Raw genomic sequence first — 52959 nt, forward strand, 5'->3', positions numbered from 1 at the left:
TTGAAAGGATACTGCCATGACAGCCCATGTTGTCCTCTATCACACCGCCAGCTGCCCCTACTGCGTGCGCGCCGAGCGTCTGCTGGAAGCCAAGGGCGTGAGCGACATCGAACGCATCCGTGTCGACCTTGATCCGGAACAGCGCGCCATCATGATGCAGCGCACGGGCCGCCGTACGGTGCCGCAGATCTACGTGGGCGATACCCATGTGGGCGGCTTCGACGACCTGTACGCGCTCGACCAGGCGGGCCGCCTGGACCCGCTGCTGAAGGGCGAAGCAGCCTGATCGGTGCTGGCTTGGCCAGGCCCCGGCAAACTATTGAAACCGAATTGGTTTTGATACAATTGCCGGCGCCTTGACAAGTCAAGCACCTCGAATGGCAGGCTATGCCATTCTTCTTACAATTACACGAAAGCGTTCCATGGCTGACGAAAACCTGCAACCCGTATTCCAAATCCAGCGTATTTACCTGAAGGATCTGTCGCTGGAACAACCGAATTCCCCGGCGATCTTCCTGGAGCAGGAAGCCCCGACCATCGAGGTCGCGCTGGACGTCGGCGCCGAAGGCATTGCCGATGGCATCTACGAATCGACCGTCACCATCACCGTGACCGCCAAGGTCAAGGACAAAGTGGCCTTCCTGGCCGAAGGCAAGCAGGCAGGTATCTTCGAAGCCCGTAACATCCCGGCCGAGCAGATGGATCCGCTGCTGGGCATCGGTTGCCCGAACATCATCTACCCGTACCTGCGTGCGAACATCGCCGACGTGATCACCCGCGCCGGTTTCCCGCCGGTCCACCTGGCCGAGATCAACTTCGAAGTGTTCTACCAGCAGCGCCGCCAGGCGCTGGCCGAGCAGGCTGCCGCTGCAGGCACGCCGGCTGGTAACCAGTAATATCCCGGGCGTCCCGCTTCGCCCGTCCCGGGCGGGGCCGGACGCCTTGTTTCTTTGACGTGTATGCCGACTTTCGGCAGACACGTCTTCAAAGGCCCACATGCGCCCCATCCGCTTCCGCCACCGACTCATTGCAGGCTGCTTGCTGCTGCTGGCATCGTGCGCGGCCGCCGCGTTCGATTTCAAGACGGTCGGCGCGCATGCCGTGATCCTGTACGACGCCCCGTCCACCCGCAGCGGCAAGCTGTACGTCGCGCCCAGCGGCATGCCGGTCGAGGTCGTCCTCAGCTACGGCGACTGGGTCAAGATCAGAGACGCCACCGGCGACATGGCCTGGACCGAAGCGAAAAACCTGTCGGCGAAGCGCAACGTCATCGTGCGCGTCGCGTCCGCCAGGGTGCGTTCGGCGCCCGACGAGAATGCGCCCGTCGTGATGACGGCCGAAAAAAACGTCCTGCTCGAGCTCGTCGATCCGGAAGCCGGCAACTGGGTGCGCGTGCGCCACCGCGACGGCACCAGCGGCTACGTCAAGGCTTCCGACATCTGGGGCATCTAGCCCGTATTTCGATACCCATGCACGAACCGAAACCACCCCAAAAAATCACCGTCCTCGGTGCCGGCGCCTGGGGCACGGCGGTGGCGATCGCGCTCGCCGCGCGCCACGACGTCCTGCTGTGGGGACGCAATCCCGCGCAGATGGCGCAAGCCGCCAGCGCGCGCGAAAACACCGAATACCTGCCCGGCTTTCCGTTCCCGGACGGCCTGGACGTCACGGCCGACTTCGATGCCGCCGTCGCGCATGTCGTGAACAGCGCCGGCGAGGCGCCGCTGCTGATCGCGGCCTGCCCGGTCGCCGGCCTGCGCCCGCTGCTGCTGCAACTGAAGGGCCGCGCCATTCCGAACATCGTCTGGCTGTGCAAGGGCTTCGAATACGAGACCGGCCTGTTGCCGCACCAGGTCGTGCGCGAAGTGCTGGGCGATGCCGTGCCGGCCGCCGCGCTGTCCGGCCCGTCGTTTGCGCAGGAAGTGGCGCGCGGCCTGCCGTGCGCGCTGACGGTCGCCTCGACCGACAAGGCGCTGCGCGACCGCGTCGTCGCGCTCGTCCATGGCGGCAATATGCGCGTGTATTCCTGCGATGACATGGTTGGCGTGGAAGTAGGTGGCGCCGTCAAGAACATCCTCGCCATCGCCACCGGCACGGCCGACGGCCTCGGCCTCGGCCTGAATGCGCGCGCCGCGCTGATCACGCGCGGCCTCGCGGAAATCACCCGCCTCGGTACGGCGCTGGGCGGCCATGCGGGCACCTTCATGGGCCTGACGGGGATGGGCGACCTGATCCTGACGTGCACTGGCGACCTGTCGCGCAACCGCCGCGTAGGCCTGGCACTGGCCCAGGGCAAACCGCTCGACACGATCGTCCGGGAACTCGGCCACGTGGCCGAAGGGGTACCCTGCGCCAAGGCCGTGCGCGAGCTGGCGGCCAGGCTGGGCGTCGACATGCCGATCACCAATGCGGTGGCCGGCGTGCTGTTCGATGGCGATTCCGCCAGCGACATGGTGACCAGGCTGCTGGCGCGGGATCCGCGCGACGAACTGGCCTGATCCAGAGATTACGGCGCGGGCGTGCTCCGCGTCGGTCCACCCGTGTTATCGCCCGGATGCAGCAGGATGGTCAGCAACGCGACCGCATCCTGGTTGGCCTGGACCGCATGCGGCTCGCCGCCGGCGAGATAAACCATCTCGTTCGGCCGCAGGATCGTCGTGCGGCCGTGGGCCTGGAACGCGATCTCGCCTTCCAGGCACAGCAAGGTCATCTCGCCTTCGACCCAATGTTCCGGCAGCGGTTTTTCCTTCGGTATCACGAGCCGGATCAACTCCATGTGATCCGTCTTGATCAGTGCGATCGAGGTGAAATTCGCGATGTCGTCTTCGCCCCGCTGGAGTGCGATCCGCTCACCCGAGACTGCGTGGTGCAACGCCATGTGTGACTCCCTTTACTCTTCGAATGTCTGCGGCACCCCGCGCAGCCAGTTGACAAGCGCGGTGGCGTCCTTGAATCCCTGCGCAAGCTGCGGCACGAGCTTGTCCGGGGCGTTGATGTCCAGCTTCTCTTCCTTCCAGACGAAATAACTCTTCAGCTTCAGGTATTCGACCAGCGGATGGTTCGGATCGAATCCCTTCGGCGGGCGTTGCAGCTTGTCTTCCGGCTGCAGGTCGCCATACGCTTCGCGCAGATGTTTATTCTTCAACATTTTGGCGAAACCTGTCGCATCGTTGACGACGTGCTCGCGAATCGCCTTCAGGCGCGCCGCCGGCGGCAGGTATTCGCCCGCACCATACAGCAGCGTACCGTCCGCTTCGATGTGGAAGTAATAGGTCGGACCGCCGCCTTCGCTGGGCCGGCGCTTGTTGCCCGGCGCGATGCCGGCCGAGAAATGCGTTTTATACGGCGTCTTGTCGTGCGAAAAGCGCGTATCGCGCTGGAAGCGGAACATCGCCTTCTTCGGGTCGCAGGCGACGATCTGCTTGTCGAACCGGCCGATCTCCTTGATCAGTTCCGTCAGCACTTCCAGGAATTCGACCCGCAGGATGTCGTAGCGGGGCTTGTTCATGATGAACCACGGCCGGGTATTGCTCTCTTTAAGTTCGGAAAGGAATTGCGTCAGGTCGCGCAGATGCATAGATAATCCAAAGTTCAGGGGGTCTGGCGCGGACGGCGGCCGACGGTCACGGCGATGGTCGTCTCGCGGTTCTTGCGCATGACCGTCATCTGCGCCTTGCCGCCGGGCGGCAGGTCGGCGATGAGGTTCATCATGTCGTTGGTGCTGCCAACTTTCTTGCCTTCGACAGCCAGCAGGATATCGCCCGGACGCATGCCGGCGCGGTCGGCCGGTCCACCGCGCACGACGCCGGCGATGATGGCGCCGCGGTCGCGCGGGAGGCCGAAGCTGTCGGCCAGTTCGGGCGTGATGTCCTGCGATTCGACGCCGATCCAGCCGCGCACGACCTGGCCATGCTTGATGATGGAATCGAGCACGGTCTTCGCCGTCGACACGGGAATCGCGAAGCCGATGCCGACCGAACCGCCCGTTTGCGAATAAATGGCCGAGTTGATGCCCAGCAGGTTGCCGCGCGTATCGACGAGCGCGCCGCCCGAGTTGCCGAAGTTGATGGCGGCATCCGTCTGGATGAAGTTCTCGAAGTGGTTGATGTGCAGGTTGTTGCGGCCCAGCGCCGAGATGATGCCGAGGGTGACGGTCTGGCCCACGCCGAACGGATTGCCGATCGCGAGCACGACGTCGCCCACGCGCGCCTGCCCGGGGTCGCCCAGCACGATCACGGGCAATTTATCCGCCTTGATGCGGATGACGGCGAGGTCTGTTTCCGGATCGGTGCCGACGATGCTGGCGGCCGATTTGCGCCCGTCCGCGAGGCCGACCTCGATCTCGTCGGCGCCTTCCACGACGTGATAATTGGTCAGGATATAGCCGTCGCCGCTGACGATCACGCCGGAGCCCAGGCTGGCCATCTGTTCCTGCGGCGGCATCTTGTCGCCGAAAAACCGTTTGAAGAATGGATCCTTGAGCAGCGGATGCGTTTCGCGCAACGCCTTGCTGGTGAGGATGTTGACGACGGCCGGCATCGCGCGGCCGGCCGCGTCGCGGTAGCTGGCCGGCGCCGGGCCGCCGCCGGGCGCCTGTAGCACGGGCACTACCCCGCCGACCTGGGTCGGCGCGCGCCCCGTCCACGCCGGCCGCAGCGCCGCGATCACGACATAGATGCCGAGGGCGATCGTGACGGTTTGCGCGAACAGCAGCCAGTAGCGGCGCATCGGGGAACTCCTGTGTTCAGCGCTTCAGCGAATCGCGGATTTCACGGAGCAGCACGACCTCTTCCGATACTGCCACCGCCGCGGCCACCTCTTTCTCTTCTTCCGCTTTGGTGAGCGGCGCACGCATGCGGTTCATCAGGCGCACCATCTGGAAGATGACGAAGGCAAGGATCACGAAGTTCAGCAGGATCGTGAAGAAATTACCGTACGCAAGCACGGCGCCGGCCTTCTTGGCCTCGGCCAGCGGCAGGCCGTATGCCTGGCCGTTGAGCGGGATGTAGTAGCTGGCGAAATCGAGGCCGCCGAACAGCTTGCCGATCGGGGGCATGATGACGTCCTGCACGAGCGAATCGACGATGCGTCCGAACGCGCCGCCGATGATCACGCCGACCGCCAGGTCGACGACGTTGCCCTTCATCGCAAATTTCTTGAACTCTTCCAGCATAGCCATCACGGACCCCCCTTGTGTTTTTTAAAACCTTGTCAGGTTCACAGCGATGATACAGGAAACGTGGGGCGATCCGATCCGGCGAGATAACCATGTGGCCAAGTGGTCCAAGTCAAAAACGGGCGTTTTTGGAAGCCGCCTGACACGGCAAACGTTTTTTCTTTAATTTGCAAAACTGTTCACCTATAATCGACTGTTGCAAAAAAGCCTTTTACTGGTTTGCAACGTATTGCATTGCAACATTTCGCATTTGACGAATGGAGTTGGTATGAGTAATGAGAAGCAGGTCGATTCAGGCCGGCGAGGCTTGCTCGTGGCTACATGCGCGGCGGGTGGCGTTGTCGGTGTTTCAACGGCCGGGGTGCTGGTCAGTACGTTGCAGCCCTCGGAACGAGCGAAGGCGGCCGGTGCTCCGGTCGAAGCGGATATTTCCGATGTCAAACCGGGTGAACTGAAAGTCGTGGAGTGGCGCGGCAAGCCCGTATGGATCCTCCGCCGCACTCCCGAAATGTTGGCCAGTCTGCCGAAGAACGACAACCTCGTTGCCGATCCGAATTCCGATAAACCCTATCAAATGCCGGTGCCGGCATACGCGAAGAACGAATTCCGCGCCTACGACAAGCACAAGGAAGTGCTCGTCGTCGTCGGCATCTGCTCCCACCTCGGCTGCTCGCCCTCCGCCCGCTTTGCCGAAGGTCCCCAGCCGAACCTGCCGGACGACTGGCACGGCGGCTTCCTCTGCCCCTGCCACGGTTCCACATTCGACCTGTCGGGCCGCGTCTTCAAGAACAAGCCGGCCCCCGCCAACCTCGATGTTCCTCCGTACATGTACCTGTCCGATAACAAGATCTTGATCGGCAAAGACGAGAAAGGCGAGGCATAAGATGGGCGCAGCGTTCAAGGACACCAAACTCCCGGCCGACGCGCCGAAAAGCCACAAGGCCCTTGCCTGGGTCGACGACCGCTTCCCGCTGTCGAAGCTGTGGAACGACCAGTGGGGCCGCTACTACGCCCCGAAGAACTTCAACATCTGGTACCTGTTCGGCTCGCTGGCCATGCTGGTGCTCGTGCTGCAGATCGTCACCGGCATCTTCCTGACCATGCACTACAAGCCGGACGCCAACCTCGCGTTCGGTTCCGTCGAATACATCATGCGCGAAGTCCCGTGGGGCTGGCTCGTGCGCTACATGCACTCGACCGGCGCCTCGGCCTTCTTCATCGTCGTGTACCTGCACATGACCCGTGGCCTGCTGTACGGCTCGTACCGCAAGCCGCGCGAGCTGATCTGGCTGTTCGGCTTCGCGATCTTCCTGTGCCTGATGGCCGAGGCGTTCTTCGGCTACCTGCTGCCATGGGGCCAGATGTCGTACTGGGGCGCCCAGGTGATCGTGAACCTGTTCAGCGCCATCCCGTTCATCGGCCCGGACCTGTCGCTGTGGATCCGCGGCGACTACGTCGTGTCGGACGCCACGCTGAACCGCTTCTTCGCCTTCCACGTGATCGCGATCCCGCTGGTGCTGCTGGGCCTCGTCGCCGCGCACCTGATCGCGCTGCACGAAGTGGGTTCGAACAACCCGGACGGCATCGAGGTCAAGGAAAACCTGGGCCCGGACGGCCACGGCGTCGACACGATCCCCTCGCACCCGTACTACACGACGAAGGACCTGTTCGGCGTGTCGGCCTTCCTGCTGATCTACAGCGCCGTCGTGTTCTTCGCGCCTGAGATGGGCGGCTACTTCCTGGAATACAACAACTTCCTGCCCGCCGACTCGCTGAAGACCCCGCCGCACATCGCGCCGACCTGGTACTTCACGCCGTTCTACTCGGTGCTGCGCGCGACGACGTCCGACTTCATGTGGGTCGTGATGGCCGGCATTGCCGCGTACGTCGTGTTCATCTGGCTGCGTTCGCGCCTGTCGTACAAGACCAAGATCGCGATCACCGTCGTCGCGATCCTGGCCGAGATCGGCATGCTGCCGCAAGTGCTGGATGCGAAATTCTGGGGCGTCGTGCTGTTCGGCTCGGCCGTCGTGATCCTGGCCCTGCTGCCATGGCTGGACCATTCGCCGGTGAAATCGATCCGCTACCGCCCGAGCTGGCACAAATACGTGTACGCGGTGTTCTTCGTCGCGTTCCTGACGCTCGGCTACCTCGGCACCCAGCTGCCGACCCCGGCCTACACGCTGCTCGCCCAGGCCTGCACGCTGCTGTACTTTAGCTTCTTCCTCCTGATGCCGTGGTGGAGCGCGATGGGCCGGTTCAAGCCGGTACCGAAGCGTGTCACGTTCACCCCGCATTGATTCCGGAAACTAGCCAAAGGACAACCATGATGTTTTTCTCGAAAAAACTGCTCGCGGTCCTGGCCCTGCTGCCGGGATTCGTGTTCGCGAACGAAGGGACGGTCGCGCTCGACCGGGCGCCGGAACGCACCGACATCGCGTCGCTGCAAAACGGCGCCAAGCTGTTCGTCAACTACTGCCTGAACTGCCATTCCGCATCGTCGATGCGCTACAATCGTCTGCGCGATCTGGGCTTGAGCGAAGACCAGATCAAGAACAACCTGCTGTTCTCGGGCGAGAAGGTGGGCGACATGATGACGATCGCAATGCGTCCCGCGGATGCGAAATCCTGGTTCGGCGCCGTGCCGCCGGACCTGTCGGTAATCACGCGCGCGCGCGCCTCGAGTGCCGGGTCCGGCCCCGACTACATCTACACTTACCTGCGCACTTTCTACAAGGACGACGCCCGTCCGACCGGTTGGAACAACCTGGTCGTGCCGAACGTCGCCATGCCGCACGTGCTGTGGCAATTGCAGGGTGTGCGTACGGTCAAGATGGTCGAGGAACCGGATCCGCACGAGCCTGGCAAGACCGTGCACCGCTTCGCCGGATTCGAGCAGGTGACTCCGGGCACCCTGAGTCAGCAGGAATTCGATACGCAGGTGGCCGACCTGGTCGGATTCATGGACTGGATGGCCGAACCGGCGCGCGATTTTCGCAAGCGCCTGGGCGCGATCGTCGTGATTTTCCTCGCATTATTCGCTTTCCTTGCCTGGTCGTTGAATGCTTCTTATTGGAAAGACGTAAAGTGAGTTGATTGCCCGGTTATAATGCGGGCAATGTCTATTCGGGGTGAGCCGCCTGGCGCTTCACCCCTTTGTTTCTTGAAGGAACTATAAACCATGATGGTTCTCTACTCCGGCACCACGTGCCCGTTCTCCCAGCGCTGCCGCCTGGTCCTGTTCGAAAAGGGCATGGACTTCGAAGTGCGCGACGTGGATTTGTTCAACAAGCCCGAGGACATCTCGACGATGAATCCGTACGGCCAGGTGCCGATCCTGGTCGAGCGCGAACTGATTCTGTACGAATCGAACATCATCAACGAATACATCGACGAGCGCTTCCCGCATCCGCAGTTGATGCCGGCCGACCCGCTCATGCGCGCCCGTGCCCGCCTGATGCTGTTCAACTTCGAGAAGGAACTGTTCGTCCACGTCAACACGCTCGAAAACGAGCGCAACAAGGTGGGCGACAAGAGCCACGACAAGGCGCGCGCCGAAATCCGCGACCGCCTGACGACGCTGGCTCCGCTGTTCCTGAAGAACAAGTACATGCTGGGCGACGAGTTCTCGATGCTGGACGTGGCCATTGCTCCGCTGCTGTGGCGCCTGGATCACTACGGCATCGAACTGTCGAAGACCGCGGCACCGCTGATGAAGTATGCCGAGCGCATCTTCTCGCGTCCGGCCTACATCGAAGCCCTGACCCCGTCCGAAAAGGTGATGCGCCGTTAACGCGCCACCTCCGTTGCACGCCAGTTTACGCCGCCGCAGGCGAATCGAAGTACACTGGCGTGTAACATCTCGCATCATTCCGATCACACCATGCCCGACATCTCCACCAAGCCGTACCTGCTGCGTGCCATTTACGAATGGTGCACGGACAGCGGCTACACGCCTTACCTGGCCGTCAAGGTCGACGCCGCCACCACGGTTCCCATGGAATACGTGAAAAAGGGCGAGATCATTCTGAACATCAGCTACGGCGCGACCTCCGGGCTGAAAATGGACAACGACGCGATCACCTTCCGGGCGCGCTTCAACGGCGTCTCGCGCGAGCTGTACATCCCGGTCCACAACGTGCTGGCCATCTACGCCAACGAAAACGGCCAGGGCATGGCCTTCGACGTGTCGACGACGGCCGCCGACCTGTCCGCGCCCGCACCGGAACCGGCAGCCGCCCCGGCTCCCGGCCTGGCTGCCGTCCCGGCCAAGACGTCCGAGGTGTCGCATGTACCCGACGACGATGACGAACCACCCAAAAAAGGTGGACGCCCCACGTTGACCCGGATCAAATAAGGGTATAATTCTGGCCACATTGCCGGCTTAGCTCATCAGGTAGAGCAGTTGATTTGTAATCATCAGGTGGCGGGTTCGAGTCCTGCAGCCGGCACCAATAGAATCAAGCACTTAGCCCAGCCTTTATGGTTGGGCTTTTTGCTTTCTACGCGCCGTGTAGGTTTAGTGTAGGATTTTCGGATTGCTGCAATTCATCTAGGAACAAACCAATCCTTGCTCCCGTATCAGTTTAAAGTTTCCCAAAAACAACAGCAACCTTTCCTTACTTTCAAGATATTTTGTAACTGCGCTTTGTGCATTACGGCAAACTAGATATACTTTGTCGCATACACGGTGCATTGAAAAATTAACAACCAACACCTGCTCCCGGGGATAACATGGAATTTTTTAAACTTGGCGATGCTCCTGCCGCAGTAGGGGTGTCTGTTGATGCCATCGCTGCTTGGCTGGCTAGTGCCTATGGCCAACAAAAAATTCACGAGTCCTTAACGTTATCGGAAGCGTCTGTAGGTGTTTTGGCCAAAGCTCGCGCAGTTGACATTAAAGAACTGCACGAACCTGTCACCGTCTGACCGTTGACGGTCTTTCCTTACACCCCAGCAGAGTTGGTCCGACTGCTGGCAAGTTGCTCTGAATCGACCGCAGACCATGTCAATGGAAAGATGCATCGCACTTTCCTTGAGGTATATCTACAGCAACTAGGCGCTCGTACTATCGTACTTGAGCCAGCCTATATTGATAAAGATTTCCTTCACGACTATACAGGCTACTACGTTAGTTGCTTCCACAACTATCGCCGCGTTACGGCACGTCTTCACTTTTTCAGTTCTGAGTTCACTCAAGAGCATTTTGTTGCCCTGCTTTCCGGTGAGGCATCCCCACTTAGTATTGCAACGCTGCAGGATAGTTACCTCGGCTTTGTCGTAGTGAAACCCCTCCCGCAGACCATCATTGGTCGTACCTGCCTTAAGACCTACCCTTCCGAGAAGGGTCGCCGGAATTTTCCGGTTGTGCAACGATACACCGCGAATCTTGCAGGTATCAGCCTCTCTGTTGAGTCACTTCCGTTTCAAGAACAAGATAGTGTAGCGGCTGCTTGCGCAACTAGCGCTCTTTGGTCGATCTTTCATGCCACGGGGCGATATTTTCATCATCCGATACTTTCTCCAACGGAGATCACTAAGGCGGGGTCAGCAAGTTTGCCGGACGGTGATATGCCAAATACAAGGGCGTTCCCAAACAAGGGGCTTACGTCACAGCAAATGGCATATGCTATTAATTCTGTGGGCCTGGAACCCCAGGTTGTTGGCGCATCGCATGCTCATTTGGTTAAGAGCACCCTATACGCATACATGCGTGGGAAAATCCCAGTTCTTTTTGGCATACAGCTTGTAGACTACGACGCCACCGGTGCGACACCGTTCCGCGTCATCGGTAGACATGCCGTAGCAGTTGCCGGCTATGAATACGGTACTGATCCTATAGTTCCGTCAGGGCAAACTGGTTTTAGGCTAGCGTCCTCTCGAATCGGGAAAATATACGTTCATGATGACCAACTCGGCCCGTTTGCTCGGATGCGTTTTGCCACTGTCCCGGGAGCCCATTTTGGCAACCCAGCCCCGACTTTGGACGTCATGAAAACCGAATGGCGTAGCAATATCCCCGGCGGCGAAGTAATTGCGCTTCCGTTCCTGATGCTCCTTCCTCTATACAAGAAGATCCGCATCCCATTCGAGCTAATACATGACACGATCCTAGAGCTGGACAGTTTCATAGAGATGGTGCGCGCTCAGTTTTTCGCCCACCTCCAGCGGCCGGAGTGGGATATCTACTTGACTACCGGTAGCGATTTTAAGGCCGAGGTATTAAAAGATGTGGTTGCCGGAACGGTCAAAGATGGGCTCGAAATACTAACCGCATCGTTACCTCGTTTTGTTTGGCGTGCTACCGCGTCTCATGACAATGGGATCTACTGTGATTTCCTATTTGATGCGACAGGTATCGAGCAGGGGGCACTTTTGGTCTATGCTAAAGTAGCATCGCCAGAGTTCCGTACGATGTTCGCTCCCTTCGCTGGAAACCCAGTCGGTGGAGTGCAAACACGCCAAATTTTTAAAGTTTTGGGAACCGGCGTTGGTGCGTCATCCACCATTTTCCCACCTTAATCTCAACTACATCGCGGCGAGCGGAGCAGTTGGCGAATCTCGGCAACAGGCCAAGCCAATCGACCGTTGACCCGGACCGGCCGTATTGGCCCCTGTTCCGTCGACGCCCACACTCGCATTGTTTGCGCCTTGCGGCCCAAGTGATACGCAGCACTCGCCGTGTCCACGTGTGTGCGCTGCTCGAGATCGAGCGGCACATAGTTCGAGCTGGAGGTAGTGTGACCTTTGTACTTAGGGCTACTCATGGGGCTGACCTCAAATGAACAAGATGCGTCCATGTTGCCGAGTTCGGTCAGGCGTGGTTGCAAATGCTCGTCTAAACTCGCCTTGCGCAGCTAGTTCCGCAGGCGGCGAAGTGGTTAGGTGGAACCTTCCACCTAACCACAATCCAACGTGGTTAGGTAATGGGTGAAAGGGGGGGGCCAACCTGACACCTAATGGCAGGGTAGGGGCATTTTTGCCATAAATTCATGGGTGAGCAAAATCTGCAGCCGCACTACCCTACTTTTCCGTATTTCGCTGGCGTCACAGTGATCAGCAAAGACTAAGCAACCGTCGAATCTCAGCCACTGGCCAGGCCAACCGGCCATTGATGCGGATGGGACGTATTGGCCCCCGTTCCGTCGATACCCAAACACGCATCGTCTGGGGTTTCCGACATAGATAGAAGGCTGCACGCGATGTATCAACGTGAGTCCGTTGCTCTTGCGCAAGCAGACTGGCTGCGACCACACTTGGTCCTACCTCAGGATCTCGCTGATGCATATCTCACCTATTGAACAAATTGAACACAGCCGGGGCGAAGGAGCCCAAACTTAAGCACACTCATTTCATGCTGCCGCCTTCATGGCGTCGGCAACACGTCGGCGCCTTTCGGCTACCGATCGCCTGACCTACCGCTGCCAGGCCCAGAACGTTGACGCGGTTTCTCGCGTGGCGTGCCCCGCCCTTTGGGCAGGTCGCGGGTGACGCCAGCACCCTCGTGGTTTGGTTGCCGCCCTAGAGCGTCGCGAAAGTCAGCAGTAGCCCGGCTATAAGCCAGCGCGTCCTGTGTCCGGTCGGTGCCGGAAATTCGCTCTTTTGTCCCGAATGGATTGCTGTGAGCGCGGTACTTCCATGGGAACGTCGCCATAACAAGTTGGCGCTGCCGCGATCGATCAAGTGATCGAAATTTGAGAGTTTGAATTGCTGTCACATGACCTCTCAAACATGAGGCCAGCGGAGAGGAGATGCCGCAAAGGCAGCTTGTGAATCAGCTTTCCTTTCCAAGGAAGAGAAAGCGATAGCGAGGTAATTGCCGGAGACCGACGCCCCAATACTAAAACAGGAAATTTCCCATGGTCAAGAGACCCAATCTACGTACGACCAGTGCGGAATAAATTCTTGTCCCTTGGATTTCCAATTCTGTGGCCGTTCTGTGTTTGGTTTCGGTCCGCAGCCCGCGCCCGTACTGGGTTTCGTCAACACTCTGTATTCGTCTGTGTTCCAACGTCAGTTCTAGACCATCTACAAATCAGGTACTGATGTTGCATTAGCACTACAACAAGCGGTATCCCAAACACTTCCTCTCTCCTTCGTTGCGTCAGCAAACGCCTGCAAAATGCTAGGCAGGCGTCAGCTCGACGTTTCCTAACGTTAGGAAATCGATGATGCGGGGACGAACACCGCCACGAAGACCGCCATTTTTACCGAAGACCGCCACTTAATTTGTGTGGCGGTCTTCGGCGTTTTTGGCGGTCTTCGGGAGATGCCACTCCCATCCGACCTTCATACCGGCCTTCACCGCTTCAATGCCAAGGTCACGCTTGGCCCTCTCGATTGTCCGCCAAGCGTAGCCAGCCCCGAGCGCGTCGGCTTTAATCTGCTTGGTCGGCACGGGCCCGTCGGTTAGAAGATCACGGAGGAACTGCTCGGCATCTTGCTGCTCCCCGTTGGCGTCATCCTCGACATACTCGACCGAGCCAAGGATCTCGCGCGCGGTCCCTTCAATAGTTCCCTCCCAAACGGCGTGAGTCGTCTCGATCCCACTGTCCAAGGTGACAGCCCCAATCGAATATGCGACGCCGCCATCGTCCAAGGCGATGTTCGACTTGGCCCGCGCCAGGACGCGCCGGCCGCCGCCCTCTTCCTTGGCTGCCACCAGGACCATGCGCGCCAGCGCGCCGAACGCCTGCGAACCAATGACCCGATCCTGTGGCGCACGGCCGGCGCCGCCCTTGGCAAAATGCGTGATGCCGATAACGGCGCAGCCGTGCGCGTCCGCAAAATCCACCACGGCCTGCAGGCTTCGGCGAACGTCGTTCGCCCTGTGCATGTCGCCGGCTACGACAGACACGATCGGATCGATCAGCAGCAGACTGACACCGCCGATCGCTTGAGCCGTGCGGTGCAGTTCCAAGATGTCCTGCGACGGGTCAAACGGCACACTCTGACCATTATGGGCGATGCCCTCGATGAAATAACAACGCTCGAGATTGGCGCCGGATGCAAGCAACCGCGGAACCAGAGTATCGTCGGCCACGTCTTCGCTGGACCAGATCAGGACGTTGCCCGTCGTCCTGCTGGCCGCGCCGTCGGGCCAACGGCTGCGGCCGGTGATGACGGCTGCGAGCGCTAGAGCCAAAGTGGTCTTACCCGTGCCGGCTGCACCGGCGAGAATGGTCAGTTTCCCTGCCGGGAGCCAGCCAGGCCATAGCCATGTGATCGGCAGCGGCTTGATGTCGGCACCGCAACGAATCTTCACGATCCGTTCGCGATCCGGCATCCCGTCCAACGCCACCGCCCCACGAAAGACGCTATCCCAGCCGTCACGCATGTGTCACCTCCGCGCCGTGTTGGAATCGCTTGGCAGCGGTCAGCAGCCGTTCTCTCGCGTCCTTCGTCAGTGCATCACCCTTTGCCATGGTGGTCGCATACTGGCACAGGATCAGGGCTTCAAAGGACAGGCAGCGCAAAACGTCGGCGGCATTGAAGGGCCGACGCTCTCGCTTTACAACATCGCCGCCAATCCGCTCGGGAAAAAGATCCTCGAAAGCCAAGCCGATCGCATCCAGAATGCTTTGCACGTCGCAGCCGGCAAAGCAATGAAGCAGCACGCGGCCATCATCCAACTCACGAACAGACAGGCTTGGGCCTCTGTCGTCGTGAGTTGGGCAGCGGCATACCCAGCGCCCGTTGCCGGTCTTGCGCACGAGATCCAGTCGGGCCAAGAGAGCATCAGAACGCATGATTCACTCCGCTCTTGCACTCGCCAGTTGCGCGCGCAACCTCGCACTGTCGACGGATGATGTTCGCGTTCTGGACGTCGCCGGCATCCTCGTAGCGCTTCACCATGGCCGCGTAGTCGGCATCGGTCAGGCGTGTCCCACGGTGCCCGTGAACTCCTCCGACGCCACCGTGGGACACAGCATCCATGCGGGTTTCAGTGGGTTTCGGGTGGACGTCGGCGCTGACCTGAACCAACACGCGTTGCGCGCTCAGCAGCAGGCCGAACAGCGCGGTGCTGCTACCCTGCGCGCTGGCTTCGCCAATGTCGTGCAGCAGCTGGTCGACGTCGATGCCGGCGATGCGGGCGGCGCCCGGGCTGACGGGAGCAGTGGTGAACGTAGTCATGCCGACTCCTTTTTTTTGGTGCGCACCGATGCGCGGGGCTTAGTGGTCGACGCGGCCGGTGGGCCTCCTTGGATCAGGCGCAAGGTCGGGCGGCGCATGCGCTGGACACGTTCGTATTCATACTCCAGCACAACCATGACAAAGTGCCGCCCAGCATCATCGGTTGCGGCGAACAACTTTGCCATTCGCTCATACTGAGTCATGGTGCATTCCTCCCAGTACTGACACGTAATTTCTCGCCGTCCTTGCTCATGCGATCAAAGTAACGCTCGACTTGCACATCGATAGTGTTCATCGCAGCGATACTCATACGCAGCAATCGCCCTCTATTGAATGGAGTGAACAGGGGAGCTTCGCCGTTGTCGACATCTATGTCCGACTGCTCGATCATTGCCATGATCACGCCTGCCCCTGCGGCAAGGTCACGCACATCAGACAGCAGGTCATAGGGTCCTGTTTGATGGGCTCGGGCCACCCACTCAAACGGTTCGAACAACGGAGCATGGTTGTCCAATACCGGTGGCGTTGTCGTCTGGCTCATACCTGGTCCTCCTGAGCGTCAGCTGCAACAATGTCGACCATATCCTTTAGCTCGTCAGCCATCTGGACGGCCATCCACAGCAGGCTATCTTGCGCGCCCAGTCCAAGGCCACGAAAACCTTCGGCGTTATCGCCTTGGATGAGCAGAAGCAGACTCGAGAGCTGCCGGGCCCGCATGTGTGCGTGATCAACCGCCTCGTCGCGGTTGATGTATTGGACTCCGTAAGGGCTCTCGATTCGGCCGGCGTATTCTGGAGAAAGAACCGCCTTTTTTTCTTCTGGCGATGTCGCACCGCCAATTTTTGAGGTAAACTTCGTCTCGTTCATGTGCTGCTCCTTGAAAAAGATGCACCTGTCCACACCACAGTGACGAAGCTCTCACCCTTCGTCACTGCAGCAACTCCCGGTTCCGCCGGGCGCGGTTGCAAAAGAAATTCCAAGGGTCAGCCTCGCACGCTGGCCCTTTTCATTTCGCCATCGGTTAATCCATTACATCTCCCTCTCGCGATTCCGGAGTCAGGCAGATTGACACCGCTCGACCTCACGAGCCTTGATGAGCAAGGCTGTAATCTCGGCATTGACGGACCGAAGGTTGGCGCCCGCGCGTGACTTGATCCAGTCCTTAAGTTCTTGGGGAAGTCTCACCGGGGTTGGGGTCTGCTGTTTGAGTGCCATGTTGTCCTCGATCAAATGCCTAGCAATCATTAGAGTCTATTTGACTCTTAGAGTCAAGAAGACTCTTTGCGTAGTATCTAGAAGACTCTTATGCTGCTGTGTTATGGCTACCCAACCAATCCCGTACCCACTCCGGATGCCCGAAGAGCTACGTGCGCAGCTCGAAGCGCGTGCGGCCGCGCGCAAGCGTAGCCTAAATGCTGAGATTTTGGACATACTTCAGAGTTCGGTAGAAGGCAACACAACTACAGATATGGATCTTGATGTGCTTGCTGAGGAGGTAGCGAGACGGGTAGCGGCCAAGCTTAAGAACAGCGAAAGATAGGTGTCTTCCGATCACACTCCTGGCGATCCGTAGAGTGACTTCCACATATCTTGCTGACTAAAGTGTAATGAGGACCTGATGAGCCTTCTTCGATCGATCGTTGCCTTGATGTCTCCGACACCGGCCCAGAAAATTCGCATCGAAGCTACTGCCCCAACGTTAAAGCATTGGCGCCCCTCAGGCTCGTTTACTACTGACGTAGTTGGGGAGTCGCACTACTTCGACAACATTCGCCTGATTGCGATGAATATGGATGGCGACGGTGCGGTCGTGCACTGCACTGCAATGCTCGCGCCTGAAGAGGAGAACCCGAGCGATCCAAACGCGGTTGGCGTCTGGATCGAAGGTAAAAAGGTGGGGCATCTTTCGAAAGACGAGGCACCGTTGTTCAGGCAAGCATTGACTGCAGCGGGATCGGCACTCATACCCACAACGTGCGACGCCCTTATTCACGGCGGCGGGACTCACGACGGCCGAAGGTATAACTACTCGGTTGAGCTTGACCTCCTCCCAACAAGTCAAAACCATCAGCTTTCATCGGCTAGCCCGACCTACCAAGAGCCTATCCGTTCCTCACCTCACCCGTACATCTTCACTCAAGATCCAGACCAACACTTCATTGCCATTCCCTGCGTCGACCGCGCCACGATTGCGATGTGCGAGATCGGAGAAGAAGTTCAACCTTGGACAAAACCTAGCAACGGAGACGTCTATCTTTTCGCTCCTGGCTCTTGTGCCGGACAGGGCAGGCTTACCGTACTATCTACGCAGCGTTTTCCTGATTTCGCAACGACTCTCGAACGTCTTGAATACCTTACGATCCACGCTGTTGATGGCCGCAAAGTAATAGTATCCATGACCGGTTTTCCGGCTGAGTGATTGCACCCGCAGCGCTATATCATCAGATTGGTGTCTAGCTGTGTCTCTCTTCAAGCGCCCGAGCTGGCGTAGGTAACTGACGTGCTAAGGAATGACACGAGAGCGGAAAGAATTGCTAGGCCGCCGGTCGCCGTGCGTCCACGATCTTTATCAGGTGGCTGGCGAGAACAATCATCTCGGTCGCGTCGATCGCGCTAAGTTGGACCCGGCGATGGCTATGCGGATTTTTGTAGGAACCTAGAGCGCCGGCCATCATCTGGAGCAAGGCAACCCGCTCTCCGGACGGCGCGTCCATATCAGTCAAAGGACCGTTTTTCTCGCTGAAGGCCTTCTGGGCCAAAGCCACGCCAAAGTCGTCGGCCGAGAACCCACCCGTCTCCCGAATCGCGACCTCGAGCTCACGGAAAGCCTGGAACACGGCCGTGTCGTACTCGCCCCTCATGAATGCTGGCCAGCAGCACTTGACGAGCTCCGCGTGCAGGATCGCGCGCGGGAGCTGCACAGAGTTGGTGTAAGCGGCCACGCCGGCTCGGTTCTTCAGCTGCGCGCCGCGGCGGGTCACGAAGTGCCAGCCGAATGTTTCGCCTGGCTTCGGCGCAATCAAGCCCTCACGCACGAGCCAATTCCATCCCTCTGCCATCGCGTACTCCACTTGGCTGCGCTTGTGCTGCGGGAAGGGCCCCAGGGTGTCCGGGTGGGTAAAGGACGTCGGATGAAGGCGAGAGCCGCCGATCGGAGAACCCAAAGTGATCAGCTCGAGGCCGACGCCGGCGAGTTCCTCAGGTTCCAATGCCAAGACAGAGTCCGCATCGGGGATTAGGTCGTAGAGAGTCGTCATGTGCGTTCGGTCTTGGGCTTCGGACGGTGCAGAAGGAAAGATTCTACACGCGTCACTGCGGCAGCCCATTGGCCGATCCGGCCGCTCAAGGCCATTGCCGTGCGAGTTGGATCGCTGATGCGATGAGCGCGAGGACGGCGCCGGCCAGCTTGATGACTGCTTCGATTTTTTCCATTTTGAACCTTAGGAGTGGATATGGCTACAGAGTGCCGGGACTAAGGCGCAACGTAAATGCGCAGTAACAGTTACCGTTACCGTTACTGAATCTTGACAAATCAAGCGCGCAACGAAACCCGTACTTTTTCTAATCGACCAAGTTGCCGGCGGCCGCGCGGCCCTAAAAACGCGATCAACCAGCAATGGAAAAACCACAAGAGGATCTGCGATTGCCTTCCTAGGACACTAGGGTGTGCATACCACAGAGTCGTGACAGCACGATACCCAAGGCCGATAGAAAACCCTGGGGTAGCCCATGACTCGTCATTGGCAAGATGATGTGCTCGCTGCCAACACACCCGAGATTCCTGTACGGCCGTGATCTTGCACGACAGCATGTAGACCTCAGCAACCACTTTCAGGGAGTAGCAACAATTATGTTTCCCAGTCCCAGCATCAAACTCACCACGGCCATCATCAAGGCGCTGGCTCGCGGGCTCGTCAATCTAGCTCGGGGCTTCGGCAGCCACCTTGCCGGCACCTTCATGCTGATTCTAGTTATCCTGGCCGTGGGCGCCGCCTCGGCGATGTACCACGCCCAGATCGTGTTGGCCTGATGTGCGCCGCCAGGATCTGGCCGAGCACCGCCAGCGCGCGGGCGCCGCCGTCAACGGCTTGTGGACATGACACAGTACGTGCCTAGTCGTAATGAAAGGAGCTCAGCCATTGAGGCGCGTAGTATGCCTCCAATCAAACGGATGAGTTGCCTACTCGGCAGTCAACGTGCGCAGTTCCAGGGGAGCCTGACTTATGAAACAGCGAGTGCTTTGGACTGATGACGAGGTCGAAATTTTGCGACAGTCCTATGCCGACAAAGACAACCACGAACTTGCCAAGGTTTTCGGCGTAACCCCTGGCCGCATCAAATCCAAGGGGCAAAGCCTAGGTCTGCGCAAGTCGGAAGCCGGCATAAAGGCGATGTTTGCACGCCGGCGATTCAATGGCCAAGCGTCGCCCAGCGCCAAGCCGGTCGGTTCCTACCGCATCGACAGCGGCATCGTCCACGTCAAGGTGAGCGACGAGCCGGGCCCGGACAGCAATCGCTGGCGTGGTGTTCATGAGGTGCTGTGGATCGCCGAGCGCGGCCCGATTCCGGAAGGGCACCGCCTGCTGTTCAAGCCCGGCATGAGAACCGCCGTGCTCGAGGAAATCACGATCGACAAATTGGAGTGCGTGACCATCGCCGACGCGATACGCGACCGCTGCTGTTCGCTCGCGCCAGAAATCAGGGGCATTGTCCAACTCAGGGGCGTGCTGACGAAAACCATCAAACGGAGTAAAGAAAATGGCTAGGAATATTGAGGATCTGCGCGAGCTGCTGTTCGACACCATCGCAGGCGTCAAGAACGGAACGCTCGACATCGAACGCGCCAAGGTGATCGGTGACTTGTCCCAGGTCGTTGTAAACTCGGCAAAGGCCGAAGTCGAATATACCCGGCTGACCGGCTACAAGGGCCGGTTCCTCGAGAAGCAGGAAGAGCTGCCGCCCGGCATTACCGGCATCCACCAGCACCGGCTGCAGGGCTAAGCGTCGACTTGCACTCTACGATAAGGCGGCTATTCCGCTGATGTCGGCAGCTCGTCGCCGTACTCCCACGCCAGGTAGGCGCGCATTGCCGTGACGAGGGGCGACACATCCGCCCGGCTGTAGTCCTGCCGCTTACCGTGCCTCGCCATCCAGCGACCGAAGTCGCTGATCAGGTCGATATACTCGCGCTCGATGATCGGACCGCCCTGGGCCCAGCTGGTCGACGGACTGAAGGCTTCCCCGTTCTCGATGACGCACATTTCGGAGCCGGCGCCGTGCGGCGCGACGATCTCGACCTGTAGGCCTTGCGCTTTCCCGACCCAGTAGTCGAGCAGCGGCACGGCCTCAAGGTAGGCGATTTTCATGGGCTCTCCTTTGTCATGCTGGCATTCTAATGTGGACCGGCTGGGCACCCGCCCGGCATCGCACAGGAGGGCCCATGGCCGACATATTTCTCAACCAGGAAGAGCTCACGACCTTGACCGGTCGGAAGATGAAATCGAAGCAGATCGAGGCGCTGCGCCGCATGGGACTGCCGTTCCATGTGAACGCGTGTGGCAAGCCGGTCGTCGCCCGTGTGGCGATCGAGGGCAGGCGCGACGCGACCGACACGCCGAAATCTTCGAAGCCGGTTGCACGTATAACTTGATCCACCCACCATTTACTTGCGTCGGTTAAATCGGTCGGCTGAAAATTCAGCCGCCAGATCTCACCCATCCATTTTGAGACCTCTATCGACGGGCTGACTTTTCAGCCCGTCGATTGGCCGACGCAAAATTGCGTTGGCTGCTAGGTCGGCTCAGTTTTGAGCTGACCTCAAATACTCACCCCAAAACGGACATGCGCCTCCGCAATTCCTGCCTGGCCTCATTTGAAAGGTCTTTGATAAGCACGCAAAGCGCCCTTACTTTTTCCATTTCGTTAACGCCATCATCAGCAGAGACCTGAAATATTGAAATCCTGGCACGGGCATTTGGGAATGCTCGGAACTTGGCACAAAACTGCGATAAAGCCCGATGTGCCTGCTCGTAGCGTGGATCATCCTGTGCGATTGGAGTTGCCCAAGCGGAAAGCTTTTTCTCGGTTACTCGGCCGTCCAGCCTTCCTGTCGATCCAGTCTCATCTGCATACAAGTCAGCTGTCATGTCCTTGTACCCAATGAACTTGCTAGGACCAAATTCGAAGGCCCCATCCTTTTCAACTGCATACCAAGCTTGAACATGAGACAAGAGCTTAACCAGCCTTTCTTTCCCAGTGCCGCCGTTGATAATCCGATTGAATCTTGCGATGTTCGCTTTCGCGTCGTCAACAGAATGAACCAAGGTAATAGGCTGCATATTTCCTCCTAACATCGTTTGCATGCCTTGCATGCATTGGTTGATTTGCATGCATAGTAAGACAGTATCTCAACCATTGCAATGATTTTCAGGCTGTCCATAAACGAACGATTTCTAACATCAACGAGGATCAACAACTCTCCATGTTAGAAATATAGGCCTTGCAATTTCCAACACATCAGTATATTCTGACACCGTTTTCTAACACTTAGGACAACGGAGAGCAGGATGGCGACCTTTGCATACGGCCGAGTTAGCACCACCGAGCAAACCACCGAGAACCAGCGCCGTGAGATCGAGGCGGCCGGCTACCAAATCGACTACTGGTTTGCAGATGAGGGCGTGTCGGGCAAGGTCTCGGCGATGCAGCGCCCGCAGTTCGCCAAGATGCTCGGCCAGATCCGCGACGGCGAAACTTTGGTGGTGACGAAACTGGACCGCCTCGGCCGTGACGCGCAGGACGTCGGCGCGACGATCAAGATGCTGGCCGCGCGCCGTATTGAGGTCATCGTGCTGCAGCTGGGCAAGCTCGACCTCACCAGCGCCGCGGGCAAATTGATGCTGACCATGCTTGCGGCAGTGGCCGAAATGGAGAGGGATTTGCTGGTTGAGCGCACCCAGGCTGGCTTGGCACGGGCGAAGGCGGAGGGCAAGACCTTGGGCCGCCCATCCAAGACCACGGACGAGCAGCGTCGCCAGATCGTGGCCGACTACGCGGCCGGCGTCACCGTTAGCGAGCTTGCCCGCCGCTTCGCCGTGTCACGCGCGAATATCCTCGGCATCGTGAAACCGGCCGCGTGACCGGTGCAAACGTCAGCAATCCGAGGCAACCGGCTTCTCTATTTCTCCTGCAGACTTTCTGCCCATTGAATGACCTCACGGGCCTTGTAGAGCGGGTGGCCGGTACCGTTTGCAGTCCGGATGCGGATCGCCTTCGGGAAGCTCGACAACGGTAGGATCTTGTCCCGCACCGTGCTGTACGAGCGCTTGAGGTAGCGCGCTATGTGTTCCGTGTCCCACAGGTCGACTTCGAGCGGGATCATGTGTTCCGTGAGCTCGTGCAGGATCGCCTTCAGAAGTGCTTTCGTCTCGTCGTCGGTCATCTCTATCTCCTGCTGTAGAGCAAGCCCTTGCAGCATCCGTTTGTATTACAAGTAGTGGCAAAAGCCTATCCTGCGTTGCGCGCAGCCTTGCCGCTGAGCGTTGGTAATACCAAGCCTTGTGGCACAGTTGCTGGTATGTCCCCTATCCTGCCGTCGTTAATTTCCCAGGCCATCTGTTCAGCCGCTGAACTGCGCTCCCGGTTTACGCTACCCTTCTGTTTCCAAAATCATATGGAGCAGCCGTGGACGTGATCTTGGATCGAGATGAGCTATACCGTGAAGTTTGGTCAACAACCGTCAGTGCCGTGGCGCGCAAGTACAACCTAACTGATTACGACATACGGAAGGCATGCTTTGCACTTGATGTGCCGACTCCAATCCAAGGGTATTGGGCGAAAATTAGAGTAGGCAATCCACCGCCAATTCCTCCGCTCCCCCGAAAACGTGGCCCGTCAACGTTCACGTGCAAGAAGGTGCCACGTGCAGCTACAGGGTCGACTGAAATCAGCAGGCCCAAATCCAAGTCTAAATCAAACGACACACAGTCCAGCCCAGACACGCCCGCAAAGCCCAAGGAATCACTTGTCGATAGGGTCATGAAGAACACAGCGGAGCTTAACGCCAAGGGGCTAGTTCGGGCGCCGACGTCGCCTCGAGGTTCGATGCATCTCCTACCGGAGGACACTATCGGTCTTCCTCGATACATCCCTCTCAAGGTCTGGGGCGAGCTGCTGCTTGGGGAGCATGCTCCGCACTACAACAGCCTCTTGCGATGGGTTCACGATGGGTTTATCCAGCCTCAACCTATAAAAATCGGCAGGCGGTGGTGCGTTCGGAAGGATGCCGCGTACGTCCCTGATTAGGGCACACCCGGCTCGACGGTACAAAGCCACGACTGCGCATAGTTGATCGTCTTGCCCTCGACTTGGACGCGCTCGAAGCCGGCCAGGGTGAAGCGGCCCTCACTCATCCAAATCAAGTGCGGCTCGTACAGCACCTCTTGGCGCCGCAGCGGTCCCTCGCCGGCCGTGTGCCGCGCGACCTTTACCGACCGGCCCACGCCATCGTCGCGCACGTCCATCACTTCGAGCTGACCAGGCGGTGGCGTGTACTCACGGAGCTTCCATTTGGGCTGGTCGACCCCGTCTTTCCTCATCTTGATCATTCTGCATCTCATCCGAATACTGTATGCGCATACAGTATTTTTGCCAAGAGCGCCCAGTAGATTCCACTATTTTAGTGAGGCAGTGACGAAGTGGTATTCAATGGTAGCCTCTAGTATCTGGAGATATCCAATACCGCCCTTGAGCGCCGATGTCAACATTTGTCAACATGCCTCGCCGTTTGGCTACCTTGCGGCGTTCGATCACTTCCTGAATCTGAGGTTTTCTGAGGAGGCCGGCACCCTACTGGCGTCACATCGAAGGGCAAAACCTGAATATTTCCCCTTTTTTTAACTGGAGACTCGTATGCTGCGCTACCTGACAATCCGCAAGTTAGCGGCCGAGTCTGGCTACTCAGAAATTGCTATTCGGTCCAAGATCCACAGTGGAATCTGGATGCTGGACCAAGTGTGGAAGAAGGCGCCGGACGGTCGCGTCCTGATTGATGTCGAGGGATATCACAAATGGGTCGAGGGCGAGTATGACGTGCTCAAGGTCCAGCTCAAACGGCCGGCCAAAAGCCGACTCAAGCCACTATTACCGGACACCGATCCGCGCCGCTCCCGCTGCCCTGCGCCACTGGTTGAGTAGCACTACCTGGTACGCCTTCCAGTAAATTTCACTATTTTGCTGTGCCAATCCGCAGAGTTCTAAAAAGCGTTCGGAAATCCGGCGTTATCGACCCTAGCTTTTCCAACTTAACCAGCTGATTTAATTAGATTTTTTGTTCCGGTCAGGCGTTTAGAAAAACGCCTATTCCGGTCTACTTTAGATGAACAGTCATCTTGGCTCAGTTGCATCCTTGATGCGCATGATCTCAATCAGTGCAGCGGTCGACAGGCTGCTGACATCGAGCATCGACTCGGCTTTGACCGGCGGCAGATCGGCAGCACCGCCGATCGCTACCTTGTCGCCATAGTCGCGCGGGGCAATCTTCGACGCCCTCCAGCGGTAGTGCTGCGCAAGCTCACGCGCCTTGGACAGCTCGAATTGATCGCCGGCCGTCTCAATTGTCAGCGTCGCCTTCTCGTCCCACATCTGGGCGGTTTGTACCCTTGCCTCGCGCGCACGCGCGGAACGTTCAGAGTCGGCGCCAATCCAGGCCACCAGGGAGCCTTGCGACACCCCGATTTCGTCGGCGATCGCGTGCATGGCTTTCGGATGCAGGATCGCAGCGCACACTGCATCGATCCCAAACGCATCCATCTTCTCTCGCGCCGTCAGCTCGGTCTTCGGTTGGGTCTTTCGCCCCATGATGTTCTCCTATGTAAGGCAGTATTGATATCGGAAATTTTTCACCAACCTCAACATTCCCCAACATTCGCAGCCCATCCCGGCGCGCGGTACGTGCGAAAAATAGGAGCGGCTCAGCCGCCGCAGCGCAGCGCTTCGCCGACGACCGAAGCGCCTTCGGCCCAGTCCGAGGAGGTCGAGACGACGTAGAAGGCATTGCCACCGGCGGCCGCGGTTTCGTTCAGAGCGGACTTCATGGCGTTGCCGGGCTTGTCCGGACCGAGACGCTGATTGAAGGTCACCAGCTTGATAGTCTGGCACTTTTCCTTCTGAGCAGCGGTCACTATCTGGACCTTCTGTGCCGCATCGGTGAGGGGAGTTGCGCACCCTGCCAGCAGGGCCAGGGTGGCGCAGATGAGGGAGGGCTTCAGCATCGGTCGACTCCGGGCATTTAGAAAGTTGCCACAGTAACACAACAGACTGACCGGTTATGCCGGAGCCGGACCGTAATGCGCCGTATTTTGCGGTGCCGGGCATGCCTCTTACTTCTCCTGATGATCGTGCTGGCGTTCGGCCTGGAGTGCTTGGGTAACCCATCGCTGCGAAGCCGTCGCGTTGCCAGGCATTTTCATGACATGCGCGAAGCGTCGCCATCCGGGAGATTGGACGAAGCGACGGATCGCATCCTGCTGTTCAGGATGAACGCCATGCGCGGTTCTGCGGGCCAGCTCGGTGAACTCTGGCGAAGTCAGGAGCTTGTCGACCGCCTTTATGGCCTCGGGTTTGGCGCCCTTGGCAAGTGCCGATGCAACTGCAGCACCCGCACCTGGACCAAAAGCCCAGCCTACCGTCGTGCCGACGGTGGCGCCAAGCGCAGACTCGCGTGCAGTTTTGTAGAGGCGGCCGGTGAAGTTATCGATCGGCTTCAGCTCGTCCTTGATGGCGTTGAGGCGACCCGTCGTGATGCGCTCGCGCGTGGCGGCGCTGATGCCCTTGGAAACGCGGTACAGGTCGCTGAGCTGCTTGCGCGCCTCCGGCGGCAAGTGTGTCATGACCGCCAGATGTGACTGCTTGTTCTTGAGCAGGCCCTCATACCAGGTCGCGAACTTGGCGAAACTGACGTTGCCGTTGGCCGCAGTCTTGCCGAATGCCGTGTTGAGGCCGGAAGCGACGACCTCCTGTCGCATGCTCGCGGGTACTGCCTTAAGCAACTTGATGAGCTGGGTCGGATCTCCAGCAGGGAGCGCATTCATGGCTTTCGACATTTTTCCGACGAAGGACTCGTCTAGGTGCTTGCCGAACAAAGCCGCCAGATCGTCCTGGACACCCTTGTAGGTGGCGACAGTTTTCTGGGCGAGATCCCATTTTCCGGCCATGCCATGCTGCTCGAGCACAGCGCGCTGGTCCTTCTTCAGCGCGTCCTCGAGCATGGAGATCAGTCGGCTGTCCGAGTCCTTGAAAGGGCCAGCGCGCTGGATGCGCGCCGCGGTGAGGTCGCGCCGGACGTCATCCAGCAGCGCATACGTCGGCTGCTTCGTCACTGGTACCGCGCGCTTGGTCGCGGACTGAGCGCCTGGCATCAGTGGATTACCCGGCACCTCCTCAGTTTGCATGATCCTTTTCGGCGACAGCTTCGCAAAGATCATCTTCTCCATGGGAGACAGGTTCTTCATGCCGTCGAGCTCATCGGCGCGCGCCCGGATCATCGCCAGCACGTTCTCGGCAGGTGCCTCGGACTTGGCCGGCACTGCGGCGCGGATCTCGTCAAAGAAATTGTCCGCATGGCCCTTAAGCTGATCGTGCACGCCATTCAATTCATGTTTGACGCTGTCGGCCAGGGTGCTGAAGTCGTGCGTGCCGCCCATCTCCTCGATCAGGTCGTTTGCGCGCTGAGCCACCCGCTGCAGACCCTCCAGCTCCATGGCCCGGCCTTCCGACCCCGGGATCGACTTCGCAGCCTGCGAGAGCTCGCGGAATGCCTGGTTCGTAGTGACGTGGTCCGCCTGCAGGTCTCCATCGACGCCAAGGCGCTCGGCAGCTCCCACGACCTTGGGGTCGGGCGAGGCCTGCTCGGCCAGCACCTGCTTTGCCCGGCTGCTTCCGAAGCCTCCCTCTGCCGCCTTACGCGCCGTCTGGGTGAGGTCGTCTGCCGCCATGGGAGCCGCCCCACCTGCATCGATAGCAGGATCGGCAGCAGCTGTGCGTGGAGCGGAGCCTTGCGCTCCCATCGAAGTAGCGCCTGCATCGGCGGCTTCGGTCGATGCGACAGCCAGCGGGTCAGCAGCTGCTGTCGGTTTCGGCACGCCTCGCACGCGCTGCAGGATCTGCCTGGCCGGCGCTGCAGCGGCACGCACTGCATTGACCACAGCTGGCACAGCGGCGCCGGCGACGCCCGCTGCTGCTACCTCACCCGGATTGAACTCCCCGCCGGTGGCCGCTTGGGTCGCCTCGATGGCTGCCTGTGTACCAGCAGCCCCGAGAGCAGCGCCGCCGAGAGTCGTGGCGCGGCCGGCTGGAGTGAATGCCGCGATGGCGCCGAGCGCTCGAGGAAGATCGCTGACCTGGAAGCCCGGCTTGATGGCGTACTCCTTGCCGTCCATCGACGAGCGCAGCAGGAAGTTACCCCTCTCGTCCTGGCGCGCCTGCACACCTGGGAAGTTCGACTGAATGACCTTCACGGTCTCGGCCGGGTTGGACAGCAACGTGCCCAGACCGGTTTTCGCACTCGCCATGCTGAACGAGTTCAGCTCGGGCATGCCGGCCCAGTCAGGCGCCGCATCGGTTTCGGCGGTATGCCGCTTGTCACCGGTGACGGCCTCCTTGATGTGCCCAGGGATCGACGCCAGAGTGTCGAACAGGTTATGCCCCTGCTTAGTCTCTGTGGCGTCGTTGGCCGGCAGCGACTTGATGTAGCCGGCCAAGCGCTGCGCGGCCTTCGTGTCGCCGGCGGCATCGGCATTGCGGAGCGCCTGGTAAAGCTGTTCGCGGTCAGGCATCACTAGTTCCCGTACTTGTTGAGGAGGTAATCGATATCGGCCGGGTGCGCTGGCGCCGACTTCGCTGGCTTCGTCGACGGCGGCACGTTGCCTTCACCGCCGCCCTTTCCAGTCAGGAGCGAGCGTGCGGCCGGCGAGAGGAATGTATCCTCGAAGTCCTTGAGCCCGGTGCCCCGCTCGTAGCTGCGCTTTTTCTCCTTCAGGCGGCCGCCGAACAGCTCCTGCGCGGTGCCGACGGCGCCCAGAACCTGATCGGGAGAGTAGGTGCCATCGCCTGCCAGAGCATCAGCTGTGTGCTTCCGATCTTCTCCGGTGCCACCGACCCCGGACACGGCCTTGACCACCTCGGGCGCGACCATCTGCACGGCGACCTTCAGGTTTGACGGTGCGGCACCGCCGGTGGCTTCCGAGATCCTGTTCGCGATCTTGTTGAAAAGGCGGGTGTCCCCGTTCTTCTGGGCCAGGGCTAACTCCTTCAGCGTCGCCAGGTGGTTCATCGCGGTGTTGGCCGACTCGATCGCCGCACCATCCTTGCCGCCGGCGCCGAAGGAGCGCAGTGCGGCGGCGCGCGGTGCGTACTGGGCTGCGTCGTACTGGGGGTTGAGCTGCATGACCATGTCCATGGTGGCCTGCCCCCATGGCTTGTTCATGTTGAACTGGCCGAGCGGCGGCGCACGGTAGAACGCGATCTGCTTGGCCAGCGTCTCGTTCGGCTTTGCCGGCGCATCGGCCGCCTTCTGCTCCTCGACCCACTCGGAGTGGCGAATATCTTGGCCTCGGCGCTGCGTACTGGCCGACAGCGTCGCGTCGGCGCTCGGCGTGGTGAATGCCTTCTGGTCTTTCGGGGTCATACCGGCGTCGCGGAGCTGGCCCAGGTACGTGGGGAGCTCTTTCGGATCGGCCGGCATGCCGTCGATGTACTCCTGCGCGCCGCCCTTCGGAATGAAGCCGCGCGACTCCATCGACTTGAACATGGTGATCGCCTGCGCTGGCTTCACACCGGGCTTTGCGAGCGAGCCGGCCGTCTGCGCGAAGACGCCGTAATTCTTCACGGCCTGGTCGATCTTCTCGCCATCCAGCTTCGAGTCCGACTCTTTCTGGTCACGGGCATCCTTGTTTTGCGCGACGATGTTGTCGATGACGGCCTTGCCCTGCGGGTGCACGGCCAACATCGACTTGATGAGGACGCCCCCAAACTCCGGGTGCTCCTGGACCGCCTGTGCCTTGGCGCGCAGTGCCCTCGATTCAACGGTGGGACCGTTGGACGCGTTTTCGATCGCATCGGCGCGCGCGTTCAACCCGTCGACAACAATCTGCGGCTGGCCGTTTTGGATTGCCGAACCCCACTGGGCCAGATCGGAAAGCTGCTGCTTCTGCGCTACCGCGCTCTTCGTATCCCAGGCCTGTTTGAGCTGTTCGCTCATACCCGGTACCTGCAACATGGCGTTCGCATACTCTTCGCCGCCGGCATTCGGGTTCGCGACCAGCGACTGGATGACCTGTGCCTGTTGCTGCTTCTGGGCGAGCGCTGCCTGCTGTTGTTGCTGCTGCTGTTGTACCTGGCTGATGCCGATGCCGGCTTGGTAGCCCTTCAGGACACTGTCGAAGGGATTGGCGATGTCTGTGGTGTAGTCGATTGGAAGCATGATGGCCTCAAAACTTGAGCGAGGAGGTGAATGCGGACATGTCGATCGGGGTGAAACCAACATCCCCCACGCTCGACGTCAGCCCACTCGATTGGCGCGCGGAGGCTGCGGCGCGTGCTGCAGCCGCGTCATAGGTCGAGGTGGGGCCAAAGCCGCCCAGGCCTGCGAACGTCCCAATGCTGCTCCCCAGCGCGTTGTACACCCCAGCCTGGGATCGCCCTGCTGCCAAGGCATTACCCGCTTGTGCCGCGCCCTGCTGCTGGAGCAGACTGGCCACGTTCTGGCCGGTCTGCATACCGGCGTTGCCGACGCCCGCCGCGGCGTTCTGGCCGAGCGAGGTCAGCCCGCCCAGGTTCGCGTACTGCTGCTCGATCAGCTGGTTGAGCAACTGCGGCCGGAACTGGCCCAGCGCGCCCTGCACATTCCCACCGCGCAGGCCGCCCGTGGCCGAGGCGTTCGCGAGAATGGCGTCTTCACCCTGCTGCGCGAGCGAGCTGAACATCGGGGACGACTGGATGCCGCTGATCGCCGCCTGCTGCGCGGCGGCGCCGTTCAGGCCAAGCAGGTTCTGCTGCGCGCCGAGCGAACCAGTGCCGGCCGTGACGAACGGCGACAACAGCTTCTGTACCGTCTCGAACTGCTTGTTTTGCTGGTCGATGCCGAGCTGCGTGGCTCGCTCCTGTGCATTCGACGCGGTATTGGCCGCCGACCTGGTCGCGCTCGACGACAAAAGCGCGCCACCGATTCCTGCTCCTACAACTGCTGCTGCCACCATGATTTATTCTCCCAGCCATTTGCTGAAATACGTTTCGACAGGCGCCGCACCGATGCGCTTGAACAGCGCGCTGGCGTCAGCGTGAATTTTTGAACCCATGAACCACCGCTGCACACCACGGCGCCGGAGCTCCGCCTCGACGAAGCGGAACATGCGCACGCCCGCACTACCCGCGCGCTTGTCCTGGCGGACGTAGAAGATGTCCATCGTGCAGGTCAGGCAAGTGCTGTAGTGCAGCCCTGGCGCGATGAAGCCGATGAAGTAACCCACCATCTCGCCAGCGTCGCGGAGGGTGACGAAGATCAGGCCGCCGGCCCGCTCGCGCTCGATGTAGACGTGGTACTGAGGCTGCAGCGGCACCTTGTCCTGGTTCAGGGCCAACTCGCGGTAGTGCAGCGGCAGCAGCGTCTGCAGCTCGGCCAGCTGCTGCTCAAATGACTCGACGTGGCAAGTGATCATTTGGAAGTCCTGATATCGACGATCATGTGGATGCGGTCCCCGGCGCTGTTGTTGATCACCTCGTGCTCCTGTGCGTTGTCGAACCACCAGACCTCTCCAGGCGCCATGTAGGTGGTCTCCTCGCCGGCGCGGAAGTAGACTCCCGGCTGGCTCTGCAGGACGACGTGGAAGCGGCTGTAGTAGTCGGTGTGGGACTTGGTGTCGACGTGTGGGTAAATCACGCCGCCCGGGGCGATCTTGTTGATCATGACCCGGCCCAGGCGCTCGCCGCCGACCCGCGTCATCAACGACATCACGATCGGGCGAGCTTCGGTCAGAAGCTTGTATGCTGGGTAGTCGACGTTTTCGTGCTGGTCGTAGGTGCTCAGGTGGTTTTGCAGCTCCTCCTCAGTCTCGTGCACGGACTTGACGGGGAAGCGCAGCATGATCGACTCGATCTGCTTGAACGGGCCTTGCGGGTAATCGCGGAGGTAGGTGTCCTCTTTCCAGAGGTCCGAGCGGCGACGGATCGCCAACAGAAGGGGGGTGACGTCGACGCCTTGCGCGAGCAGGAGGAAATTACGCATCACATTCTCCCGAGTTAGAAGGGGGTTTGTGAGCCGCTGGGCGCTCGAAACTCAGCTATAGCAAGTAGGTGCCACTAGGCCTCATTATAGTTCTTTCCTATCGTAAACTTACATTCAATAGTTAGACTTAATCGTAATGATGAACTTGAAAATCATTCGATCTGAATCTATCAATCGTCGAGGTCGAAGATGGTTGGATCTGGTCGGCCCGTCTTCGCGCACCAGGTCCGGAGCGTCATGAAGCCGTTCTCCTTGGCCTGCACAAAGCCGGCAGCACACGCTACTGTCAGATTGCGCCAGTAGCGGTCCCACAGATCGCGGTCTTCGATTAGTTGCATTCTGACGCCCTCAATCTCTTCCGGGGACCATCCATACCGAAAGGCCAGACGGTCCAGCCTCCTTGTGCGCGCGCGCGTGCGCAAAATGGTCTCAGTGGCCTTGGGTGGTGCGGTCATCCATCATTTCCTTCTACCTCGCGCGCATGCGCGTACTGGTCCGAGACCCCTTTCCCATTCATCTCCGTCGCGCACGCGCCCGGTTTAGGCCCTTCCTGGGCCTTTTCTCGCCTCACGCGCGCGAAATGGTCTCAGCCACCTGGCAAGCAGTCCTGGCCGAGTAGCTACAGCACCGTTTTGCCGGTGCTGCAGGGTCACCGCAATCAAGGTCATGGCGATCTTCGATTCGACCGACATCAGGTGCCATATCCCCTCCAGGTCATGGAGTAGGACCGTGGCCAGGGCCTCGGGGTCGAATCGAGGCAAAGGGTTGGTCCTGGCGGTCACAAGGATGCTTTCCATCAGGATCTGGATCTCTTCTCGGGCGGTGCTCATGTTGCTCCTTCAGGTTGTTGTCGTCCCCGCAAACCCGGGAACGGTGGTGCGCTCACGCGCAAAATGGCCTCGGGAGGCGCCGTCATTCACTATCCCTTCCTCGCGCGCGCCCGCGATGCGTCTCGAAAATGCGTTCCGCAATCTCAGGTTTTTTCAGGAGGCAGATACCTTCGTCTCCTCGCGCACGCACGCGATGTCCGACATAAATACCCTCTTGAATGTCAGGTTTTGTCAGGAGGCGCGCCCTGCAGCTGCCGCCACTGCTCCACCCGCATGAAGTTGTTTTCCAGGGTCTGCGCATACCCGGCGCGGTGCGCGGCCGCGAGCTGGGACCAGTACCGGCACATCTCTGCAGGGTTTGCCCTGGTCTGCGCCTTTGCGTCCTCGACGTCCTCTGTGCTCCAGCCGTACAGGTTCGCGATGTAGGCGAAGTCGCGAAGGAAGCGTTTAGACACCAGCATCAGCCCAGTCCTTACCCGTTTGCCCAGGAATTTGGATCTCAACGGCGAGGCCTTTCTGCGCTAACCGGCGTGCTAACCCGTACGTGGCGGCCTGTCCGGTGAAGCTTTCGTCGTTGTCGCCGGCTATCAGGACCCGCTCGACGCCGGCCGGCGGGTCCCACGCTTCCAGCAGCACAGCATTGGTGGCTGCCCATACCGGCACGCCGAAGCGAATAGAGGCCGCCAGAGCCGTTTCGATGCCCTCGGCCACACCGAGAGTCGTCCCGACCTCGCCAAGCCTCACAGCGCCCGTATTTAGCGGCTTGCCGGCCATGATCTTCTTCGGCTTCGGCACCGGTGCCTTCTGCCCGTCGTCCGTCAGGTAGGTCCGGTGGATCGATGCGCCGGCGCCGTCCGGATACTGAATCTTGGCCAGCATCGCCGGGAAGCGGCCCAAGTCGCGGCCCTCCTCGTCGGTGTACCTCAACCGGGGATGGAACCTGAGCCCGGCCGGCACCTGCTCGAGGCCGAGACGTCCGTTCAGGTATCGCCACACCGGATCGCCATGGACGACCTCTCGGGTTTCGGCCCACACACGCTGCAGCACCTTCACCTTGTCATGCTCCGCGCGTGTCGGCACGATCGCCCCCGCAGGGACCGTCCCGACGATGCGGTCGACGTGCTTGGCCGTCTCCTGGAACGTCCATCCGAACACGATCTGCAACAGCTGGAAGCCATCCCCCGACCCACAGCGCGAACAGAACCAAGTGCCGCGACCGTCCTTGTCATCGAAGCGATACCGGTCTTTCCCTGTGCAGGCGGGGCAGGGGCCATGCTTGTTACGAAGGTAAGCCGGATCGACGCCGAGGGCTTGCAGGATGCCCGGCCAGCGTCCGATCGCCACTTCTGCCGTCTTTGGTCTAAGCGCCTGCATGGCGGGCCTCCTTTCCCTTCGCCGCCTTGATCTGCAGGTGCCTCAGGAAGCCCCTCACCTCGTCGGTCGGCGCCGCCGGAACGTTTTGCATCTCGCGCGGCCAAACGCCGAAATAGTCTCGGTACCGGTGAGCGACCCAACCCGGCTGCCGACCCTTTTCCTGTGCCACGCCCAGCAACTGGGAGTAGAACTCCTGCTTGTCCATCTTCTTCGCCTTGGACTTCTTCTTGAGCGGCACCAGGTCGCCGGCGCGGACGTCGACGTTTGCCTTGCGCTCGGGGGCAAAGCCACATACGGGGCATTTGTGGACCGTCTTGACGTAGCTGCAGGATGGGCAGGCCTTCGGCAACGGCTTTTCCTTCTCCTGAGCCTCGCCTTTCGCTTCCCTGGGCGTGCCGTCGTCCAGCTCGAGGGGAAACTCGTCAGTCGGAAACCCGAGGCGAACCACGGAACCGGAGTGGTCGAGCATCAACGCGCGGTCCTTGCTCGCGTGCGGGCGCAGCACCCGGCCGGCCATCTGGATGTAGCGGATGAGGGAGCGAGTCGGCCGGGCCAGGATCAGCGTGCGGCATGCCGGGAAGTCCCACCCCTCGGCGAGAATGCCCACGTTCGAGATCACCATCGTCTCACCGGTCTCTACGCGAGCCAGGATGGCGCGACGCTCCTCCTCGTCGGTATAGCAGTCGATATGCTCGGCGCTGACGCCGGCAGCATGGAAACGCTCGACGATGTGCTTGCTGTGCGCGATGTTCGCCGCGAAGCAGACAGTCGGGGTCCCGCGCGCCAGGCGCAGCCAGTGCGTCACGATGTCGCCCACCAGCTCCGGCTTGTTCACGGCGCGGCCGACGTCGGCGTCGGTGTAGTCCAGATCCCCGAACGCGTTGCGTGCCTGCTTGATGCCGGCCATATCCGGCTCGCTCGGCGCGTACACGTCACAGTCCACCAGGTAGCCACCTTCGATCAGTTCCGGGATCGTCGCGGCAACCGTCATGTGCTCGAAAAGCGGGCCGCCCAGCTCGTCGTAATGCTTGCCTAAGCCTTTGGCGTATGGAGTCGCCGACAGACCCACAACCGGGACTCCCCTCGCCGCTGCCAGCACGCCGCGGTACTCACTGGAGCCGGCGACAGTATGGGCCTCGTCGATGATGATCAGGTCGACGTCGGGCAAGCCTCGGCGCGCCACGGTCTGGATGCTGGCCACCAGCACGCTTTCGTACACGCGGGTGGTGTTCTCGCCCTGGATGATGCCGTGGCCGATTCCTGCTTTCGTGAACCGGCGTGAAGTCTGCTCGACCAGGTGAACCCGGTTGCACAGGAAGGCCACGCGCTTACGCTTCGCCATAGCGCCACGTACCAGGGCCATGCCGATCTCAGTCTTGCCACTGCCGGTCGGGCTGCAGAGCATCTCGCGCAGCACGCCCCCGGCCAGGGATAGGCGGAGGTTTTGGACGGCTGCGGACTGATACGGGCGTAGGGTCAGCAACGGGGAAGCCGCACCGCCTTGGCTGGGCTGGTTTTTCGCCGTTAACTCTCCTCTTCTCTTCTGAGTTGCAACTAAGCTGCTAGCGCACTCTTCTGAGGTGCTCGTCAGTGGATAGCGCGGCGCTAGCACATTGCTAGCAATTGACGTGTTGTCCATGTGCTATCCCTTCGCAAGCTTGACGCTAGCGGCGCCCTGCGCGATCAGAAAGCCATGCTCAATCAGGACACTGAGATCCAGCCCGGTGATCGACAGCTTCCGTTCAAGGAATGGGACGTCGTGCGGCACCGTGCCGTTGTTCTGGCTAGCGTATAGCCACAGCAGCATGAGATGGCCCTTGGAGACGTCAGGCAGGGCACAGAAAGCGTAATCGTCGAGGATGGCCCTGTGCAGCTTGATCCAGGGCGGATTACGCTTGCCGTAGTGCTGGAACGTGTTCCAGTTCTTGATGGCGAGGAGCTGGGTATTCATGCCGGAACCAGCTCAAGTTCCCCTTGCGGGGGTGGCGTGTCCTTGCGCCGGCCCATCAGCACGTAGCGAGCAACGCCTCGATGCAGGAGCCCATCAGGGCCAAGCACGTCCTCCGACAGCGTGTAGATGTCCCATGCGTCCTTGAGTTCTTTAACCCTAGTGGCCAAGCGCATGTAGCCCGCTGCTGTGCCTTCATAGGTGTTGAGCCCGCGTGCGCCGCGAAACTCCAACGCGCGACGCAGGGTTTCACGCTGAGTGGTGCCGGAGGTACCCAGAAGGGCGACGCCGTTACGTGCAAGTTCCTCACACACCGCTGTGATATTCTGTGGGCTGCAGTTGAAGACTGCAGTTTGTTTTGTCGACTTCAGCCCGCCAGCTTGATCGACATGAGCGCCTCCCCTCGTGGAGGCGTTTTTGTTTTGGCGATTAGGCATGAGCGCCTCCGTTCAGGAGGGCTGCGATTTGGTTTGCAGGCCAAGCTAGGCGCCCATGCACACGAACTGGACGAATCGGGCCGTTTTCATTGCAAGCCCACATGCGTAAGGTCTGAGGCTTGCGATTCAAGGCTACTGCCGCTTCAGCAGTGGTTAGCGTTTCAGGAACGCTTGCAAGTTTGGGGGAGGTTGCGCGGGTTACGATCATTTCGTATCACCTATCTTTGTTGAAGGTGATACGGACTTTATGCACGGACATTTCCCGGCGGTGGGAGCCGGGAAAGTAGGAAACTCCCGGGAATGTCTCGGGAAAAAATTAGGGAATGAGTTTCGCGTTCCTCAATGCCGAAAGATGGTTCTGGATGGTCTTAAGCTCTGGCATTTTGTCGGCGCCATCGAGAAATTGGCTCAAGACCCTGAGCACTTGAGTACCGTTTGCCTGCGGGCCGTATCTGGCCTCAACCTTGTCCCAGTGCTCCAGAATCAGGCCTTTAGCCCCTCGTGGCTGACTGGCTAGCGCAGCATTTCGGTTTTCGCGGATCTCCGCGTCACGCGCGGCCGGCTGCTCGCTTGAATGCACGGCGGCCATATCCCTCACCACTTCCGTTTCCTCGTCCTGCTCTTGCTCGTCGTAGGGATAGGAAAGCCGATAGGGACTGCCCTCCTTTTCGAGCCACTCGTTCAAGTCCCGAACTTCAACGGTCTGCCGCCCCAACCTCCCCTGTGGCACGTCTTCCTGCTCGAGACGTACCCCGTGCTCCCTGATGACAAGCTTTCCGCGTTGGATAGCTTTCTCCAGCTGCTTGCACAAGGAATCTGCATCGATCTTCCCTGGGTAGGCTTTAGATAGAACTTGCGCTGCTTCCTTGAGTGTGTACTGACCCTGCCCCCACCGGCCTAGTCTTTCATCGACCTCTTCCAAGAAATCAGCAAAGTCCATAGTGACTTCCAGCGTGTTGCAAAGCTGGATTTTGACGAACCGAATGCCGGGCTCCACTTCGGGAGCCTGATGCCAGCGTTCTAGCTCTTGCAGCGGAATCGAATGCTCTTCAACCATGCTCGCGTTCCCTCAAACGCCCCTTAAAAATGGAGGCAGTGCCAGGGTGGTAAGGGAGCCACCTTTTCGCCCGCTAAAGCTAGGCACTGCCAAACCTACAGCCTGTTCAAAAACAGGCAAAGCTATTTACACGGTCTTGACGAGCTGAAGCGACACGGCAGACGGTTTACTTTCAATGCCGGCCTGTTCGAGCATCCAATTCTCGATCTCAACGTGCCAGATCCGGAGGAGATCAAGCGGCCGGCGGATATAGTTCTGCTCGCGGACTCCCTGCGGCGCATGCCCCTGAATCTGCGCTGCGATTCCTGGAGGAGTCTTCACCCATTCGCTCAAGCTGGCAAACGATCGTCGCAACCCATGCAGAGTCAGCGGCGGTAAGCCAGCCACAGCGACAGCTTGATTGTGCGCATAGCGAGGCTCAGCAATATACCCTGACGCCGAACCCGAGCTCGAGAACACGTAGGGATTGTCTTTAAGCCGCGGCAGCGAGGCCATGAGAGCCGCGACATACGGCGTCAGCGGCACCATTCTGAAATCCTCGACCTTGTCGGATAGCTTGATACTGTTCCATTGGAAGTTCACGTCGTCCCATTTCAACGCGGCCAGCTCTTCCCGGCGCGCTCCGATCAGCAGCAGTATCTGGAGATAGGCCGAGATAACGGGATTGCCGATCTGACGTACAGCCGAAAACCATGCCTGCAACATCTCACGCTGAAGCACGTCGTTGCGCACTTTTGGTTTGCCCAAGCTCTCCCGCGTGCGGGCACTTTTCGTGGGATTGCCCGTGACCATGCTGGAATAGGTCTTGTGTTCGCCACACCAGTTCATGCAGGCCTTTAGAAGACGCCAGGCGAGCCGCGCGCTGGATGGGCGATGTTTTGCCTCTTCCTTTGCCCATTGCTCAATGCGATCAGTCGTGAGGTCGACAAGCCGGACGCTTGCCAATGAGGACAATGGCCCAGGCTGTGTCAGCTTCGAACCGCGTTTAACCGGCTGGCCTCCTTCCTGCATCATCTGCTTGTGAGCACGCACATGGTGATCAGACCAACCGCCGGTTCGTGTCGCCATTCGATCAGCAACGTAGTCAGGCCAGATGTCGCCCAACGTGACTGCGTCGCGAACAGCCGCCGCCGCGGTCGCCTCTTCGGTCCTGACGCGCTCTAGCTCAGCTGCCTCTTCTGCAGCAATCTGATCTGCAAGTATCTTCCGTGGATCGATGCCACTGTCAGTCTGCGCCTTGTAGACTGTAGCTTTGGCCTGTGCCTGAGAGATGGACCAGGTACGCACGTCTCCGATCGTGATTCGGAGCGTCTTACCGTTGAGTGTAGTTTCAAAGATGTAGGACTTGGCGCCCTTGGCGGTGACCCTGAGGCCCAGACCGGGAGTCTTGCCGTCCCAATAAATACTCTGCTGACGCCCTTCAACGCACTTGAAGGCCTCGACTCGGGCACTCGTAAAGTTGTCCCATCTCATCGAGGCTCCCTTCATGTAGTGGCTATGTAGGGAATTTTAGCATACATAGATCAACACAATTCCACACAGAAAACCGAGCTATATGCATTAAGCACATGATTCACAAAGGATTTCCCTCTAACGATCAACTACGATCAACAACTCGAAATGGCTCAGTTCGGTGATTTGTAATCATCAGGTGGCGGGTTCGAGTCCTGCAGCCGGCACCAAGATTCAGCGGTAAAAACAAAGGGTTACGCGCTCACGCACGTAACCCTTTTGTGTTTGGGCGTTCAGGGAAGCTTACGAACGCTTGCGGCGCAGCAGCCCGAGAACACCGATACCCAGCAGCGCCAGCGACGCCGGCTCCGGCACGCCCGCCGGCGGCGTCACGGCAGCCGTGTCGACGTTCAGGATATCGAATGCCCAGTGCCCATCGCGCTTGTCGCCGGCCGAGTCGACGAAGCCGTTGCGGAAGTTCTCATTGGCCACGCCATCGCGCGCGAAGCCATCGGCCAAGTTCGATCCGGCGGCGAAGTTGTTGAACTGCTGGACCGTCACCGTGTAGGTCCCGGCCGCCAGCGCACTCTTGTAGTTCACGTCATAGCAGCGGCCCGTCATGAGATCGGCGGCGACGTCGCCGCAGTCCGCATCATCCTGCTCGTAAAGCTTGGCACCCGTACCGTCGAATAGCGACAGGATCGGGTCAAAGCCGCCACGGGCGATCGTATCGCCGTGCGCATTCACACCGCCGGCGTACGACCAGCTGCGCAGGGTCACGGTCGACGTGCCGCTCACCGTGAACGTAAAGCGTTGCACGTCGTTGTCATGGCTGAACGCCCCTGTAAAGGACAGGTTGGTTGCCTGTGCGGCAGTCGTCGCAGCGGCCAGCGCCACCATGCCGGCGAAAGTTCTCAATTTCATTTTGCTTCCCAGGTCAGTAGACACCGAAAAAGGCAGCAAAAGCTGTGCCACATAAAAATGCAATTGATTTACATAAGGAATTTATTTTATGCCCAGAGAATGTAAAGTTATCCGACATCATTGCGCATTACCGTACAGCGGTCGACACCATCAAGCCGATCGAACGTGAACCGCACAGGCAGGAACGTCTCGATCACCTGTGCGTTGGTACGCGCATGCATCGACACCTCGTCCAGCGTAAAACCCCCTCCGCCGGCCAGAGCGAGCGGAAGCATCATCTGGTCGGCAAGATATTCCGCGAATGCCGCGTGCGACATCAGGTACTTGCGCGCGCGCTGCACGACCTGGCGCGCCACCTATTCGGACGTGACGGACTTTTCGCCGAACGCCGTGAACGCCTCCGTCGCGTGTTCGTAGTCGAGGGTCAGCATCAAGGCATTGCCCGGACCCTGATCGGCCGGCAGGGCGCGTATCAGTAGCTGGTCCTCGCCCCAGTTCATGGCCCTGCCGATGCATTCCAGTTCGCGCTGCCCGACCCGTCCCGGAATGCCGGCCACGAACGCCTCGGCGTACGCGGCACGGCGCTCGCCGCGCGTCATCCACATGTGCGGCCGGAGCAGCGCGCATGGCTCCACGCGGGCGACGACGATGCCGCCGCCGGCCGGATAAAACCCGAAACGCTCCAGGTGGATGTCGATGCGGGCGCCCATCTCGGCCAGGCGCGGGCACCAGGCGCGCTGCAGGAATTGCACGGGCGGCGCCATGGGGTTGTGCGTCCCGCCCGCGAGCCGCAAGGTCGACGGTGTATTCGCCTTCAGCAGGGCCGGCAACACGGTCTGCAGCACCAGCGTGCAGCTCCCGGCCGTGCCGATGGCGAATTCATAGTCGCCGCCGGTGATCGGCCCCGGCACGAACGTCAGGTCCTGGCTGCCGAGTGCGGCGCCCGTCGCGTCGCCCCCGCACACCTGCAAGGCCGCCTGCACGGCCACGAGGTGCTGGCGCATCAGGCCGGGCCTGGCGCGGTTCGCGCGGATGTTCCGGATGCGGAAGGACCGCCCCGTGATCATGGCGAGCGTCAGCGCGCTGCGCAGGATTTGGCCGCCGCCCTCGCCGGCCGCGCCATCCAGTTCGATCATGCCATGTCCTTTCATCCTCTCATTTCATCCCTTGACGCAGACGATCTGCTTCAGGGTATGCACAACCTCGACGAGGTCGCTCTGTGCTTCCATTACGGCGTCGATGTCCTTGTAGGCCATCGGGATCTCGTCGATCACGCCGGCATCCTTGCGGCATTCGACGCCCTCGGTGGCGCGTACCTGGTCGTCGACCGAATAGCGGCGCTTGGCCTCGGTACGGCTCATGGTACGGCCGGCGCCGTGGCTGCAGCTGTGGAAGCTCTCCGGGTTGCCCTTGCCGCGCACGATGTAGCTCTTGGCGCCCATCGATCCCGGAATGATACCCAGCTCGCCCTCGCGCGCCGACACGGCGCCCTTGCGCGTGACCAGCACGTCCATGCCGAAGTGATGTTCCTTCTGCACGTAGTTGTGGTGGCAGTTCACCGCTTCCACGTGCGTCTCGAACGGCTTCCTGATGACCGTGCGTACGGCCGCGATCAGGTTCTGCATCATCACTTCGCGGTTCATGCGTGCGAACTTCTGCGCCCAGCCGACCGCTTCGACGTAGTCGTCGTAGTGTTGTGTGCCTTCCTTCAGATAGGCCAGGTCCTGGTCGGGCAGGTTCGCCAGGTGCGTGCGCATGTCCTGCTTGGCGACTTCGATGAAGTGCGAGCCGATCGCATTGCCGACGCCACGCGAGCCGGAGTGCAGCATGAACCACACGAAGCCCTGCTCGTCCAGGCAGATCTCGATGAAGTGGTTACCGGTGCCAAGTGTCCCCAGGTGCTTGTAGTTGTTCGTGTTCTTCAGCTTCGGCGTCTTCTGGCAGATGACGTCGAACTCGTCCTTCAGCGCCATCCACGCCTGGTCGACGGCCTGCGGCGGGGTGTCCCACGATCCTTTGTCGCGTCCCTTGAATCCACGCGTCTTCGGCGACATCCCGTGCGGCACCGAGCGCTCGATGGCGCTGCGCAGCGAGCCCAGGTTGTCGGGCAGGTCGTTCGCGCTCAAGGTCGTCTTGGCGGCCATCATGCCGCAGCCGATATCGACGCCGACGGCGGCCGGGATCACGGCGCCAAGCGTCGGGATCACGCTGCCGATCGTCGAGCCCTTGCCCAGGTGGACGTCGGGCATCGCCGCCATGTGCTTGTAGATGAACGGCATGCGCGCCGTGTTGGCCAGCTGTTGTTTGGCACCTTCCTCGACCGGGACGCCGCGCGTCCACATCTTGACCGGACGGCCGCCGTCCACGTTCAGGACATCGTAGTGTTCGGATTTCATCGTTGCTCTCCCCATGTGTGTCTCGTTGCTCTACCCCTTCCATTGCAAACGGCGTGCCACCTCCTCGTCGCGTCCTGAAGATGGCGCCAAGCCGCTGATTATCCAGAACATTTATTGTCGGCCCGTCGCTGCGGCAGGGCCGGATTTTCATGATAAATTTATCCTGATTTATAAAAGTTTATATTCATGAAAAAGAAGAACACCGTGGTCATCGGCTTCATCGGCACCCAGCTCGACAACGGCAAGGGCAGCGCGCGCTGGGAGAAATGGCGGCCGACCGTCGCGTTGACGCAGCATGAGGATGTGGTCATCGACCGCCTGGAACTGCTGTACAACGGCGAGCCGACTCCGCTGCTCGACCAGGTCATGCAGGACATCGGCACCGTATCGCCGGAAACCAGCATCGTGCCGCGCCGGGTGGATATCGACGATCCCTGGGATTTCGAGCAGGTCTACGGCGCCCTGTTCGACTTCGCGCGCGCCTATCCATTCGAGCCCGACCGGGAGGAATACTGGGTCCACATCACGACCGGCACGCACGTGGTCCAGATCTGCATGTTCCTGATGACCGAAGCGCGCTATTTCCCGGGTTGCCTGCTGCAGACGTCGCCACCGCGCCGGCATGCGCCCGGTGCGCCCGGCACGCTGGCGCTGATCGACCTCGACCTGTCGAAATATGACCAGATCGCCCGGCGCTTCTCGCGGGAACAGCAGGATGCCGTGGCGTTCCTGAAATCCGGCATCGCCACCCGCAACGTGCGCTTCAACACGATGATCGACGAGATCGAGCGCGTGGCGATCAAGTCGCGCGCACCGATCCTGTTGATGGGGCCCACCGGCGCCGGCAAATCATTCCTCGCGCGTCGCCTGTACGAGCTCAAGAAGACGCGCCGCCGAGCGGCTGGACGCTTCGTCGAGATCAATTGCGCGACGCTGCATGGCGACGGCGCGGGTTCGACGCTGTTCGGCCACGTCAAGGGCGCTTTCACGGGCGCGATGTCGGAGCGCAGCGGTCTGCTGCGCACGGCCGACAAGGGTGTGCTGTTCCTGGACGAGATCGGCGAACTGGGTCTCGATGAACAGGCCATGCTGCTCAAGGCGATCGAGGAGAAGCGTTTTCTGCCGGTCGGCGGCGACCACGAGGTGCACAGCGACTTCCAGCTGATCGCCGGCACCAATCGCGACCTGGGCCGCGAGGTCGCCCATGGCCGCTTCCGTGAAGACCTGTTTGCCAGGATTAATCTGTGGACGTATGAATTGCCGGGCCTCGTCGAGCGCGGCGAAGACATCGAACCGAACATCGAGTACCTGTTGCGCGAATTCGGCGCCGAACATGGGCAGATGGTCCGCTTCAACAAAGAGGCCCGCGACCGCTACATGCGGTTTGCGATGTCGCAGGAAGCGCGCTGGACGGGGAACTTCCGCGACCTCTCCGCGTCGATCACCCGCATGGCAACGCTGGCCGAGTCCGGCCGGATCAACGACGCCATCGTCGAGGACGAAATCAAGCGCTTGCGGCAGCTCTGGCGGCCCTTCCGCGACGTCGCCCAGGCAGCGACCGATCTCGACGCGCTGCTGGGCACGGACGCGGCGGCGCAGCTCGACCAGTTCGACGCACTGCAACTGCAGGCCGTGGTGGGGATCTGCCGCCAGTCGCAGTCGCTGTCGGACGCGGGCCGCAAGCTGTTCGCCGTCTCGCGCACGGCCAAGCGCCAGCCGAACGATGCTGACCGTCTCAAGAAGTATCTGGCGCGCTTCGGCCTGTCCTGGGACGACGTGCATGCTTGAGGGCAGCATGGCGCGGCGATTTCACGGCCTGTACCGCCAATGCTGCGTTCTGTCGCAATCGACAGGTTGCCTACGAGGTGTTTGCCTATAGTGATTCCATCAGACCACTATTTGGAGACCCCGAACATGAACAACCTGATCAAGAGCGCCTTCCTCGCCACGACCCTGGCCCTGAGCGCGCATGCCCTGGCCGACGACCTCGTCCGCGAAAACCGCACCGTGGATGCGAACGTATCGAAGGTACGCCTGGGCGGCGTGATCCGCCTGAACCTGCACCAGGGACCGACGCCGTCGCTCGTGGTGTCCGGCGAACGCCGTTATGTGACGAAGGTAACGACCACGCAGCGCGGCGACACGCTCGTGATCGACATGGAAAACAATACCCGTTTCGAAGGCAACAGCAAGAACGAGTTGCGCGCCGATCTTACCGTGCCGAACCTGCGTGAATTCGTGTCGCAGGGCGCTGGATCGAGCGAGGTCTCCGGCTTCAGCGGCGACAAGCTGAAGCTCGCACTGGACGGCGCCGGCGCCGTGCGCTTCACGGGACAATATCGCGACGTCGACGCGCGCCTGGGCGGCGTCGGCGGTCTCACGCTGAATCCCGGCCAGGCCGACCGCATCGAATTGCACCTGGGCGGCGCCGGCCATATCACCGTGGCCGGCCAGACCAAGGTCTTGCGCGCGCAACTGGGCGGCGTCGGCGGTCTCGACGCTCAACAATTACGCGCAGAAACCGTCGACCTGGATATGACCGGCCTCGGTGGCGCCAGCGTGTACGCGAAAACGGCGGCCAACGTCAATCTAAGCGGCATGGGCTCGGCCACCGTCTACGGCAAGCCGGCCACGCGCAACGCGACGACGAATGGTTTCGGCAAGGTGAGCTGGCAATAAGTCAGCGGATGACCGTGTCGTTCTTGACAGCCTTCACGCCGTTCACGCCACGCGCGATTTCCACGGCTTTCTGGGCGGATTCGCGCGAATCGACGAAGCCGCTCAGCTGCACCGTGCCCTTGAACGTTTCCACCTGCACCTGGGTCGCTTTGACGGTCGGATCGGCGGCAAACGCCGCTTTCACCTTGCCGGTGATCACGGAATCGTCGATGTATTCGCCCGTGCCTTCGCGGGTCGGCGTCGGCGCGCAGGCTGCGAGCGACACCAGCAGCGAGGTTGCGAGAACTGACTGGGCAATGGCGGACTGAAAACGAGTGAGCTTCATGGCGATTCTCCCGAGTTATCAAGAATTTTATTATTCCGAATTTCGGTGGAGTCTGTCGCCCGCTACTGTTGTGAAAACGGCACTGTCACGTTCAGGGGGTATCGGCCCGGCCAGCCTGCGCCATCAGCGGACCCGTCGGCGGTCTTGCGACGATGCGCTGCAGCGGCAAATCGTGGCCGATGACGAGGCGCACGTCGGCGTGCCCTGCCAGGCCGACCTCGACCGGCTCGCCCGTGCCGACATGCCGGGCCAGGCGTTCCGCCGCCATCCGGAACGCCGGCTGGTACTCGACGCGCGTCTGGCGCACGTCGAATCGTTTTTCATTGGTCAGGCGCACCACTTTCAGTCCCGGATCGCTCAGTTGGCGCGATACGAGCCGCGCGAGGCCCTGGCGGCCGTTGCCGTTACTGATCTCGAGCCTGGCGACCGCTTCCGGCGCGAGCGGCTGGGCGGCCGCGCCATCGACGGGCGCGCTGTGCAGCGCGGCGGCGTTTGCCGGCGTGCGGCGTAATTCGAGGATGCCGTCGTCCCTGCGGATCACTTCGACGGACGCCCATGCGTCGTCGTCGGGGCGTCGGTCGGTCCGGACCGCCTGCTCGATGGCCGGCAGGCGCGTGCCGCCGTTCGCCGTCGCATAATCGGCGCGGAAGTCGTGTTCGCGCAAGGCTTCGGCCTGGCGCAGCATCTGCTGGCCGCGCTCTTCCTGGCCCACCTTGAGCAGCGTCTCGCCCAGGTATTGCCAGGCGCGGTGGTTGAGCGGATCGAGCAGGCAGGCTTTTTCGAGCGCGACCTGGGCCGCGTCGAGGTCGCCGCTGAGCAGGTAGGCATAGCCCAGGTTGGAAAACAGGAAAGCGGATGCGGGACCGGATGCCATGGTGACGTCACGGGTCAGATCGCGCCAGATCGGGATCGCGCGCGCGAAATCGCGCTGCTCGGCGTAGGCGATCGCCAGCCCGTTGCGCGCATTGACGTGCCTGGCGTCGACGCGCAGTGCGGCCTGGTAGGCGGTGATCGCGTCGCCGTAGCGGCGCGCGAGGTACAGGTTGCGGCCTTGCAGATAACTGTCGTCCGCCGCCGGGGATGCGGGCGGGCCGGCGTACGGCTGCGGCGGTGGACTGCTGCAGGCCAGCAGCAGCACGCCGCTGCACAACAATGGCAGGTTGTAGAGACGGGTACGGGCGCGCATGACAATCTCCGTTCGTTCAGTTGGAATGACCGAGGGCGCTGCCGAAGAGCTTGGTAATCTGGATGCCGGCAGGCCCCAGCAGTACCACCAACAGGGTCGGGAAGATGCAGAAGATGAGGGGAAACAACAGTTTCAGCCCGATCTTGGCGGCCGCCTCTTCCGCCACGATGCGGCGCTTGCCGCGCAGCGTTTCCGAATACACCCGCAAGGCGTCGCCGATGCTGGTGCCGAAGCGCTCGGACTGGATCAGCATGGCGACGAGCGAGTCGACGTCGTCCAGCCCCACGCGCAGCGCGAAATTGCGCAACGCTTTTTCCTTGCTGAAGCCGGCGCGCATCTCCATCAGCACCAGTTGCAATTCCTGGCCCAGCGTGACGCTCTTGATGTGGATCTCGGCGGCGACCTTGACAAACGCGCGCTCGAGGCTCAGGCCCGCCTCCACGCACACGGTGAGCAGGTCGAGCGCGTCGGGAATGTTCTCGAAGATGTCGCGCTTGCGGCGCTTGATGACGCGGTCGAGGATCGTGTTCGGCAGGTAGTAGCCGCACGTCGCCGCGAGCAGCAGCAGGAACAGTATGCCGAGCTCGGCGATGGTGGCGGGCACGAACGCCAGTACGATGCCGACCAGCGCGGGCAGGCCCAGCGCGAGGGCCGTCTTCGATGCGAAGTACAGCGTCGGCGCCGCCGGGTTGCGCCAGCCGGCGTTCATGAAGCGCGTGCGCAGCGCCGACTTTTCCCAGCCCTCCTCCGGCACCGACAGTTTGGTGAGCGGCTTGGCGGCGCGCGCCACGCGTTCGATCCAGCCGCTGCGTTCCGTCTGGTCCTCGTTCGCACGGCCCATGAAGCTCGCCAGCCGGGCACGCAGTGCGGCGGGCGCGAACAGCACCGCCGCAAGCCACGCGAGGCAGCAGACGACCACGAAGACGATCAACAGGAACAGCAACTGCGCGCGAGTCATCGATGTCTCCTCAGATGTGGATGCGGATCACCTTCTTCAGCCAGATCACGCCGATGATGATCATGACCAGCGCCGTCCAAAGCATGTTCACGCCCAGCGGATCGGTCCACAGCACCTTGACGTACGTGGGATTCACCAGTACCAGCATGCCTCCCACGGCAAACGGCAGCAGCCCGAGGATCCAGGCCGACATGCGCCCTTCGGCCGACAGCACGCGGACCTGCGCCGCCAGCCGCAGCCGGCCACGGATGATGTGGCCGATGTTGCTGAGGATCTCGGCCAGGTTGCCGCCGGTCTCGCGCTGGATCAGGATGGCGATGACGAGGTAACGCAGGTCGGTCAGCGGAATGCGCGCCGCCATGTTGTGCAACGCTTCGCCCAGCGGCACGCCGTAGTTGATTTCCTCGCGCGCGATGCGGAACTCGCCGCTGAGCGGTTCCGGCAATTCGTTGCCGACGATTTGCAGCACGTTTGAAAACGAGTGCCCCGCACGCAGCGCGCGCGCGATGAAGTCGGCGGCGTCGGGCAGTTGCTCCTCGATGCGCACGAGGCGGCGCATGCGCGCGCGCCGCACCAGCAGCAGCGGCACGTGGACGCACAGCAGGACGATCGCGAGGCGCACCGGCAGCGGCATCGGCCACTGCATCACGAGGTAGGTGGCCGCCAGCATCGTCGCGACGGAGCACAGCAGGAAGCGCTCGACCGACCACGCGATGCCGGACTGCACCAGGAGCCTGTCGAGGCGGTGCGCGAAGCGGAAGCGCTGCAGCAGGCGGTCGACGAGATCGTGCCGGCCGAAGCGGCGCGACTTCAGGATCGAGATGCGTTCGGCGCTGCGGCCCTGGTTCCCCGACATCAGCTGCAGCCGGCGTGCGATCCGCTGGGCGCTGGCGCCATGCGTGCTCACCCACCATAGATAGACGCCTTCGATGCCGAGGATGACGGCGGCGAACAGGAAGACGATGAATCCGTAGAAGAGGATGTCCATGCGTGACTTTCGCGGCGATGCGGTTCAGGTGAACACGCGGTCGGGATCGAAGGTGTCCTCGGGCACCGCGGCGCCGAACATGCGCAGCCGGTCGGCGAAGCGCGGCCGCACGCCGGTGGCGCAAAAATGCCCCTGCACCTTGCCGTCGGCGTCGATGCCCGTCTGCTCGAAGCGGAAGATTTCCTGCATCGAGATGATGTCGCCTTCCATGCCGGTGATTTCCTGCATGCTGACGACCTTGCGCGTGCCGTCGGCCAGGCGCGAGGCCTGCAGGATCACGGTGATGGCGGAAGCGATCTGCTGGCGGATGGCGCGCGGCGTCAGGCTCACGCCGGCCATGCCGACCATGTTTTCCAGGCGCGCCAGGGCGTCGCGCGGCGTGTTCGCGTGGATGGTCGCGAGCGAGCCTTCGTGGCCCGTGTTCATGGCCTGCAGCATGTCCAGCGCTTCCGGTCCGCGCACCTCGCCCAGGATGATGCGGTCCGGGCGCATGCGCAACGAGTTGCGCACGAGCGCGCGCTGCGTCACTTCGCCCTTCCCTTCGATGTTGGGGGGGCGCGTCTCGAGGCGCACGACGTGCGGCTGGCGCAGCTGGAGTTCGGCCGCATCCTCGATCGTCACGATGCGCTCGTTGCCCGGAATGAAGCCGGAGATGAGGTTCAGCATCGTCGTCTTGCCGCTGCCGGTGCCGCCCGAGATCAGGATGTTCACCTTGGCGAGGCCGAGGCTCTCGAGCACCTTGATCATCGGCGGCGTGACGCTTTTATAGTCGAGCAGGTTCTGTACCGTGAGCGGCGTCGCGCCGAAGCGCCGGATCGACACCAGCGGCCCGTCGACCGCGAGCGGCGGGATGATCGCGTTGACGCGCGAACCGTCCGGAAGGCGCGCGTCGACCATCGGACTCGATTCGTCCACGCGCCGGCCGACGCGCGAGACGATCTTCTCGATGATCTTCATGAGGTGCGCGTTGTCGTGGAACGCCACGTCGGTCAGCTCCAGGCGGCCGCGCCGTTCGACGTACACCTTGTCGTAGGTGTTGACGAGGATGTCCGAGATGGTCGGATCGTTCAGCAGCGGTTCGAGCGGGCCGAAGCCGAGCATCTCGTGCTGGATGTCGAGCACCAGGTGGTGGCGCTCCTGCTGGTTCAGCACGATGCGCTCTTCCTCGATGATGCGCTGGACCAGCAGCGCCAGCTCGTGCTTGAACTGCTCGCTCGTCAGGCGCTTCAGGCGCTCCAGGTCGATCCGGTCGAGGATCATCTGGTGCATCGTTTTCTTCAGTTCCGCATAGGCTTGTAGCGCCGCAGCCGCAACGGGCTGATGCTGGCGCTCCTCGTCCGTCACGGACAGGCGTTCGCGCAGGGACATGGACGGCTCCTTGAAAAGATCAATCGTCTTCGCCGCGCCCGAACAGGCGGTCGAACAGACCCTTCGCCTCGGGAATGCGACGTGCGGTCACCACTTCGACCAGGTCGGCCAGGCTGCGCGCGGCGGCGCTGCCGCGCGACAGCTGCAGCACCGGAATGCCCTGGTTGACGGAGTCGGTGACGGCGATGTAATCGTTGGGGACGGTGTGCAGCACTTCTGCGCCCAGCGCCGCGTGCAGGTCCGCCAGGCGCAGCTTGCCGCCCTTTTCGTAGCGGTTGACGATCAGGCGGATGTGGTCCGTCAGATAGCCGAGCGAGCGGAAGATGTCGAGCAGGCGCCGGGCGTCGCGGATGTCCGGCAGGGCCAGCTGCAGCACCGGGTAGATCGCGTCGGTGCTGTCGAGAGCGCGCAGCGACACCGCATCGATCTGGCGCCCGACGTCGAGCAGGATGTAGTCGTAATGCTGGCGTGCGACGCGCAGGATCGTGTCGATGTGTTCCGGTTTCGCCTCGGTCGTCTGGCCCGGGTCGTCGGCGGCCGCCAGCACGCCGAAGCCAGGCGCCACGTGGACGAGGCACGATTCCAGGAACGGCCCGTCGATGCGCGCGATCTGCTGGCACACGTCGGACAGCGTCATGGCCGGTCTCTGGTCCGACACGTACAGCGTGGCGTCGCCGAACTGGCGATGCAGGTCGATCAGCAGCACCTTCTTGTCCGCCAGCGTGGCCAGCGCATAACCGAAATTGGTGGAGATGAAGGTGGCGCCGCTGCCGCCCTTGCAGGCGATGAAGGCGAGTATCTTCCCGTCGCGCGTCGCGGCCACGCCGGCGCTGGCTGCAATGCGGTCGATCGCCTCATGCAGCGCGCGGTGCACCAGCGGCAGTTGCAGCACTTCGCGCACGCCGGCGCGCATGGCGCGGATCAGGAGGTCGGGGTGATGATTGTCGGTCAGCAGCATGAAATGCGCTGCCGAGTAGTGGCGGGTCAGGCGTTCCAGCAGGTCGCCGTCGGCGGCATCCGCATCGCTGATATCGACGATGATCAGGCTCGGACCATCAGGCAGCGGACGATCGAGCGCATCGCGCAGGCTGGCGCGGCTGGCGGCGACATGCAGCGGCGGTACGCGTGCGGCACCCTGGGAGGCGATCTCCGCGTAAAGCTGGGTGTCGCGGCTGATCAGAAAGGCTTTCATCGTGGTCCTTGGGACGGCGTTCGGTCAAAATCATGTCATTGAAAAAGCGCGGACGACTCACTTGCTGCCCACCCCGCCGACGACCAGTGCCCTGATCGGTTTCTCCGGTTCCTTGAACGAATTCTCGTAGCGCTCCTGGGCGATGACGGCGGCCTTGCCTTCCATGCCGGCGGCGGGATTCGTATTGGCGGAAGCGGTCGGATCGAGTACCTGCGCCGCCACGTTGGCGCGCACGGCCGTGCCGAAGTGTTCGTTGAAACGCGGGGTCGTGTCGCACCCGTACAGCAGCATGCCCGACAGCGCCGCACATGCGATTCGCTTGCATCCGATGGCCATCGCTCTCTCCTATTTCAGTTCGAAGCCGCCCGCGCTCTGCGCAGGCGGTGCGGCCGGCGCCGGGGTCGACACGGACGCCGTTGGCGTCGCCGGCGCCGGCCCTTCCAGGAAGCCGCCGAGCATCACGCCGGCACGCGACGGTTCCCCCACCTTGTCGGTCGGGAGCGCGTAGCCGTTGCCGGACAAGGGTTTGACGAGGTGCGCGGTGATCACGAACACCAGTTCCGTGCGGTCCTGCTGATAATCCGCACTGCGGAACAGGGCGCCCAGCACGGGCAGTTCGCCCAGCACCGGCAGTCCTTTCAGGTTGGCGACCAGGTTGCTCTTGATCAGGCCACCGATCGCGAAGCTCTGGCCGTCGTACAGCTGGACCGTGGTGGTAGCGCGGCGCGTCGTCACGACCGGCAGGATGGCGGTCCCGTTGAACCCCGTCGCCGACAGGCCGATGCCTTCGCGCGACAGCTCGGACACCTCGGGCGCCACGCGCAGGTTGATGCGTCCGCCGCCCAGTACCGTCGGGGTAAAGCGCAGGCCGACGCCGAATTCCTTCTCTTCCAGCGTTACCCGGTTGTTGTCCTGCGCGACCGGGATATAGAATTTACCGCCCACGAGGAACGTGCCTTCCTGGCCGCTGATCGCCATCACGTTCGGCTCGGCCAGCACGCGCACCAGGCCATCCTGTTTCTCGGCCGCGGCGGAGAAGTTTCGGTCGGCACTCTTGCCCACCGCGAGCGCTCCATGGGCCGTGCCAGTGATGAAATTCGACAGCAGCATGGCGCCCCAACTGCCGGAACTGAAGGTCCACCTGGCGCCGCCTTCCAGGCGGTCGAGCAGGCTCTTCGACACTTCGGCGATCTTGACTTCCAGTTGCACTTGCTGGGGCGCGCGCACGCCCAGCATATTGACCACCCGCGCGGTGGCCGCCGCCGCGCCGCCCTGGTTCTGGCTTTCGCGCTGGTTCTGACTCGCGGCGTCTTCCTTGTCGGGCACCGTCAGTGCGCGCAGCGGACGCCGCACGTAGGCGGAGGCCAGTTCGACGGCGCGTGCCGCGGCACTCGCGTCGCTCACGGTGCCGGTCAGCACCAGCGCATCGGATGCGGCCAGCACCTTGATGTCGTGCTCGTCCGGCATGGCCGTGGCCAGCATCGCCTGCAGGGCCGACGGGTCCATGGCCACGGTGATGTCGAGTACGCTGCACAGGCCGCTCTTGCCCTGGATGATCATGTTGGTCGTGCCGACGTCGACGCCGGCGATGTACAGCGTGTCGGGCGCCACCATCAGCGCCTGCACGACGAGCGGGTTGCCGACGCTCCGGTGCTGGACCGGTTCCGGCAGGCGCATCAGGCTGGACTTGCCGATCTGCAGGGCCAGCTGGGCCGGCTTCGCGGCCTCGCCCTTGCAATTAGGTCCGGCCTCGGCACGCAGCGGCGCGGCGCCGGTCGGGTTGTCTGCGGGCTGGGCTTTCGATTTGCCGGCCGCGGCTGCAGGTCCGGCGGCCGCCAGCGCCAGGCCGGCGACGAACAGGCAGCGAAACAGCGGTGATGGCGTCAAGCATCCGTTCATGGCTTTACCCTGGATGAAGTTCAGAAGCACTCCTGCGACACACGCAGGCCGTTGAGCACGGTGACGCAATCACGCCGCACCGGCGCCGCCACCTTGACCACCACCGGCGCGGGACGAGCCGCGGGTGCCGGCTTGGGCGCGGGCTTGCGCGGCGCGGGCGGCGGCGCCTCCGGCAGCAGGGTGAGCTTGGTCGCGCCTTCGGTACTGGCCGCCTGCGGATCGACCTGGTTACGCAGGGCCAGCGACAGCGTGCCCACGCTGCGTGCCAGGTCGAGCTTCTCCGCCTGCTCCGGCGTCACTTCCAGCGTGACCGCGTTGACGACCTTCGGCTTGGTCTCGTCGCGGTTGACTTCCTGG

65 protein-coding genes, 1 tRNA gene and 1 pseudogene (1 of these 67 running past the window's edge) are annotated in these 52959 nt (G+C 61.3%); 23 read left to right on the forward strand and 44 right to left on the reverse strand.

The window, feature by feature from the left end; genetic code table 11:
* Positions 1–16 precede the first annotated feature (16 nt).
* The 4 genes from grxC to ACEN9G_RS11565 all read left to right on the forward strand — a co-directional run bounded on the left by grxC (position 17) and on the right by ACEN9G_RS11565 (position 2498).
* Entirely contained in the window at positions 17–286 is a 270-nt protein-coding gene (grxC, locus tag ACEN9G_RS11550) for a glutaredoxin 3 (RefSeq protein ID WP_413336918.1), read from the forward strand.
* 136 nt (positions 287–422) lie between these two features.
* A complete protein-coding gene (gene secB / locus ACEN9G_RS11555) occupies positions 423–896 on the forward strand; it encodes a protein-export chaperone SecB (protein WP_056134424.1) in 474 nt (157 codons plus the stop codon).
* 100 nt (positions 897–996) lie between these two features.
* The gene (locus tag ACEN9G_RS11560) at positions 997–1452 is read left to right on the forward strand and encodes an SH3 domain-containing protein (protein WP_413336917.1); all 456 of its coding nucleotides are present in this window, start codon (positions 997–999) and stop codon (positions 1450–1452) included.
* A gap of 17 nt (positions 1453–1469) precedes the next feature.
* Positions 1470–2498 carry an NAD(P)H-dependent glycerol-3-phosphate dehydrogenase gene (locus ACEN9G_RS11565; RefSeq protein WP_413336916.1) on the forward strand — a complete coding sequence of 343 codons (1029 nt, stop codon included), beginning with the start codon at positions 1470–1472 and terminating at the stop codon, positions 2496–2498.
* Positions 2499–2506: 8 nt separating this feature from the next.
* On the opposite strand, the gene ACEN9G_RS11570 is transcribed toward ACEN9G_RS11565, so the two are convergent.
* The 4 genes from ACEN9G_RS11570 to mscL are packed head-to-tail and all read right to left on the reverse strand — an operon-like array spanning position 2507 to position 5179.
* Positions 2507–2878 (reverse strand): cupin domain-containing protein, encoded by a 372-nt coding sequence (locus ACEN9G_RS11570; RefSeq protein ID WP_413336915.1) that lies wholly within the window; start codon positions 2876–2878, stop codon positions 2507–2509.
* 12 nt (positions 2879–2890) lie between these two features.
* Positions 2891–3577 carry a DUF2461 domain-containing protein gene (locus ACEN9G_RS11575; protein WP_413336914.1) on the reverse strand — a complete coding sequence of 229 codons (687 nt, stop codon included), beginning with the start codon at positions 3575–3577 and terminating at the stop codon, positions 2891–2893.
* 14 nt (positions 3578–3591) lie between these two features.
* A complete protein-coding gene (locus ACEN9G_RS11580) occupies positions 3592–4728 on the reverse strand; it encodes a Do family serine endopeptidase (protein WP_413336913.1) in 1137 nt (378 codons plus the stop codon).
* Positions 4729–4744: 16 nt separating this feature from the next.
* Positions 4745–5179: a large conductance mechanosensitive channel protein MscL gene (mscL, locus tag ACEN9G_RS11585; RefSeq protein ID WP_413336912.1), complete on the reverse strand. Its 435-nt coding sequence runs from the start codon at positions 5177–5179 to the stop codon at positions 4745–4747.
* Between the two features lie 265 nt (positions 5180–5444).
* Between mscL and petA the strand changes: the two genes are divergently transcribed.
* The 8 genes from petA (at position 5445) to ACEN9G_RS11625 (ending at position 11698) form a co-directional block, all read left to right on the forward strand.
* Entirely contained in the window at positions 5445–6059 is a 615-nt protein-coding gene (gene petA, locus ACEN9G_RS11590) for a ubiquinol-cytochrome c reductase iron-sulfur subunit (RefSeq protein WP_413336911.1), read from the forward strand.
* A gap of 1 nt (position 6060) precedes the next feature.
* The gene (locus tag ACEN9G_RS11595; RefSeq protein ID WP_413336910.1) at positions 6061–7476 is read left to right on the forward strand and encodes a cytochrome b; all 1416 of its coding nucleotides are present in this window, start codon (positions 6061–6063) and stop codon (positions 7474–7476) included.
* Between the two features lie 29 nt (positions 7477–7505).
* Positions 7506–8267 (forward strand): cytochrome c1, encoded by a 762-nt coding sequence (locus ACEN9G_RS11600; protein WP_413336909.1) that lies wholly within the window; start codon positions 7506–7508, stop codon positions 8265–8267.
* A gap of 90 nt (positions 8268–8357) precedes the next feature.
* Positions 8358–8969 (forward strand): glutathione S-transferase N-terminal domain-containing protein, encoded by a 612-nt coding sequence (locus ACEN9G_RS11605; protein WP_036231132.1) that lies wholly within the window; start codon positions 8358–8360, stop codon positions 8967–8969.
* A 90-nt stretch (positions 8970–9059) separates the two neighbouring features.
* Positions 9060–9533 carry a ClpXP protease specificity-enhancing factor gene (locus tag ACEN9G_RS11610; protein WP_413336908.1) on the forward strand — a complete coding sequence of 158 codons (474 nt, stop codon included), beginning with the start codon at positions 9060–9062 and terminating at the stop codon, positions 9531–9533.
* Between the two features lie 21 nt (positions 9534–9554).
* Positions 9555–9630 (forward strand) — tRNA-Thr (locus ACEN9G_RS11615).
* Positions 9631–9910: 280 nt separating this feature from the next.
* Positions 9911–10105, forward strand: a complete 195-nt coding sequence (locus ACEN9G_RS11620; protein WP_413336907.1) for a hypothetical protein — start codon at positions 9911–9913, stop codon at positions 10103–10105.
* Positions 10106–10195: 90 nt separating this feature from the next.
* Complete coding sequence (locus ACEN9G_RS11625; RefSeq protein WP_413336906.1) at positions 10196–11698, forward strand: hypothetical protein; 1503 nt, start codon at positions 10196–10198, stop codon at positions 11696–11698.
* A gap of 1702 nt (positions 11699–13400) precedes the next feature.
* Here the strand turns inward: ACEN9G_RS11625 and ACEN9G_RS11630 are convergent.
* The 7 genes from ACEN9G_RS11630 to ACEN9G_RS11660 all read right to left on the reverse strand — a co-directional run bounded on the left by ACEN9G_RS11630 (position 13401) and on the right by ACEN9G_RS11660 (position 16555).
* A complete protein-coding gene (locus ACEN9G_RS11630; RefSeq protein WP_413336905.1) occupies positions 13401–14513 on the reverse strand; it encodes an AAA family ATPase in 1113 nt (370 codons plus the stop codon).
* Positions 14506–14925 carry a DNA primase gene (locus tag ACEN9G_RS11635; RefSeq protein WP_413336904.1) on the reverse strand — a complete coding sequence of 140 codons (420 nt, stop codon included), beginning with the start codon at positions 14923–14925 and terminating at the stop codon, positions 14506–14508. The genes ACEN9G_RS11630 and ACEN9G_RS11635 overlap by 8 nt, the downstream gene beginning before the upstream one ends.
* The gene (locus tag ACEN9G_RS11640; RefSeq protein WP_413336903.1) at positions 14915–15310 is read right to left on the reverse strand and encodes a hypothetical protein; all 396 of its coding nucleotides are present in this window, start codon (positions 15308–15310) and stop codon (positions 14915–14917) included. The genes ACEN9G_RS11635 and ACEN9G_RS11640 overlap by 11 nt, the downstream gene beginning before the upstream one ends.
* Positions 15307–15513, reverse strand: a complete 207-nt coding sequence (locus ACEN9G_RS11645; protein WP_413336902.1) for a hypothetical protein — start codon at positions 15511–15513, stop codon at positions 15307–15309. Before ACEN9G_RS11645 ends, ACEN9G_RS11640 begins: the two co-directional genes overlap by 4 nt.
* Entirely contained in the window at positions 15510–15851 is a 342-nt protein-coding gene (locus tag ACEN9G_RS11650; RefSeq protein WP_413336901.1) for a hypothetical protein, read from the reverse strand. The genes ACEN9G_RS11645 and ACEN9G_RS11650 overlap by 4 nt, the downstream gene beginning before the upstream one ends.
* On the reverse strand, positions 15848–16177 hold the full coding sequence (locus ACEN9G_RS11655; RefSeq protein WP_413336900.1) for a hypothetical protein: 330 nt from the start codon (positions 16175–16177) through the stop codon (positions 15848–15850). Before ACEN9G_RS11655 ends, ACEN9G_RS11650 begins: the two co-directional genes overlap by 4 nt.
* Before the next feature lie 189 nt (positions 16178–16366).
* Positions 16367–16555: an Arc family DNA-binding protein gene (locus ACEN9G_RS11660; RefSeq protein WP_483126663.1), complete on the reverse strand. Its 189-nt coding sequence runs from the start codon at positions 16553–16555 to the stop codon at positions 16367–16369.
* 106 nt (positions 16556–16661) lie between these two features.
* On the opposite strand from ACEN9G_RS11660, the gene ACEN9G_RS11665 reads away from it, so the two are divergent.
* On the forward strand, positions 16662–16850 hold the full coding sequence (locus ACEN9G_RS11665; protein WP_483126664.1) for a FitA-like ribbon-helix-helix domain-containing protein: 189 nt from the start codon (positions 16662–16664) through the stop codon (positions 16848–16850).
* A 78-nt stretch (positions 16851–16928) separates the two neighbouring features.
* Positions 16929–17729, forward strand: coding sequence for a hypothetical protein (locus tag ACEN9G_RS11670; RefSeq protein WP_413336897.1), 801 nt, complete (start codon positions 16929–16931; stop codon positions 17727–17729).
* Positions 17730–17844: 115 nt separating this feature from the next.
* Here the strand turns inward: ACEN9G_RS11670 and ACEN9G_RS11675 are convergent, their stop codons facing one another.
* Positions 17845–18567 (reverse strand): TIGR02391 family protein, encoded by a 723-nt coding sequence (locus ACEN9G_RS11675; protein ID WP_413336896.1) that lies wholly within the window; start codon positions 18565–18567, stop codon positions 17845–17847.
* Between the two features lie 593 nt (positions 18568–19160).
* Here ACEN9G_RS11675 and ACEN9G_RS11680 point away from each other — a divergent pair.
* The 3 genes from ACEN9G_RS11680 to ACEN9G_RS11690 all read left to right on the forward strand — a co-directional run bounded on the left by ACEN9G_RS11680 (position 19161) and on the right by ACEN9G_RS11690 (position 20311).
* Positions 19161–19340, forward strand: a complete 180-nt coding sequence (locus ACEN9G_RS11680) for a hypothetical protein (RefSeq protein ID WP_413336895.1) — start codon at positions 19161–19163, stop codon at positions 19338–19340.
* A 193-nt stretch (positions 19341–19533) separates the two neighbouring features.
* Positions 19534–20076 (forward strand): HNH endonuclease family protein, encoded by a 543-nt coding sequence (locus ACEN9G_RS11685; protein ID WP_413336894.1) that lies wholly within the window; start codon positions 19534–19536, stop codon positions 20074–20076.
* Complete coding sequence (locus ACEN9G_RS11690; RefSeq protein WP_413336893.1) at positions 20069–20311, forward strand: hypothetical protein; 243 nt, start codon at positions 20069–20071, stop codon at positions 20309–20311. Before ACEN9G_RS11685 ends, ACEN9G_RS11690 begins: the two co-directional genes overlap by 8 nt.
* Positions 20312–20340: 29 nt before the next feature.
* On the opposite strand, the gene ACEN9G_RS11695 is transcribed toward ACEN9G_RS11690, so the two are convergent.
* The gene (locus tag ACEN9G_RS11695; RefSeq protein WP_413336892.1) at positions 20341–20676 is read right to left on the reverse strand and encodes a phage protein NinX family protein; all 336 of its coding nucleotides are present in this window, start codon (positions 20674–20676) and stop codon (positions 20341–20343) included.
* A gap of 74 nt (positions 20677–20750) precedes the next feature.
* Here ACEN9G_RS11695 and ACEN9G_RS11700 point away from each other — a divergent pair, with 74 nt between their 5' ends.
* The gene (locus tag ACEN9G_RS11700; RefSeq protein WP_413336891.1) at positions 20751–20960 is read left to right on the forward strand and encodes a DUF4224 domain-containing protein; all 210 of its coding nucleotides are present in this window, start codon (positions 20751–20753) and stop codon (positions 20958–20960) included.
* A gap of 175 nt (positions 20961–21135) precedes the next feature.
* Here the strand turns inward: ACEN9G_RS11700 and ACEN9G_RS11705 are convergent, their stop codons facing one another.
* Positions 21136–21648, reverse strand: a complete 513-nt coding sequence (locus tag ACEN9G_RS11705) for a hypothetical protein (RefSeq protein WP_413336890.1) — start codon at positions 21646–21648, stop codon at positions 21136–21138.
* A gap of 228 nt (positions 21649–21876) precedes the next feature.
* On the opposite strand from ACEN9G_RS11705, the gene ACEN9G_RS11710 reads away from it, so the two are divergent.
* The gene (locus ACEN9G_RS11710) at positions 21877–22449 is read left to right on the forward strand and encodes a recombinase family protein (protein WP_413336889.1); all 573 of its coding nucleotides are present in this window, start codon (positions 21877–21879) and stop codon (positions 22447–22449) included.
* Positions 22450–22487: 38 nt separating this feature from the next.
* Here ACEN9G_RS11710 and ACEN9G_RS11715 read toward each other — a convergent pair whose 3' ends face one another.
* Positions 22488–22751: a hypothetical protein gene (locus ACEN9G_RS11715; RefSeq protein ID WP_413336888.1), complete on the reverse strand. Its 264-nt coding sequence runs from the start codon at positions 22749–22751 to the stop codon at positions 22488–22490.
* A gap of 662 nt (positions 22752–23413) precedes the next feature.
* Here ACEN9G_RS11715 and ACEN9G_RS11720 point away from each other — a divergent pair.
* Positions 23414–23614, forward strand: coding sequence for an excisionase (locus ACEN9G_RS11720; protein WP_483126665.1), 201 nt, complete (start codon positions 23414–23416; stop codon positions 23612–23614).
* Here ACEN9G_RS11720 and ACEN9G_RS11725 read toward each other — a convergent pair.
* A complete protein-coding gene (locus tag ACEN9G_RS11725; RefSeq protein WP_413336886.1) occupies positions 23611–23916 on the reverse strand; it encodes a hypothetical protein in 306 nt (101 codons plus the stop codon). The two genes, ACEN9G_RS11720 and ACEN9G_RS11725, sit on opposite strands and share 4 nt — an antisense overlap.
* 304 nt (positions 23917–24220) lie before the next feature.
* On the opposite strand from ACEN9G_RS11725, the gene ACEN9G_RS11730 reads away from it, so the two are divergent.
* Positions 24221–24505 carry an excisionase gene (locus ACEN9G_RS11730; protein ID WP_413336885.1) on the forward strand — a complete coding sequence of 95 codons (285 nt, stop codon included), beginning with the start codon at positions 24221–24223 and terminating at the stop codon, positions 24503–24505.
* Positions 24506–24694: 189 nt separating this feature from the next.
* On the opposite strand, the gene ACEN9G_RS11735 is transcribed toward ACEN9G_RS11730, so the two are convergent.
* The 19 genes and pseudogenes from ACEN9G_RS11735 to ACEN9G_RS11825 form a co-directional block, all read right to left on the reverse strand.
* Positions 24695–25168, reverse strand: a complete 474-nt coding sequence (locus ACEN9G_RS11735) for a terminase small subunit-like protein (protein WP_413336884.1) — start codon at positions 25166–25168, stop codon at positions 24695–24697.
* Between the two features lie 113 nt (positions 25169–25281).
* The gene (locus ACEN9G_RS11740; RefSeq protein WP_413336883.1) at positions 25282–25581 is read right to left on the reverse strand and encodes a DUF4156 domain-containing protein; all 300 of its coding nucleotides are present in this window, start codon (positions 25579–25581) and stop codon (positions 25282–25284) included.
* A gap of 108 nt (positions 25582–25689) precedes the next feature.
* Positions 25690–28143, reverse strand: a complete 2454-nt coding sequence (locus ACEN9G_RS11745; protein WP_413336882.1) for a hypothetical protein — start codon at positions 28141–28143, stop codon at positions 25690–25692.
* Positions 28144–28145: 2 nt separating this feature from the next.
* Positions 28146–29789 (reverse strand): hypothetical protein, encoded by a 1644-nt coding sequence (locus tag ACEN9G_RS11750; protein WP_413336881.1) that lies wholly within the window; start codon positions 29787–29789, stop codon positions 28146–28148.
* Positions 29790–29796: 7 nt separating this feature from the next.
* Complete coding sequence (locus ACEN9G_RS11755; protein WP_413336880.1) at positions 29797–30564, reverse strand: P22-gp17 family phage DNA ejection protein; 768 nt, start codon at positions 30562–30564, stop codon at positions 29797–29799.
* 3 nt (positions 30565–30567) lie between these two features.
* Positions 30568–31023: a GNAT family protein gene (locus ACEN9G_RS11760; protein ID WP_413336879.1), complete on the reverse strand. Its 456-nt coding sequence runs from the start codon at positions 31021–31023 to the stop codon at positions 30568–30570.
* On the reverse strand, positions 31020–31589 hold the full coding sequence (locus ACEN9G_RS11765) for an aspartyl/asparaginyl beta-hydroxylase domain-containing protein (protein ID WP_413336878.1): 570 nt from the start codon (positions 31587–31589) through the stop codon (positions 31020–31022). The genes ACEN9G_RS11760 and ACEN9G_RS11765 overlap by 4 nt, the downstream gene beginning before the upstream one ends.
* A gap of 170 nt (positions 31590–31759) precedes the next feature.
* Positions 31760–32044 carry a hypothetical protein gene (locus tag ACEN9G_RS11770; protein WP_413336877.1) on the reverse strand — a complete coding sequence of 95 codons (285 nt, stop codon included), beginning with the start codon at positions 32042–32044 and terminating at the stop codon, positions 31760–31762.
* A gap of 84 nt (positions 32045–32128) precedes the next feature.
* Positions 32129–32419, reverse strand: coding sequence for a hypothetical protein (locus ACEN9G_RS11775; RefSeq protein ID WP_413336876.1), 291 nt, complete (start codon positions 32417–32419; stop codon positions 32129–32131).
* Positions 32420–32640: 221 nt separating this feature from the next.
* A complete protein-coding gene (locus ACEN9G_RS11780; RefSeq protein WP_413336875.1) occupies positions 32641–32880 on the reverse strand; it encodes a hypothetical protein in 240 nt (79 codons plus the stop codon).
* Positions 32867–33793, reverse strand: coding sequence for a DUF7146 domain-containing protein (locus tag ACEN9G_RS11785; protein WP_413336874.1), 927 nt, complete (start codon positions 33791–33793; stop codon positions 32867–32869). Before ACEN9G_RS11785 ends, ACEN9G_RS11780 begins: the two co-directional genes overlap by 14 nt.
* On the reverse strand, positions 33780–35432 hold the full coding sequence (locus tag ACEN9G_RS11790; protein ID WP_413336873.1) for a DEAD/DEAH box helicase: 1653 nt from the start codon (positions 35430–35432) through the stop codon (positions 33780–33782). Before ACEN9G_RS11790 ends, ACEN9G_RS11785 begins: the two co-directional genes overlap by 14 nt.
* Before the next feature lie 3 nt (positions 35433–35435).
* Positions 35436–35744, reverse strand: a complete 309-nt coding sequence (locus ACEN9G_RS11795; RefSeq protein ID WP_413336872.1) for a hypothetical protein — start codon at positions 35742–35744, stop codon at positions 35436–35438.
* Positions 35741–36178 carry a helix-turn-helix domain-containing protein gene (locus ACEN9G_RS11800; protein WP_413336871.1) on the reverse strand — a complete coding sequence of 146 codons (438 nt, stop codon included), beginning with the start codon at positions 36176–36178 and terminating at the stop codon, positions 35741–35743. The genes ACEN9G_RS11795 and ACEN9G_RS11800 overlap by 4 nt, the downstream gene beginning before the upstream one ends.
* A 316-nt stretch (positions 36179–36494) precedes the next feature.
* Entirely contained in the window at positions 36495–37235 is a 741-nt protein-coding gene (locus tag ACEN9G_RS11805; protein WP_413336870.1) for a hypothetical protein, read from the reverse strand.
* A gap of 126 nt (positions 37236–37361) precedes the next feature.
* A complete protein-coding gene (locus tag ACEN9G_RS11810) occupies positions 37362–38708 on the reverse strand; it encodes a tyrosine-type recombinase/integrase (RefSeq protein WP_413336869.1) in 1347 nt (448 codons plus the stop codon).
* A gap of 282 nt (positions 38709–38990) precedes the next feature.
* Positions 38991–39611: a DVUA0089 family protein gene (locus ACEN9G_RS11815; protein ID WP_413336868.1), complete on the reverse strand. Its 621-nt coding sequence runs from the start codon at positions 39609–39611 to the stop codon at positions 38991–38993.
* 107 nt (positions 39612–39718) lie between these two features.
* A pseudogene (gene rtcA, locus ACEN9G_RS11820) lies at positions 39719–40747 on the reverse strand (RNA 3'-terminal phosphate cyclase).
* Between the two features lie 24 nt (positions 40748–40771).
* On the reverse strand, positions 40772–42007 hold the full coding sequence (locus ACEN9G_RS11825; protein WP_413336866.1) for an RtcB family protein: 1236 nt from the start codon (positions 42005–42007) through the stop codon (positions 40772–40774).
* Positions 42008–42193: 186 nt separating this feature from the next.
* Here ACEN9G_RS11825 and rtcR point away from each other — a divergent pair, with 186 nt between their 5' ends.
* Positions 42194–43795, forward strand: a complete 1602-nt coding sequence (rtcR, locus tag ACEN9G_RS11830; protein ID WP_413336865.1) for an RNA repair transcriptional activator RtcR — start codon at positions 42194–42196, stop codon at positions 43793–43795.
* Between the two features lie 126 nt (positions 43796–43921).
* Positions 43922–44686, forward strand: coding sequence for a GIN domain-containing protein (locus ACEN9G_RS11835; RefSeq protein WP_413336864.1), 765 nt, complete (start codon positions 43922–43924; stop codon positions 44684–44686).
* Between the two features lies 1 nt (position 44687).
* Here the strand turns inward: ACEN9G_RS11835 and ACEN9G_RS11840 are convergent, their stop codons facing one another.
* From ACEN9G_RS11840 to cpaB, 9 genes are all read right to left on the reverse strand, one after another.
* On the reverse strand, positions 44688–45011 hold the full coding sequence (locus ACEN9G_RS11840) for a BON domain-containing protein (protein WP_413336863.1): 324 nt from the start codon (positions 45009–45011) through the stop codon (positions 44688–44690).
* 91 nt (positions 45012–45102) lie between these two features.
* A complete protein-coding gene (locus ACEN9G_RS11845; protein WP_413336862.1) occupies positions 45103–46197 on the reverse strand; it encodes a LytR C-terminal domain-containing protein in 1095 nt (364 codons plus the stop codon).
* A 16-nt stretch (positions 46198–46213) separates the two neighbouring features.
* A complete protein-coding gene (locus ACEN9G_RS11850) occupies positions 46214–47155 on the reverse strand; it encodes a type II secretion system F family protein (RefSeq protein ID WP_413336861.1) in 942 nt (313 codons plus the stop codon).
* Positions 47156–47165: 10 nt separating this feature from the next.
* Positions 47166–48143, reverse strand: coding sequence for a type II secretion system F family protein (locus ACEN9G_RS11855; RefSeq protein ID WP_413336860.1), 978 nt, complete (start codon positions 48141–48143; stop codon positions 47166–47168).
* 24 nt (positions 48144–48167) lie between these two features.
* A complete protein-coding gene (locus ACEN9G_RS11860) occupies positions 48168–49511 on the reverse strand; it encodes a TadA family conjugal transfer-associated ATPase (protein ID WP_413336859.1) in 1344 nt (447 codons plus the stop codon).
* Positions 49512–49530: 19 nt separating this feature from the next.
* The gene (locus ACEN9G_RS11865; protein WP_413336858.1) at positions 49531–50703 is read right to left on the reverse strand and encodes a CpaE/TadZ family protein; all 1173 of its coding nucleotides are present in this window, start codon (positions 50701–50703) and stop codon (positions 49531–49533) included.
* A 57-nt stretch (positions 50704–50760) separates the two neighbouring features.
* A complete protein-coding gene (locus ACEN9G_RS11870; RefSeq protein WP_413336857.1) occupies positions 50761–51039 on the reverse strand; it encodes a hypothetical protein in 279 nt (92 codons plus the stop codon).
* 9 nt (positions 51040–51048) lie between these two features.
* The gene (locus ACEN9G_RS11875; protein WP_413336856.1) at positions 51049–52602 is read right to left on the reverse strand and encodes a type II and III secretion system protein family protein; all 1554 of its coding nucleotides are present in this window, start codon (positions 52600–52602) and stop codon (positions 51049–51051) included.
* Positions 52603–52622: 20 nt separating this feature from the next.
* A protein-coding gene (gene cpaB, locus ACEN9G_RS11880) for a Flp pilus assembly protein CpaB (protein WP_483126666.1) crosses the window boundary here: on the reverse strand, positions 52623–52959 show its end. The gene runs 518 nt beyond the window's last position; the window shows 337 of its 855 coding nt (coding positions 519–855); the start codon falls outside the window, past its right edge; it ends in the stop codon at positions 52623–52625.

This window comes from Massilia sp. Masssp94, assembly GCF_059491305.1.

Bases quoted from the DNA above. Each gene is read 5' to 3' on its own strand.
- grxC (WP_413336918.1), top strand. From the start codon at position 17: ATGACAGCCCATGTTGTCCTCTATCACACCGCCAGCTGCCCCTACTGC.
- secB (WP_056134424.1), top strand. From the start codon at position 423: ATGGCTGACGAAAACCTGCAACCCGTATTCCAAATCCAGCGTATTTAC.
- ACEN9G_RS11560 (WP_413336917.1), top strand. From the start codon at position 997: ATGCGCCCCATCCGCTTCCGCCACCGACTCATTGCAGGCTGCTTGCTG.
- ACEN9G_RS11565 (WP_413336916.1), top strand. From the start codon at position 1,470: ATGCACGAACCGAAACCACCCCAAAAAATCACCGTCCTCGGTGCCGGC.
- ACEN9G_RS11570 (WP_413336915.1), bottom strand. From the start codon at position 2,878: ATGGCGTTGCACCACGCAGTCTCGGGTGAGCGGATCGCACTCCAGCGG.
- ACEN9G_RS11575 (WP_413336914.1), bottom strand. From the start codon at position 3,577: ATGCATCTGCGCGACCTGACGCAATTCCTTTCCGAACTTAAAGAGAGC.
- ACEN9G_RS11580 (WP_413336913.1), bottom strand. From the start codon at position 4,728: ATGCGCCGCTACTGGCTGCTGTTCGCGCAAACCGTCACGATCGCCCTC.
- mscL (WP_413336912.1), bottom strand. From the start codon at position 5,179: ATGGCTATGCTGGAAGAGTTCAAGAAATTTGCGATGAAGGGCAACGTC.
- petA (WP_413336911.1), top strand. From the start codon at position 5,445: ATGAGTAATGAGAAGCAGGTCGATTCAGGCCGGCGAGGCTTGCTCGTG.
- ACEN9G_RS11595 (WP_413336910.1), top strand. From the start codon at position 6,061: ATGGGCGCAGCGTTCAAGGACACCAAACTCCCGGCCGACGCGCCGAAA.
- ACEN9G_RS11600 (WP_413336909.1), top strand. From the start codon at position 7,506: ATGTTTTTCTCGAAAAAACTGCTCGCGGTCCTGGCCCTGCTGCCGGGA.
- ACEN9G_RS11605 (WP_036231132.1), top strand. From the start codon at position 8,358: ATGATGGTTCTCTACTCCGGCACCACGTGCCCGTTCTCCCAGCGCTGC.
- ACEN9G_RS11610 (WP_413336908.1), top strand. From the start codon at position 9,060: ATGCCCGACATCTCCACCAAGCCGTACCTGCTGCGTGCCATTTACGAA.
- ACEN9G_RS11620 (WP_413336907.1), top strand. From the start codon at position 9,911: ATGGAATTTTTTAAACTTGGCGATGCTCCTGCCGCAGTAGGGGTGTCT.
- ACEN9G_RS11625 (WP_413336906.1), top strand. From the start codon at position 10,196: ATGCATCGCACTTTCCTTGAGGTATATCTACAGCAACTAGGCGCTCGT.
- ACEN9G_RS11630 (WP_413336905.1), bottom strand. From the start codon at position 14,513: ATGCGTGACGGCTGGGATAGCGTCTTTCGTGGGGCGGTGGCGTTGGAC.
- ACEN9G_RS11635 (WP_413336904.1), bottom strand. From the start codon at position 14,925: ATGCGTTCTGATGCTCTCTTGGCCCGACTGGATCTCGTGCGCAAGACC.
- ACEN9G_RS11640 (WP_413336903.1), bottom strand. From the start codon at position 15,310: ATGACTACGTTCACCACTGCTCCCGTCAGCCCGGGCGCCGCCCGCATC.
- ACEN9G_RS11645 (WP_413336902.1), bottom strand. From the start codon at position 15,513: ATGACTCAGTATGAGCGAATGGCAAAGTTGTTCGCCGCAACCGATGAT.
- ACEN9G_RS11650 (WP_413336901.1), bottom strand. From the start codon at position 15,851: ATGAGCCAGACGACAACGCCACCGGTATTGGACAACCATGCTCCGTTG.
- ACEN9G_RS11655 (WP_413336900.1), bottom strand. From the start codon at position 16,177: ATGAACGAGACGAAGTTTACCTCAAAAATTGGCGGTGCGACATCGCCA.
- ACEN9G_RS11660 (WP_483126663.1), bottom strand. From the start codon at position 16,555: ATGATTGCTAGGCATTTGATCGAGGACAACATGGCACTCAAACAGCAG.
- ACEN9G_RS11665 (WP_483126664.1), top strand. From the start codon at position 16,662: ATGCCCGAAGAGCTACGTGCGCAGCTCGAAGCGCGTGCGGCCGCGCGC.
- ACEN9G_RS11670 (WP_413336897.1), top strand. From the start codon at position 16,929: ATGAGCCTTCTTCGATCGATCGTTGCCTTGATGTCTCCGACACCGGCC.
- ACEN9G_RS11675 (WP_413336896.1), bottom strand. From the start codon at position 18,567: ATGACGACTCTCTACGACCTAATCCCCGATGCGGACTCTGTCTTGGCA.
- ACEN9G_RS11680 (WP_413336895.1), top strand. From the start codon at position 19,161: ATGTTTCCCAGTCCCAGCATCAAACTCACCACGGCCATCATCAAGGCG.
- ACEN9G_RS11685 (WP_413336894.1), top strand. From the start codon at position 19,534: ATGAAACAGCGAGTGCTTTGGACTGATGACGAGGTCGAAATTTTGCGA.
- ACEN9G_RS11690 (WP_413336893.1), top strand. From the start codon at position 20,069: ATGGCTAGGAATATTGAGGATCTGCGCGAGCTGCTGTTCGACACCATC.
- ACEN9G_RS11695 (WP_413336892.1), bottom strand. From the start codon at position 20,676: ATGAAAATCGCCTACCTTGAGGCCGTGCCGCTGCTCGACTACTGGGTC.
- ACEN9G_RS11700 (WP_413336891.1), top strand. From the start codon at position 20,751: ATGGCCGACATATTTCTCAACCAGGAAGAGCTCACGACCTTGACCGGT.
- ACEN9G_RS11705 (WP_413336890.1), bottom strand. From the start codon at position 21,648: ATGCAGCCTATTACCTTGGTTCATTCTGTTGACGACGCGAAAGCGAAC.
- ACEN9G_RS11710 (WP_413336889.1), top strand. From the start codon at position 21,877: ATGGCGACCTTTGCATACGGCCGAGTTAGCACCACCGAGCAAACCACC.
- ACEN9G_RS11715 (WP_413336888.1), bottom strand. From the start codon at position 22,751: ATGACCGACGACGAGACGAAAGCACTTCTGAAGGCGATCCTGCACGAG.
- ACEN9G_RS11720 (WP_483126665.1), top strand. From the start codon at position 23,414: ATGCATCTCCTACCGGAGGACACTATCGGTCTTCCTCGATACATCCCT.
- ACEN9G_RS11725 (WP_413336886.1), bottom strand. From the start codon at position 23,916: ATGATCAAGATGAGGAAAGACGGGGTCGACCAGCCCAAATGGAAGCTC.
- ACEN9G_RS11730 (WP_413336885.1), top strand. From the start codon at position 24,221: ATGCTGCGCTACCTGACAATCCGCAAGTTAGCGGCCGAGTCTGGCTAC.
- ACEN9G_RS11735 (WP_413336884.1), bottom strand. From the start codon at position 25,168: ATGGGGCGAAAGACCCAACCGAAGACCGAGCTGACGGCGCGAGAGAAG.
- ACEN9G_RS11740 (WP_413336883.1), bottom strand. From the start codon at position 25,581: ATGCTGAAGCCCTCCCTCATCTGCGCCACCCTGGCCCTGCTGGCAGGG.
- ACEN9G_RS11745 (WP_413336882.1), bottom strand. From the start codon at position 28,143: ATGCCTGACCGCGAACAGCTTTACCAGGCGCTCCGCAATGCCGATGCC.
- ACEN9G_RS11750 (WP_413336881.1), bottom strand. From the start codon at position 29,789: ATGCTTCCAATCGACTACACCACAGACATCGCCAATCCCTTCGACAGT.
- ACEN9G_RS11755 (WP_413336880.1), bottom strand. From the start codon at position 30,564: ATGGTGGCAGCAGCAGTTGTAGGAGCAGGAATCGGTGGCGCGCTTTTG.
- ACEN9G_RS11760 (WP_413336879.1), bottom strand. From the start codon at position 31,023: ATGATCACTTGCCACGTCGAGTCATTTGAGCAGCAGCTGGCCGAGCTG.
- ACEN9G_RS11765 (WP_413336878.1), bottom strand. From the start codon at position 31,589: ATGCGTAATTTCCTCCTGCTCGCGCAAGGCGTCGACGTCACCCCCCTT.
- ACEN9G_RS11770 (WP_413336877.1), bottom strand. From the start codon at position 32,044: ATGACCGCACCACCCAAGGCCACTGAGACCATTTTGCGCACGCGCGCG.
- ACEN9G_RS11775 (WP_413336876.1), bottom strand. From the start codon at position 32,419: ATGAGCACCGCCCGAGAAGAGATCCAGATCCTGATGGAAAGCATCCTT.
- ACEN9G_RS11780 (WP_413336875.1), bottom strand. From the start codon at position 32,880: ATGCTGGTGTCTAAACGCTTCCTTCGCGACTTCGCCTACATCGCGAAC.
- ACEN9G_RS11785 (WP_413336874.1), bottom strand. From the start codon at position 33,793: ATGCAGGCGCTTAGACCAAAGACGGCAGAAGTGGCGATCGGACGCTGG.
- ACEN9G_RS11790 (WP_413336873.1), bottom strand. From the start codon at position 35,432: ATGGACAACACGTCAATTGCTAGCAATGTGCTAGCGCCGCGCTATCCA.
- ACEN9G_RS11795 (WP_413336872.1), bottom strand. From the start codon at position 35,744: ATGAATACCCAGCTCCTCGCCATCAAGAACTGGAACACGTTCCAGCAC.
- ACEN9G_RS11800 (WP_413336871.1), bottom strand. From the start codon at position 36,178: ATGCCTAATCGCCAAAACAAAAACGCCTCCACGAGGGGAGGCGCTCAT.
- ACEN9G_RS11805 (WP_413336870.1), bottom strand. From the start codon at position 37,235: ATGGTTGAAGAGCATTCGATTCCGCTGCAAGAGCTAGAACGCTGGCAT.
- ACEN9G_RS11810 (WP_413336869.1), bottom strand. From the start codon at position 38,708: ATGAGATGGGACAACTTTACGAGTGCCCGAGTCGAGGCCTTCAAGTGC.
- ACEN9G_RS11815 (WP_413336868.1), bottom strand. From the start codon at position 39,611: ATGAAATTGAGAACTTTCGCCGGCATGGTGGCGCTGGCCGCTGCGACG.
- ACEN9G_RS11825 (WP_413336866.1), bottom strand. From the start codon at position 42,007: ATGAAATCCGAACACTACGATGTCCTGAACGTGGACGGCGGCCGTCCG.
- rtcR (WP_413336865.1), top strand. From the start codon at position 42,194: ATGAAAAAGAAGAACACCGTGGTCATCGGCTTCATCGGCACCCAGCTC.
- ACEN9G_RS11835 (WP_413336864.1), top strand. From the start codon at position 43,922: ATGAACAACCTGATCAAGAGCGCCTTCCTCGCCACGACCCTGGCCCTG.
- ACEN9G_RS11840 (WP_413336863.1), bottom strand. From the start codon at position 45,011: ATGAAGCTCACTCGTTTTCAGTCCGCCATTGCCCAGTCAGTTCTCGCA.
- ACEN9G_RS11845 (WP_413336862.1), bottom strand. From the start codon at position 46,197: ATGCGCGCCCGTACCCGTCTCTACAACCTGCCATTGTTGTGCAGCGGC.
- ACEN9G_RS11850 (WP_413336861.1), bottom strand. From the start codon at position 47,155: ATGACTCGCGCGCAGTTGCTGTTCCTGTTGATCGTCTTCGTGGTCGTC.
- ACEN9G_RS11855 (WP_413336860.1), bottom strand. From the start codon at position 48,143: ATGGACATCCTCTTCTACGGATTCATCGTCTTCCTGTTCGCCGCCGTC.
- ACEN9G_RS11860 (WP_413336859.1), bottom strand. From the start codon at position 49,511: ATGTCCCTGCGCGAACGCCTGTCCGTGACGGACGAGGAGCGCCAGCAT.
- ACEN9G_RS11865 (WP_413336858.1), bottom strand. From the start codon at position 50,703: ATGAAAGCCTTTCTGATCAGCCGCGACACCCAGCTTTACGCGGAGATC.
- ACEN9G_RS11870 (WP_413336857.1), bottom strand. From the start codon at position 51,039: ATGGCCATCGGATGCAAGCGAATCGCATGTGCGGCGCTGTCGGGCATG.
- ACEN9G_RS11875 (WP_413336856.1), bottom strand. From the start codon at position 52,602: ATGAACGGATGCTTGACGCCATCACCGCTGTTTCGCTGCCTGTTCGTC.